General features: G+C 65.3%; 60 protein-coding genes and 1 tRNA gene (1 of these 61 running past the window's edge). 30 read left to right on the top strand and 31 right to left on the bottom strand.

Annotated features, from left to right (window positions below):
* The 13 genes from pilM to GO986_RS01695 form a co-directional block, all read left to right on the top strand.
* A protein-coding gene (pilM, locus tag GO986_RS01755; protein ID WP_157457512.1) for a type IV pilus assembly protein PilM crosses the window boundary here: on the top strand, positions 1–424 show its 3' end. It extends 755 nt beyond the left edge of the window; the window shows 424 of its 1,179 coding nt (coding positions 756–1,179); its start codon lies beyond the left edge, outside the window; the stop codon is at positions 422–424.
* Positions 417–1,121 (top strand): fimbrial assembly protein, encoded by a 705-nt coding sequence (locus GO986_RS01750; RefSeq protein ID WP_369409082.1) that lies wholly within the window; start codon positions 417–419, stop codon positions 1,119–1,121. Before pilM ends, GO986_RS01750 begins: the two co-directional genes overlap by 8 nt.
* A complete protein-coding gene (locus GO986_RS01745) occupies positions 1,111–1,755 on the top strand; it encodes a type IV pilus inner membrane component PilO (protein ID WP_369409081.1) in 645 nt (214 codons plus the stop codon). Before GO986_RS01750 ends, GO986_RS01745 begins: the two co-directional genes overlap by 11 nt.
* A complete protein-coding gene (locus GO986_RS01740) occupies positions 1,752–2,972 on the top strand; it encodes a hypothetical protein (protein WP_157457511.1) in 1,221 nt (406 codons plus the stop codon). The genes GO986_RS01745 and GO986_RS01740 overlap by 4 nt, the downstream gene beginning before the upstream one ends.
* Before the next feature lie 3 nt (positions 2,973–2,975).
* Complete coding sequence (locus GO986_RS01735) at positions 2,976–4,985, top strand: secretin N-terminal domain-containing protein (RefSeq protein WP_157457510.1); 2,010 nt, start codon at positions 2,976–2,978, stop codon at positions 4,983–4,985.
* Positions 4,986–5,078: 93 nt separating this feature from the next.
* A complete protein-coding gene (gene aroC / locus GO986_RS01730; RefSeq protein ID WP_157457509.1) occupies positions 5,079–6,227 on the top strand; it encodes a chorismate synthase in 1,149 nt (382 codons plus the stop codon).
* Between the two features lie 196 nt (positions 6,228–6,423).
* The gene (locus GO986_RS01725) at positions 6,424–7,014 is read left to right on the top strand and encodes a shikimate kinase (RefSeq protein ID WP_157457508.1); all 591 of its coding nucleotides are present in this window, start codon (positions 6,424–6,426) and stop codon (positions 7,012–7,014) included.
* Complete coding sequence (gene aroB / locus GO986_RS01720) at positions 6,968–8,044, top strand: 3-dehydroquinate synthase (RefSeq protein ID WP_157457507.1); 1,077 nt, start codon at positions 6,968–6,970, stop codon at positions 8,042–8,044. The genes GO986_RS01725 and aroB overlap by 47 nt, the downstream gene beginning before the upstream one ends.
* Before the next feature lie 79 nt (positions 8,045–8,123).
* Complete coding sequence (gene aroQ / locus GO986_RS01715) at positions 8,124–8,555, top strand: type II 3-dehydroquinate dehydratase (protein WP_157457506.1); 432 nt, start codon at positions 8,124–8,126, stop codon at positions 8,553–8,555.
* Positions 8,552–8,962 (top strand): hypothetical protein, encoded by a 411-nt coding sequence (locus tag GO986_RS01710; protein WP_157457505.1) that lies wholly within the window; start codon positions 8,552–8,554, stop codon positions 8,960–8,962. The genes aroQ and GO986_RS01710 overlap by 4 nt, the downstream gene beginning before the upstream one ends.
* A 229-nt stretch (positions 8,963–9,191) precedes the next feature.
* Complete coding sequence (gene rplM, locus GO986_RS01705; RefSeq protein ID WP_224575052.1) at positions 9,192–9,617, top strand: 50S ribosomal protein L13; 426 nt, start codon at positions 9,192–9,194, stop codon at positions 9,615–9,617.
* Entirely contained in the window at positions 9,617–10,018 is a 402-nt protein-coding gene (rpsI, locus tag GO986_RS01700; protein ID WP_157457503.1) for a 30S ribosomal protein S9, read from the top strand. The genes rplM and rpsI overlap by 1 nt, the downstream gene beginning before the upstream one ends.
* Before the next feature lie 83 nt (positions 10,019–10,101).
* A complete protein-coding gene (locus GO986_RS01695; protein ID WP_157457502.1) occupies positions 10,102–10,674 on the top strand; it encodes an antibiotic biosynthesis monooxygenase in 573 nt (190 codons plus the stop codon).
* A 61-nt stretch (positions 10,675–10,735) separates the two neighbouring features.
* Here the strand turns inward: GO986_RS01695 and GO986_RS01690 are convergent, their stop codons facing one another.
* From GO986_RS01690 to GO986_RS01680, 3 genes are read right to left on the bottom strand one after another with little or no spacing between them, the layout of a single operon-like run.
* Positions 10,736–11,203: an NfeD family protein gene (locus tag GO986_RS01690; protein ID WP_369409080.1), complete on the bottom strand. Its 468-nt coding sequence runs from the start codon at positions 11,201–11,203 to the stop codon at positions 10,736–10,738.
* Between the two features lie 5 nt (positions 11,204–11,208).
* Complete coding sequence (locus tag GO986_RS01685) at positions 11,209–12,129, bottom strand: SPFH domain-containing protein (RefSeq protein WP_157457501.1); 921 nt, start codon at positions 12,127–12,129, stop codon at positions 11,209–11,211.
* A 16-nt stretch (positions 12,130–12,145) separates the two neighbouring features.
* Positions 12,146–12,709, bottom strand: a complete 564-nt coding sequence (locus GO986_RS01680) for a histidine phosphatase family protein (protein WP_157457500.1) — start codon at positions 12,707–12,709, stop codon at positions 12,146–12,148.
* Between the two features lie 90 nt (positions 12,710–12,799).
* Here GO986_RS01680 and GO986_RS01675 point away from each other — a divergent pair, with 90 nt between their 5' ends.
* Positions 12,800–14,257: an ATP-binding cassette domain-containing protein gene (locus GO986_RS01675; protein WP_198170351.1), complete on the top strand. Its 1,458-nt coding sequence runs from the start codon at positions 12,800–12,802 to the stop codon at positions 14,255–14,257.
* A gap of 5 nt (positions 14,258–14,262) precedes the next feature.
* On the top strand, positions 14,263–14,820 hold the full coding sequence (locus GO986_RS01670) for a PsbP-related protein (protein ID WP_157457498.1): 558 nt from the start codon (positions 14,263–14,265) through the stop codon (positions 14,818–14,820).
* 37 nt (positions 14,821–14,857) lie between these two features.
* Here GO986_RS01670 and GO986_RS01665 read toward each other — a convergent pair whose 3' ends face one another.
* From GO986_RS01665 to GO986_RS01645, 5 genes are all read right to left on the bottom strand, one after another.
* Positions 14,858–15,679, bottom strand: coding sequence for an HAD-IIB family hydrolase (locus GO986_RS01665; protein WP_369409079.1), 822 nt, complete (start codon positions 15,677–15,679; stop codon positions 14,858–14,860).
* Positions 15,676–16,197, bottom strand: a complete 522-nt coding sequence (locus tag GO986_RS01660) for an HAD hydrolase family protein (RefSeq protein WP_198170350.1) — start codon at positions 16,195–16,197, stop codon at positions 15,676–15,678. The genes GO986_RS01665 and GO986_RS01660 overlap by 4 nt, the downstream gene beginning before the upstream one ends.
* A 256-nt stretch (positions 16,198–16,453) precedes the next feature.
* Positions 16,454–16,597, bottom strand: coding sequence for a hypothetical protein (locus GO986_RS01655; protein ID WP_157457496.1), 144 nt, complete (start codon positions 16,595–16,597; stop codon positions 16,454–16,456).
* 66 nt (positions 16,598–16,663) lie between these two features.
* A complete protein-coding gene (gene rplS, locus GO986_RS01650) occupies positions 16,664–17,119 on the bottom strand; it encodes a 50S ribosomal protein L19 (RefSeq protein ID WP_157457495.1) in 456 nt (151 codons plus the stop codon).
* A gap of 282 nt (positions 17,120–17,401) precedes the next feature.
* Positions 17,402–17,929 carry a GNAT family N-acetyltransferase gene (locus tag GO986_RS01645; protein ID WP_157457494.1) on the bottom strand — a complete coding sequence of 176 codons (528 nt, stop codon included), beginning with the start codon at positions 17,927–17,929 and terminating at the stop codon, positions 17,402–17,404.
* Between the two features lie 191 nt (positions 17,930–18,120).
* On the opposite strand from GO986_RS01645, the gene lipB reads away from it, so the two are divergent.
* Together lipB and lipA are read left to right on the top strand one after the other, a co-directional pair.
* Positions 18,121–18,840 carry a lipoyl(octanoyl) transferase LipB gene (lipB, locus tag GO986_RS01640; protein WP_157457493.1) on the top strand — a complete coding sequence of 240 codons (720 nt, stop codon included), beginning with the start codon at positions 18,121–18,123 and terminating at the stop codon, positions 18,838–18,840.
* 8 nt (positions 18,841–18,848) lie between these two features.
* Positions 18,849–19,835, top strand: coding sequence for a lipoyl synthase (gene lipA, locus GO986_RS01635; protein WP_157457492.1), 987 nt, complete (start codon positions 18,849–18,851; stop codon positions 19,833–19,835).
* Here the strand turns inward: lipA and GO986_RS01630 are convergent.
* On the bottom strand, positions 19,832–20,398 hold the full coding sequence (locus tag GO986_RS01630; RefSeq protein ID WP_157457491.1) for a chloramphenicol phosphotransferase CPT family protein: 567 nt from the start codon (positions 20,396–20,398) through the stop codon (positions 19,832–19,834). The genes lipA and GO986_RS01630 overlap by 4 nt on opposite strands.
* A gap of 154 nt (positions 20,399–20,552) precedes the next feature.
* Between GO986_RS01630 and GO986_RS01625 the strand changes: the two genes are divergently transcribed.
* Positions 20,553–20,885, top strand: coding sequence for a hypothetical protein (locus GO986_RS01625; protein WP_157457490.1), 333 nt, complete (start codon positions 20,553–20,555; stop codon positions 20,883–20,885).
* 267 nt (positions 20,886–21,152) lie between these two features.
* Here GO986_RS01625 and GO986_RS01620 read toward each other — a convergent pair whose 3' ends face one another.
* Both GO986_RS01620 and GO986_RS01615 read right to left on the bottom strand, forming a co-directional pair.
* Complete coding sequence (locus GO986_RS01620) at positions 21,153–23,165, bottom strand: elongation factor G (protein WP_369409078.1); 2,013 nt, start codon at positions 23,163–23,165, stop codon at positions 21,153–21,155.
* A gap of 221 nt (positions 23,166–23,386) precedes the next feature.
* A complete protein-coding gene (locus GO986_RS01615; protein WP_157457488.1) occupies positions 23,387–23,944 on the bottom strand; it encodes a class I SAM-dependent methyltransferase in 558 nt (185 codons plus the stop codon).
* A gap of 70 nt (positions 23,945–24,014) precedes the next feature.
* Here GO986_RS01615 and mnmC2 point away from each other — a divergent pair, with 70 nt between their 5' ends.
* The 3 genes from mnmC2 (at position 24,015) to GO986_RS01600 (ending at position 26,768) form a co-directional block, all read left to right on the top strand.
* Positions 24,015–24,743: a tRNA (5-methylaminomethyl-2-thiouridine)(34)-methyltransferase MnmC2 gene (gene mnmC2 / locus GO986_RS01610; protein WP_157457487.1), complete on the top strand. Its 729-nt coding sequence runs from the start codon at positions 24,015–24,017 to the stop codon at positions 24,741–24,743.
* A complete protein-coding gene (locus tag GO986_RS01605; protein ID WP_157457486.1) occupies positions 24,740–25,705 on the top strand; it encodes an FAD-dependent oxidoreductase in 966 nt (321 codons plus the stop codon). The genes mnmC2 and GO986_RS01605 overlap by 4 nt, the downstream gene beginning before the upstream one ends.
* Positions 25,706–25,766: 61 nt before the next feature.
* Positions 25,767–26,768, top strand: a complete 1,002-nt coding sequence (locus GO986_RS01600; protein ID WP_157457485.1) for an isocitrate/isopropylmalate dehydrogenase family protein — start codon at positions 25,767–25,769, stop codon at positions 26,766–26,768.
* Between the two features lie 55 nt (positions 26,769–26,823).
* On the opposite strand, the gene GO986_RS01595 is transcribed toward GO986_RS01600, so the two are convergent.
* The 9 genes from GO986_RS01595 to GO986_RS01555 form a co-directional block, all read right to left on the bottom strand.
* Positions 26,824–28,011 carry a trans-sulfuration enzyme family protein gene (locus tag GO986_RS01595; protein ID WP_369409077.1) on the bottom strand — a complete coding sequence of 396 codons (1,188 nt, stop codon included), beginning with the start codon at positions 28,009–28,011 and terminating at the stop codon, positions 26,824–26,826.
* A gap of 443 nt (positions 28,012–28,454) precedes the next feature.
* On the bottom strand, positions 28,455–29,294 hold the full coding sequence (locus GO986_RS01590; protein WP_157457483.1) for a nitroreductase family protein: 840 nt from the start codon (positions 29,292–29,294) through the stop codon (positions 28,455–28,457).
* A gap of 46 nt (positions 29,295–29,340) precedes the next feature.
* Positions 29,341–30,318 carry an FAD:protein FMN transferase gene (locus GO986_RS01585; RefSeq protein WP_157457682.1) on the bottom strand — a complete coding sequence of 326 codons (978 nt, stop codon included), beginning with the start codon at positions 30,316–30,318 and terminating at the stop codon, positions 29,341–29,343.
* Between the two features lie 370 nt (positions 30,319–30,688).
* Positions 30,689–30,967 (bottom strand): hypothetical protein, encoded by a 279-nt coding sequence (locus GO986_RS01580; protein WP_157457482.1) that lies wholly within the window; start codon positions 30,965–30,967, stop codon positions 30,689–30,691.
* Between the two features lie 242 nt (positions 30,968–31,209).
* Positions 31,210–33,105, bottom strand: a complete 1,896-nt coding sequence (locus GO986_RS01575) for a 1,4-alpha-glucan branching enzyme (protein WP_157457481.1) — start codon at positions 33,103–33,105, stop codon at positions 31,210–31,212.
* 255 nt (positions 33,106–33,360) lie between these two features.
* A complete protein-coding gene (locus tag GO986_RS01570) occupies positions 33,361–33,648 on the bottom strand; it encodes a hypothetical protein (RefSeq protein ID WP_157457480.1) in 288 nt (95 codons plus the stop codon).
* Positions 33,649–34,370: 722 nt separating this feature from the next.
* Positions 34,371–35,735, bottom strand: coding sequence for a 3-oxoacid CoA-transferase (locus GO986_RS01565; RefSeq protein WP_369409076.1), 1,365 nt, complete (start codon positions 35,733–35,735; stop codon positions 34,371–34,373).
* Positions 35,732–37,030 carry a thiolase family protein gene (locus GO986_RS01560; RefSeq protein ID WP_157457478.1) on the bottom strand — a complete coding sequence of 433 codons (1,299 nt, stop codon included), beginning with the start codon at positions 37,028–37,030 and terminating at the stop codon, positions 35,732–35,734. Before GO986_RS01560 ends, GO986_RS01565 begins: the two co-directional genes overlap by 4 nt.
* 313 nt (positions 37,031–37,343) lie before the next feature.
* On the bottom strand, positions 37,344–37,553 hold the full coding sequence (locus GO986_RS01555; protein WP_157457477.1) for a hypothetical protein: 210 nt from the start codon (positions 37,551–37,553) through the stop codon (positions 37,344–37,346).
* A 160-nt stretch (positions 37,554–37,713) separates the two neighbouring features.
* On the opposite strand from GO986_RS01555, the gene pgi reads away from it, so the two are divergent.
* A complete protein-coding gene (gene pgi / locus GO986_RS01550; RefSeq protein ID WP_157457476.1) occupies positions 37,714–39,345 on the top strand; it encodes a glucose-6-phosphate isomerase in 1,632 nt (543 codons plus the stop codon).
* Between the two features lie 335 nt (positions 39,346–39,680).
* Here the strand turns inward: pgi and GO986_RS01545 are convergent, their stop codons facing one another.
* From GO986_RS01545 to GO986_RS01510, 8 genes are all read right to left on the bottom strand, one after another.
* A complete protein-coding gene (locus GO986_RS01545; protein ID WP_369409074.1) occupies positions 39,681–40,361 on the bottom strand; it encodes an MBL fold metallo-hydrolase in 681 nt (226 codons plus the stop codon).
* Positions 40,362–40,435: 74 nt separating this feature from the next.
* Entirely contained in the window at positions 40,436–41,260 is an 825-nt protein-coding gene (locus tag GO986_RS01540) for a hypothetical protein (protein ID WP_157457475.1), read from the bottom strand.
* Between the two features lie 67 nt (positions 41,261–41,327).
* On the bottom strand, positions 41,328–42,164 hold the full coding sequence (locus GO986_RS01535) for a 3-hydroxyacyl-CoA dehydrogenase family protein (protein ID WP_157457474.1): 837 nt from the start codon (positions 42,162–42,164) through the stop codon (positions 41,328–41,330).
* A gap of 15 nt (positions 42,165–42,179) precedes the next feature.
* Entirely contained in the window at positions 42,180–42,551 is a 372-nt protein-coding gene (locus GO986_RS01530; protein ID WP_157457473.1) for a hypothetical protein, read from the bottom strand.
* A gap of 107 nt (positions 42,552–42,658) precedes the next feature.
* On the bottom strand, positions 42,659–42,967 hold the full coding sequence (locus GO986_RS01525; protein WP_157457472.1) for a YciI family protein: 309 nt from the start codon (positions 42,965–42,967) through the stop codon (positions 42,659–42,661).
* A gap of 4 nt (positions 42,968–42,971) precedes the next feature.
* Entirely contained in the window at positions 42,972–44,153 is a 1,182-nt protein-coding gene (locus tag GO986_RS01520; RefSeq protein ID WP_157457471.1) for a thiolase family protein, read from the bottom strand.
* A gap of 33 nt (positions 44,154–44,186) precedes the next feature.
* Positions 44,187–44,468 (bottom strand): nucleoside triphosphate pyrophosphohydrolase, encoded by a 282-nt coding sequence (locus tag GO986_RS01515; protein WP_157457470.1) that lies wholly within the window; start codon positions 44,466–44,468, stop codon positions 44,187–44,189.
* A 9-nt stretch (positions 44,469–44,477) separates the two neighbouring features.
* Positions 44,478–44,642: a hypothetical protein gene (locus tag GO986_RS01510; protein WP_157457469.1), complete on the bottom strand. Its 165-nt coding sequence runs from the start codon at positions 44,640–44,642 to the stop codon at positions 44,478–44,480.
* Between the two features lie 642 nt (positions 44,643–45,284).
* On the opposite strand from GO986_RS01510, the gene ffh reads away from it, so the two are divergent.
* A complete protein-coding gene (gene ffh, locus GO986_RS01505; protein WP_157457468.1) occupies positions 45,285–46,625 on the top strand; it encodes a signal recognition particle protein in 1,341 nt (446 codons plus the stop codon).
* Positions 46,626–46,704: 79 nt separating this feature from the next.
* Positions 46,705–46,780, top strand: a tRNA-Lys gene (locus GO986_RS01500).
* Between the two features lie 392 nt (positions 46,781–47,172).
* Here GO986_RS01500 and GO986_RS01495 read toward each other — a convergent pair.
* Positions 47,173–48,483, bottom strand: coding sequence for a tyrosine-type recombinase/integrase (locus tag GO986_RS01495; protein ID WP_157457467.1), 1,311 nt, complete (start codon positions 48,481–48,483; stop codon positions 47,173–47,175).
* A gap of 372 nt (positions 48,484–48,855) precedes the next feature.
* Here GO986_RS01495 and GO986_RS01490 point away from each other — a divergent pair, with 372 nt between their 5' ends.
* The 3 genes from GO986_RS01490 to GO986_RS01480 all read left to right on the top strand — a co-directional run bounded on the left by GO986_RS01490 (position 48,856) and on the right by GO986_RS01480 (position 50,352).
* On the top strand, positions 48,856–49,233 hold the full coding sequence (locus GO986_RS01490) for a type II toxin-antitoxin system death-on-curing family toxin (RefSeq protein WP_198170349.1): 378 nt from the start codon (positions 48,856–48,858) through the stop codon (positions 49,231–49,233).
* A 182-nt stretch (positions 49,234–49,415) separates the two neighbouring features.
* Positions 49,416–49,856, top strand: a complete 441-nt coding sequence (locus GO986_RS01485) for a hypothetical protein (RefSeq protein WP_157457465.1) — start codon at positions 49,416–49,418, stop codon at positions 49,854–49,856.
* A 184-nt stretch (positions 49,857–50,040) separates the two neighbouring features.
* The gene (locus tag GO986_RS01480; RefSeq protein WP_157457464.1) at positions 50,041–50,352 is read left to right on the top strand and encodes a hypothetical protein; all 312 of its coding nucleotides are present in this window, start codon (positions 50,041–50,043) and stop codon (positions 50,350–50,352) included.
* Positions 50,353–50,670: 318 nt separating this feature from the next.
* Here GO986_RS01480 and GO986_RS01475 read toward each other — a convergent pair whose 3' ends face one another.
* Complete coding sequence (locus tag GO986_RS01475) at positions 50,671–51,366, bottom strand: DUF817 family protein (protein ID WP_232337344.1); 696 nt, start codon at positions 51,364–51,366, stop codon at positions 50,671–50,673.
* 89 nt (positions 51,367–51,455) lie between these two features.
* On the opposite strand from GO986_RS01475, the gene GO986_RS01470 reads away from it, so the two are divergent.
* The gene (locus GO986_RS01470) at positions 51,456–52,358 is read left to right on the top strand and encodes an endo alpha-1,4 polygalactosaminidase (RefSeq protein ID WP_157457463.1); all 903 of its coding nucleotides are present in this window, start codon (positions 51,456–51,458) and stop codon (positions 52,356–52,358) included.
* Positions 52,359–52,370: 12 nt separating this feature from the next.
* Here the strand turns inward: GO986_RS01470 and GO986_RS22770 are convergent, their stop codons facing one another.
* Positions 52,371–52,847: a hypothetical protein gene (locus tag GO986_RS22770; protein WP_232337343.1), complete on the bottom strand. Its 477-nt coding sequence runs from the start codon at positions 52,845–52,847 to the stop codon at positions 52,371–52,373.
* 213 nt (positions 52,848–53,060) lie between these two features.
* On the opposite strand from GO986_RS22770, the gene GO986_RS01460 reads away from it, so the two are divergent.
* A complete protein-coding gene (locus GO986_RS01460; protein ID WP_157457462.1) occupies positions 53,061–53,804 on the top strand; it encodes a hypothetical protein in 744 nt (247 codons plus the stop codon).
* Between the two features lie 34 nt (positions 53,805–53,838).
* Positions 53,839–54,624: a hypothetical protein gene (locus tag GO986_RS01455; RefSeq protein WP_157457461.1), complete on the top strand. Its 786-nt coding sequence runs from the start codon at positions 53,839–53,841 to the stop codon at positions 54,622–54,624.
* Positions 54,625–54,704 lie beyond the last annotated feature (80 nt).

Below are 54,704 nucleotides of genomic sequence, written 5' to 3'. Positions count from 1 at the left end.
CTTCACGGCCGCCGAGGACGTCAAGCTGGGCTACGCCACGGCGACCACCCCCACCGAAGACGAGGAAGACCTGCTGAACTTCGACATGGCCCGCGAGCAGTACAGCCCGGCGCGCGTGTTCGAGGTGATTCGTCCGGTGCTGGGCGACCTGATTACCGAGATTCGCCGCAGTCTGGAGTTCTACCGCGTGCAGAGCGGCGACGTGGTCATTGACCGGACCTTCCTGGCTGGCGGCGGCGCCAAGCTGCGCGGCCTGGCCGCCGCCATCAGCGACGCGCTGGGCTTCCGGGTCGAGGTTGCCAGCCCCTGGCTGACGGTGCAAACCGACCAGGCCAATGTGGACACCGGCTACCTTCAGGCCAACGCGCCCGAATTTACTGTGCCGCTGGGGCTGGCCCTGCGGGGGGTGAACAGCCGTGGTTGAAGTCAACCTGCTGCCGCAGCAGTACCGCAAGCAGGCCGAGCCCAATGCCTGGATTCCAGGGGCCATCGGCCTGGCCGCCGTCACGGCCCTGGCCCTGATTGCCGGTGAGGTCGTGACGGGCACCCGCGCGGGCGACCTGCGCAAGCAGCTGGACGCCCTAAACGGCGAAGCCGCCGCGCTGGCGCCGGCCAGCGCGGAGTACGCCCAGCTGAATCAGCAAAAAACCACGCTGGCGCAGGTTACGGCCGTCTCAGAGCAGCTGCGGGCGGGCAAAACCTACTGGACCAATGACCTGGCCGCCTTTACCGCGCAGCTGCCCACCGGCGGTGGCGTGGCGCTGCAGAGCATGGCGGTCAAGGCCGTAGACGCCAACGCCCTCACGGCCCTGCAACAAACCGGGGTTTACACCGGCAAAAATGTAACCCGCGAGATTGACCTGACGGGCACCGCCAGCAGTCAGCAGGCCGTCGTGAACTTCCTGCGGACCTTTGAGAACAACCCCAACTTCGGCGTGAACTTCCGCAGCCTGCAAAGCGAAGGCGAAACCAGCAACTACACCTTTAACGCCTCGGTGGGCATCGTACAGGCGGTGACTGCCCCCCCGGCGACAGACCCAGCGGCGCCTGCTCAGGACGGCACGGCACCGGCCCCCGCTGCGCCGGCCGGCAGCGCCGAAGGAGCAGGCAGTGTCAACTAAACTGGCCCCGCGCAACATCTTCTTGATCGTGCTGGCGGTTTGCCTGCTAGTCGGTGCGCTGTGGTATGTCATGCGCTTTCAGGCCCGCCAGACCGAGATCAGCGGCCTGCAGAGCGAACTGGACAGCGTCAATGCCCGCGTGCTGACCCTGCGCACCAACGCCGCGCGCCTGCCGGCCCTGCGCGAAGAGGTGGCCAACCTGACTACCGAGCAGCAGATTTTCCTGTCTGCGTTGCCCCAGACGGCCAATTACAACGCCGTACTGGACGAGGTGCGCCTGAACGCCAGCGCCGCCGGGGCCGAGATGAGCGGGTTTACGGTGGCTAACGGTAACGTCACGGGCCTACCGGCCGGCGTGCGCCCCATCAGCCTGAACCTGAATGTCAGCGGGCAGTTTGGTCAGCTGTTCCGTTTCCTTCGCTCACTGGAAACCATGAGCCGCTTCAGCACCGTCACCAGCGTGAACCTGCAACTGCCGCAGGCCACCAGTTTCAACCCGACCCTGGAAAGCACCATGGGCCTGACGGTCTACACCTTTGACCCCACGCAGGCGGGCACAGGCACCGAAGGCAGCGGCGGCACCCCCGAAGCCCCGGCCGCACCCAGCACCGCGCCCGCAGGAGGCACACAGTGACGCGCGCGCCCATCAAACTCACCCGTGAAATGAAGGTGCTGCTGGGGCTGCTGCTGCTGGTGGCGGCCATCGGGCTGTGGTACATCCTGACCAGCAACCGTCAGACCGACGACACGCTGACCACCCAGCCGCCAGTCACCGATCCGGGCACCACAGTCCCCGTGACGCCCGGCACAGACCCCACCAATCCCAGCGGCCCCACCACCAGCGGCGTGGGCGGCAACGGTCAGGTGGAGGTTGAGGTGATTCCGCCCTTCCCCACGGGCAGCGAGACCCTCCCCGGCGAGACGGGCACAGACGACCTGTCTCCCGCACCGGCTGGCATCAATCCTGATACAGCGCTGTCGGCCCTGCCAGGCAACAACCCGTTCCGCCCGCTGGCGCTCGCCCCGACTGAGGGGGGAACAGGGACGGCCACCACCACGCCTCTGCCCACGGATACGAGCGTGACGGCGACCACGCCTGATCCAGCGCCTGTGCAGCCCATCACCAACACGGGCGGCGTGCTGGGTGTCAGCCCTGTCCCAGGAAGTGCAGGCGACACGGGCAGCAGTGATACAGGCGCTTTCCCGATCTCGCAGATTCCCGGCGGCAATGGAGAAACTTCTGTCGGTACGGGCCCAGTGGTGGTCACGCCCATCCCCACCGACGAGGTGCCAGTGGCCACTGGACCGGGCACATCTGGCTCCAGCACCTCAGGTGGAAACAGCACTGGTTCGGTGCCTTCCACTTCAGGTGGGACGGCCACCACTCCAACGCCCACCCCGCCCTCTGCTCCGCCGATCGCTGGCGTGCGGGTTCCCACTGTGACGCGCCTGCCCTCAGGAGTCGCGGCGGTGCCGAGCACCCCTGGCGCGTCGGGTGAACAGACCACGGGCAGCGCCACCACCACAGGAGCCGTCACGGCCACGCCGACCCCGAGCACGCCCCAGGTGATTACCGACCTGGCCGCCGCACCCGCTTCGGGGACCGGCACAACCCCGGCCACGACCACAACTGCCCTGGACAGCTTTGTGCAGACGCAGGAGCTGGGCTTTAACGCGGTGGTGCTGGGCCCCGTCAACACCGCCATCTTCCGCAGTAAGGACGGCTTTGTGGTCGTGTCGGTGGGCCAGAATCTACCCGATACGCAGGTGACCGTCAGAGAAGTCACGGCCACAAGCGCCACCCTCAGCCTGGGCAACAACACGACCACACTCGAACTGGATAAAAGGTGAGCCATGACTAAACGCTTCGCATCCCTCCTGCTGACTGCCGCACTGGGCATGGCCGCCGCACAGACCACCACGCCGGCTGTTCCCGCCTCGGCTGACCCTGCCCTGTCGGGCGCCAACGTCACCATTGAGATTGGCCGCTACGGCGGGCCACTGTCCAGCCTGCTGGGCGCCCTGGCCAAGTCAGCCGGCTACGGCCTGATTCTGGACACCAATGTGGACACCCTGGCCGCCGCCAGCGGCACGACCGACCCGGCCACGCCCGCTGCGGGCACGCCGGCCCAGGCGGGAACGGCCACGACTGGCACAGCGACCACCACGGCCCGGCCCATCGTGTACTCCTTCCAGAACAAGCCCTTTAACGAGGTCTGGCCGCTGCTGATGGACGTGTATGGCCTGAGCTACGACGTGCTGCAACTCGGCGGCCAACCCGTGCTACGCGTCAGCAACACGCCGATTCAGCGTACGGTGACCCTGCGCAATGCCGACGCCACCCAGGCCACACAACAGGTCAAGCTGTTTTTTGGCACCCCCACCTACAGCGAGACCCCGCAGCGCGACGCCCAGGGCAACACAGTCGGCGTAACCCGCAGTCTGGTAGACGTGAAACTGGATTCGGTCACGCTGCGCATCGTGCCGGACATTCGCAGCAACGCCGTGATTGTGCGCGGCACCAACCGCGAGGTGGCCGAGGTCACGCGCCTGCTGGCGCAGCTCGACAGCACGACAGCGACGACCACAGGCGCAACCCCTTCAGCCGAAACGCAGACGGTGCAGCGTGTCTATGCCGTGCGCGGCGCCCAGGCCGATATCACGGGCCTGCTGGCTGCGCAGTACCCAGGGCTGAAAGTCACGCCGGTGGGTCAGACCGGGCAACTGGTGATTACGGGGCCGCAAAACCAGCTGGACGCCGCCCTCACGCTCCTGGGTCAGGTCGACCGGGCTGCGCCGGCCGTCACGAGCGCCCAGATTACCCAGCGCGTCTTTACCCTGATTAACGCGAGCGCCGAGGAAGTCAAAGCGACACTGGAAGGCACACTGGCGCGCGAGGTCACGTCAGGGGCAGGGAGCACCACACCATCTGCCACCACAACCTCCAGCGGCACCAGCACCAGCATTTCGGTCACTTCAGCCCCAGCAGCTGGCCCAACAACCAGCACCCCCACCGCCACGCCGCAGACCAACACCGCGACCATCATTGCTGATAAGCGCACCAACAGCCTGATTGTGCGCGGCACAACTGAGCAGGTCACCCAGATCGCCGAGCTGATTCCACAACTGGACCAGCGGGTCCCGCAAATCAACGTGCAAGTGCGTATTCAGGAAATTACTGAACGCGCCGCACGTAGCCTGGGGGTCAATCTGCGGGCGGGTTTTGGCGGCTTCACGGTGTCCAGCAGTGGCGGCGCTGGCCTGGCCGCCTCCTTTGACCCAACCCAGAGCCTGATTGGCTTTAACCTGGGCGCTACACTGAATACCCTGCAAACCCAGGGCCTGAGCAAGAGTGTGTATGACGGCAGCATTACCATGCAGAGCGGTCAGCGTTCGCTGGGCAGCTCGACAGACACGCAGAATGCGTCAAGCACCGCCGCCGCAAGCATCAAGAGCGGGGGACGCCTGGAAATCAACATTCCAGCCGTTGGTGATGGTCAAGCCATTCAGAAGCAGATTGACTACGGCGTGAATCTGGATTTCTTCAGCCCGCAGGTGGCCCCTGACGGCACCATTACGCTGCGGGTGCGTGGGCAGGTCAACAACCCCAGAACGGCAATTACCGCCAGTTCCCTACCCAACCTGATTGACTTTGCCAACAGCGAAGCCCAAACCACCCTCACCTTTAAGAGTGGCGAGACCTTAATGCTGAGCGGGCTGCTGTCGAACCGGGAAGCCACCACCAACGGCGGCGTCCCCTTCCTGTCCAGCATCCCGGTCATTGGCGCCCTGTTTGGCAACCAGAGCACAACTCGGGAGCAGACCCAACTCCTGGTGGTGATCACTGGCAACGTCGTCCGTTAAATCCAGGTGTTATCTGCGCCCCTGGCCTTAGCTGGGGGCGTTTGTTTGTGCAGGTTGGACGCCTTAACTGCGGCGCACGCTACAGTCGGCCTCATGAGGTACCTGACCGCCGGAGAATCACACGGGCCGCAACTGACGGCCATTCTGGAAGGGCTGCCGGCCCAGTTGCCGCTGGGCAAAGGGGACATCAACCTCTGGCTGAAAAAACGGCAGGGCGGCTACGGGCGCGGGCGGCGGATGGTCATCGAAACCGACGAGGCTGAGATTCTGAGCGGTGTGCGGGCCGGACGAACCACCGGCGCGCCCATTACCCTGGCCATCACCAACAAGGACCACCGCAACTGGACCGACATCATGTCGCCCGAACCCGGCGGCGAGCCGCGCAAGAAGGCCCTGACCGACGCCCGCCCCGGTCACGCCGACCTCACAGGCGGCATCAAGTACCGGCACAAAGACCTGCGGGATGTCCTGGAACGGGCCAGCGCCCGTGAAACAGCGGCGCGCGTGGCGGTGGGCAGCGTGGCCCTGAAACTGCTGGCTGAACTGGGCGTGGAGGGGGCCAACTATGTCTCCAGCCTGGCGGGTATTGAGACTGGAACGCCCTTTGCCTGGGACGCCCTGGAGGCCATTGAGGACAGCGACCTGCGCACCCCGGATGAGGACGCCGCCGCCCGCATGCGGGAACGCATTGACCAGGCCAAGAAGGACGGCGACACCCTGGGCGGCATTCTGGAAGTGCGGTTCCGGGGGCTGCCTGTGGGCCTGGGCAGCTATGTCCACGCCGACCGCAAGCTGGACGGCCGCATTGCCGCCGCCTGCCTGAGCGTGCAGGCCATGAAAGGAATAGAGATTGGCCGGGCCTTTGACAACGCCCAGAAGCCGGGCAGCGGCGTGCATGATCCTATCCATTACCGGGACGGCACCTATGCCCGCGACACCAACGGCGCTGGAGGCCTGGAAGCGGGCATGACCAATGGCGAGGAACTGATTGTGCGTGTGGCCATGAAGCCTATTGCCACCCTGATGAAGCCGCTGCCCACCGTCAACGTGGTCACGCACGAAGCGTCCGACGCCGCCCGTGAACGCAGCGACACCACCGCCGTCCCTGCCGCCGGGGTCATCCTGCAGTGCGTCATCGGCTGGGTGCTGGCCGAGGCGGTGCTGGAAAAGTTTGGCGGCGACACCCTGCCTGAGTTGCAAGAGCGGGTCAGCGCAGCGCGCGCCTACGCCCAGGCGTACTGAGCCGGTGCTGAGCGACCCGGCGGGAGGCGCCCCGCACGACTTCCGCAGAGAGTTGGACGCGGCCCTGCGCGCTGAACTTCAGGAAGAAGAGGGCCGGGCGCAGGGCACGGCAGCGCCGTTCGTGCCCCTCCAGGCCGGCGGACGTTATGACAGAGGCTTCAATCGAAGTTCAGAGGACTGCCGTACACTGTCCTCCATGTTCAGTTCCGGCCTCATCGAGCGCCCGGTGTCGTGGGTGGCGCTGGCGGGGTTCATGGGCACAGGCAAAAGTCGCATCGGCTGGGAACTGTCGCGCGCCCTGGCCCTGCATTTCGTGGACACGGACAAGCTGATTACCCGCGTGGTCGGCAAAAGCATTCCCGAAGTCTTTGCCCAGGAAGGCGAAGGCTACTTCCGCGCCTGCGAACACGAGGTCGTTCAGCGCGTGACCCGGCTGGAACACGCGGTCATCAGCCTGGGGGGCGGCACATTCATCAACGAGGACAACCGGGGCACCCTCCTTGAACGCGGCCCTGTGGTGGTGCTGTGGGCCAGCCCCGAAACGGTCTATCAGCGCACCAAGCACAGCGACCGCCCGCTGCTGCGCGTCGAGGATCCCTTAGGCCAGATTCGCACCCTGATGGACGAGCGCGAACCCGTCTACCGCCAGGGCACCATTCATGTCCACAGCGACGGCCGCCCCAGCGAGGAAATCGTGGAAGAAATCATCGAGCGCCTGTGGGCCTGGGCCGATGTGCAGCATGCCTGGGCCAGCGGCGCCGACCTGGGGGAACGTGCGGCAGATTGAGGTTGGAGGCGGCGCGTCCTACAGGGTCACGGTCGGGGCAGGTCTCCTCGGCCAGCTGCATGTTCCCCACCGCCACGTGGCCCTGATTCATCCCGAAGACCTACCGCCTGCGTTTGTGGCGCAGGTGCAGGCCAGTGTGCAGCCCGTGGTCACCATTCCCGTGCCTGCCCGCGACGACTGCAAGACGCTGACGGTGCTGGCGGGGGTGCTCTCGACGCTGGCCGCCGCCAACATCCCCCGCGACGGCGCCGTGGTGGGGCTGGGCGGCGGCGCGGCCACCGACCTGGCTGGCTTTGCGGCCGCCAGCTACCTGCGCGGCGTGGCGTTCTACACGGTGCCCACGACCCTGCTGGGCATGGTGGACGCCGCAGTAGGCGGCAAAACCGGCGTGAATCTCCCTGAAGGCAAGAACCTGGTGGGGGCTTTCTGGCCGCCCCAGGCGGTGTGGTGCGACACCGACACGCTGGCGACTCTGCCCAGCGCGGTGTTCCGCGAAGGCGCCGCCGAAGCTTACAAGCACGGCCTGATTGCCGACCCCTCCCTGCTGGGCCGCGTGACCAGCCCAGACTTTCATGCCGGCGGACCCACCCTGGAAGGCACTGTGGCCGACGCTATCGCCGTTAAGGCCGGGGTCGTCACGCGCGACCTGACCGAGAAGGGTGAGCGGGCCTTCCTCAACTTTGGGCACACGCTGGCCCACGCGCTGGAAGCCGTAACCCACCACGCCATCTCTCACGGCGAGGCGGTGGGGTACGGGATGCACTACGCGGCGCGGCTGTCACGCGCGCTGGGCGGCGCTGACCTGACGGAGCACACCCTGACCTTCCTGCGCTGGCAGCGGCCTGCTCCCCTGCCTCCCCTGACCTATGACGACGCAGCCCCTTACATGGCCCGCGACAAAAAGGCAGATGCCGATGGCGTGCGCTTTGTCCTGCTGCGAGACCTGGCCCAGCCGTATCTGGGGCGGGTGCCTGAACCTGTCCTGCGTGCCGAGTTTGAAGGGTGGCAGGCAGAGGTACGTGGGCTATAGGCGGCCGGGCGCGCAGAGAGCTAACCAACCCCTCCTCTTGTCCCGCGTGCCGGCCCCCGCCCACTGCTACCTTCTTTGCATGCTGCTCGTTCTGAACGGCCCCAACCTCAACCGCCTCGGCCTGCGTGAACCGGGGGTGTATGGCTCGCACACCCTGGAAGACCTGGAACGGCAGTGCGAGGCCTGGGGCGCCGAACTGGGCGAGTCGGTGACCTGCCGTCAGAGCAACTACGAGGGCCAGCTGGTCGAGTGGGTGCAGGACGCCCAGGAGCACGGCTTTACAGGCATTGTCATCAACCCCGGCGCCCTGACGCATTACTCCTACGCCCTGCGCGACGCCATTGCCGGGCAAAGTGTGCCGGTGGTCGAGGTTCATATCAGCAACGTGGACGCGCGCGAGGAATTCCGGCATAAAAGTGTGACTGCCGCCGTGTGCCGGGGCAAAATCAGCGGCCTGGGCTTCCTGGGTTACCGGCTGGGCATGGAAGCGCTGGTAGAGGACAGAGCGTGAGATTGCCCGCTCTTGATCGCGACAGCTTTGAACTGGTGTCGGCAGAGCAGAAGCATCAGGCCTCACCCGCAACATTCTGGCTGCCACCCGAGGCAGAACGGCAGAATTTGCAGCGGGGTCAGGCGGCAAAGTTGCTGTTCGATATTCTTGTTCAAACTGAGACTGGCGCCCACGAGATCGGTACAGAACGCATGTGGGTCATCGTGGCCGGACGCACCAGCACGGGCTACATCGGAATTCTGGACTCTCAGCCGGCCTCGACTCGGCCAGATCACTACCTCGTCTTTGGTGCCGAAGTCCCTTTTCAGGCAGAGCATATCTGTGATATCGGCGCACCACCTAAGGAATACGCCGAGTGGCAACTTTCCCAGGCCCCAGAACGGCTCTGGCCTCGCCAAGAGGACTGAATACAAACTCCAACTCCATTCAGCGTCTTGCTGGATGAAATTCAGCAGAGCGCGGCGGATACAGCGGCTCTTGCCCACACTCCCCCATTTCTGATACCTTGGCCTTTAGTGTCTTGCGCTTGGTAGAGCGCGGGGCGACCGGGAGGCACCCGGACACGCACGCACAGGTTTCTCCCCCGAAACAGCGGGGCGTGTCGCAGCCAAATCCCCCTTTGTACGGAGTTTGACGGTGAAAACCTACATCCCCAAAAATGACGAGCAGAACTGGGTCGTCGTGGACGCAGCCAACGTGCCCCTGGGCCGCCTTGCGACCCTGATCGCCAGCCGCATCCGTGGCAAGCACCGCCCCGACTTCACCCCCAACATGATTCAGGGTGACTTCGTGGTGGTCCTGAACGCTTCCCAGGTCGCGCTGACGGGCAACAAGCTGGACGGCAAGGTCTACACCCGCTACACCGGTTACCAGGGTGGCCTGAAGACTGAAACCGCCCGTCAGGCGCTGGCCAAGCACCCCGAGCGCGTCATCGAACACGCCGTGTTTGGCATGCTGCCCAAGGGCCGTCAGGGCCGCGCCATGCACAGCCGCCTGAAGGTCTACGCTGGCCAGACGCACCCCCACGCGGCTCAGAAGCCCCAGACGCTCGAGGTCAAATAATGCCGATTCAGCAACCCGAACAGTTCTACGGCACCGGCCGCCGCAAGAGCGCCGTGGCCCGCGTGTTCCTCCGCCCTGGCGAAGGCAAGATCATCGTGAACGGCAAGGAATTTCAGACCTACTTCCGTGGTCTGCTGCGCGCTGTGCACGCCCTGCAAGCCTTCCGTGAAACCGGCACCGCCGGCCGTTACGACGCCGTGATTACAGTGGCGGGCGGCGGCCCCACCGGCCAGGCCGACGCCATCAAGCTGGGCATCTCCCGCGCCCTGCTCAAGGTGAACCCCGACTTCCGCGCGCAGCTCAAGCCCAAGGGTCTGCTGACCCGTGACCCCCGCGAAGTCGAGCGCAAGAAGTACGGCCTCAAGAAGGCCCGCCGCGCGCCCCAGTTCAGCAAGCGCTAACCTTTCCCGCTTCAGCCCCCCTTCTTCGCGGAAGGGGGGCTGTCCGTTTCACTGGAGGTGAACTGCTCTTGACCCAAGCCCCCATGACTGTTCCGTCGCCCAGTTCGGCGGCCCCCGAGGGCGTCACGCTGGTCATCACTGAGCGCGTGCGCCCCTCACGGGTGGACGCCTACGAACTCTGGGCGCGGCGGGTTCATGCGCTGCTGGCCGAACACAGCGGCTTTCTGGGCCTGCATGTCCTGCGTGACCCGTCCGGCCCGGTGCCCGAATACATCACCCTGTTGCGTTTTGCCTCGCAGGAGGCGCTGGACGCCTGGCGCATCAACCCAGCCTACGCGGCGGCGCTGCGAGAACTGCCTGACCTGACGGCGTCCGACGTGGACTACCGCGAGGCCCGCGGGCTGGAAGCATGGTTTGATCGGCCCGCTAGAACCCCCGCGCCGCCCCTGTGGAAAAACGTGCTGGTGGGATTTGTGGGCGTGTACCCCTTGATTCTGCTGTTCACGTACCTCTGCGGCTTCTTCACACGCGGCTGGCCCTGGTGGGCGGCCATTCTGCCGTCGGCCTTTCTGGCGACCCTGTTTCTGAACTGGCCGGTGCTGCCCCTGCTGTCGCGGGCGCTGCGCGGCTGGCTGTATCCCCGACAACGACCGTAAAACGTGGAGCGTGGTCAAGTGTCAGACCACGCTCCACGCTGTTGATCCTCCACTTCACCCCTCACGTCCAGGTGCCGCTCACTTCACGGACATGCAGGGTGGCGCCGTCCGCAGCCACCACGACCACCCGCGCGCCTTGCGGCGTATCCGGGCCGGTGGCCCGCCACTCGCCGTCGCCCACACGGACACGCCCAGTTCCGTTCTGGATGGCGCGGGTCACGGTCACGGTCTGCCCCACCAGCCGGTGCGACCCCTGGTTGATGCGCCCCGACTCGGGCGAATCGGGCAGCACACGCGAGAGGTAGCGGCGGCCCAGCACCACCGCTGCCACGCTCAGCACGGCGAACAGCAGCAGCTGCACCGCCACAGGCAGCGGCAACAAAAACACCAGCAGGCCCAGCGCAAAGGCCGCCAGCGCCAGCCACACGAAGAAGATGCCAGGCGCCGCGACCTCCAGCACCAGCAGCAGGGCGCCCAGCACCCACCAGTGCCAGGACTGCAGGCGCTCCCAACTTGGCAGCCAGTCCACGCCGCTTACCCCTTGCGCCCGCCAAAGGCCTCGCGTGCCACCTCGGCAATCCCTTGCAGGCTGCCCAGCACGCTCGTGGCCTCCACCGGCAGAATCAGGGTTTTCTGGTTGGGCGCGGTGGCCACGTCCCGCAGGGCGTCCACGTAGCGCTGCGCCACGAAGTAATTGATGGCCTGCACGTTGCCCGCCGAGATGGCGTCACTGACCAGGCGGGTGGCCTCGGCTTCGGCCTGGGCGGCACGTTCACGGGCCTCGGCTTCCAGAAAGGCGGCCTGACGGCGACCTTCGGCTGACAGAATCTCGGCTTGCTTCTCGCCCTCGGCCTTCAGAATGGCGGCCTGACGGAAACCCTCGGCGTCCAGAATGTTGGCGCGCTTCTCGCGCTCGGCCTTCATCTGGCGGGCCATGCTGGCGACCAGGTCGGCGGGCGGCTTGATGTCCTTGACCTCAATACGGGTGGCCTTGACCCCCCACGGCTCGGTGGCCTCATCCACAACCGTCAGCAGGCGGGCATTGATCTGGTCGCGGTTACTTAGCAGCTCGTCCAGGTCCATGCTGCCCATCACCGTGCGGATGTTGGTCATGGTGAGGTTCAGAATCGCCAGTTCGAGGTTACTGACCTCGTAGCTGGCCTTGGCGGCGTCCAGCACCTGATAGAACACCACGCCGTCCACGGTGACCAGCGCGTTGTCCTTGGTAATCACTTCCTGGCTGGGCACGTCCAGCACCTGCTCCATCATGTTGACCCGGCGCCCAATTCGGTCAATGTACGGGATGATGAGGTTCAGGCCCGGCTTGAGGGTGCGCTGAAACTTGCCGAACCGCTCCTGGGTCCACTGCGACCCCTGCGGCACACTCTTGACTCCGGCGAACAGCGTGACCAGCACCAGCAGCAACAACACACTGACAAAAATCGTAAATCCCATTCCTGGCCTCCTGTGGCTACAGGCGCTTACGCAGGTTGGGCGGGCCGGGTTCCCAGGTCAGGGTGAGGTGGCCCAGCAGCGGCAGGGAACGCCACAACTCATAGGGAGCCTGCCCGGTCAAGTGGGCGACCAGCAGGCTGATCACCGTGCCGTGCGCCACCACCGCCACGGTGTCCTGAGGGTTGACCTGCATGACGGCGCCCACCGCGTTGCCAAAGCGTACTCGGGCGTCCTGGGCACTTTCCTCGCCGCTGACCACCTGCTCCGGCTGGTCAAAGAAGCGGCGCAGGTCCGCCTGAAAGTCAGCCGGGTCAGGGCGCCAGGGCGCGGTGTAGCGCAGCTGTTCGTGCAGGCCCAGCATGGGACGCAGCGGCACGCCCAGCACCGCCGCCAGACCCTGCGCGGTGGCCTGGGCCTTGGGCTCCATGCTGCACACGACAAGATCAGGACGCGGGCTCAGGGCCGCCAAGAGGGCAGGCAGGGCCACCAGCGCGTCGTCGGCCAGGCGCCAGTCGTGGGCCGGCACGTCTGGGTCCAGGTGCGGCTTGCCATGCTTGATGAGGTGCAGGGTGCGGGGCATCCCCAGCAGGAGAGCATGCCACGGGGTCGCCGCGCCTCAGCCAGATGACAGCGCCTGATGGCCCAATGGCGCCCGCTAGACTCCGGGGCAATGGCGCCGCCTCCCCCTCTCGTTTCGCTTCAGGCAGTCACCGTGCTTCAAGGTGGGCAGCCGGTCTTGCAGAACATCCATCTGGAGGTCAGACGTGGCGAGGCACTGCGACTGTGGGGCCCCAACGGCGGCGGCAAGACCACGCTGCTGCGCCTGCTGGCCGGGCAGGTGGCCCCGGTGGCCGGCACCCGCACCTACGCCCTGGGCGGGCAGCTTCAGCGCTCGGCCGTGCAGGCGCGGCGCACCCTACGAATCGTGGGGCCAGACGCCGAGGCCTTTTACCTGACCCGCGAGTGGGTGCAGACCGTGCGGGACGTGCTGCTGGCCGCCTTTGAGGGCGAGGCGCTGAACCTCTGGGCGGCGGCCCCAGAGGCGCTGACCCGGCTGGAGACCGTCGCGGCCCAGACGGGCACCGCTGCGCTGCTGGACCGCGATTTCCGTACCCTCAGCCACGGTCAGCGGCGGCGGGTGCTGCTGGCCGCCGCCCTGATGCCCTCGCCAGAACTGCTGCTGCTGGACGAATTCACCGATGGCCTGAGTGAAGGGGCCCGCGCCGAACTGGGGCAGGTGCTGACCCGGCTCCAGGCCTCGGGCGTGGCCCTCGTGCTGGCCACCCACCGCCCCGAGGAAGCCCCGCCCCTTCCCTGGCGCACGGTGCGGGTCGAAGGGGGCCAGGCGAGGGAGGAGTCGCCTAACCCAGCGCCAACCTCTGCCCACCTGTCTCTGCCACACGCCACGCCCCACAGCCCACACCCGCTTGTTCGCCTGACCAACGCCACGGTCTACCGCAACGGCCACCGCGCCCTTGGCCCACTGAGTTGGACCTGGCAGGCAGGGCAGCACTGGCTGGTCACGGGCGAAAACGGAAGCGGCAAAAGCACCCTGGCCCGCCTGATTGCTGGCGAACTGCACCCGGCCCTGGGCGGCCACATTGAGCGGCTCTTTCTCACGAGTGACCTTCTGAGCCAGCGCCGCGCGCACATCGGCCTGGTCAGCGCCGAAGTGGGCATCCGCCAGCGGCGCGACTGGACCGGACGCGAGGTGCTGGCCAGCGCCTGGAGCGGCACCGAGGGCTTTGCCCCTGACCTGACCCCCGCGCAGACAGCCGAACTGGCCCAGTTGGCCCGCACCCTGGGCATCAACGATCTGCTGGACCGCCTTGCCGAAGGGTTGTCGCAGGGGCAGCTGCGCCGGTTGCTGCTGGCCCGCGCGGTGCTTCACCGCCCCCGGCTGCTGCTGCTGGACGAGGGGCTGGATTTTCTGGATGCCGGGGCCAGGGCGGCGTTCTGCGCCCTGCTGCCAGACCTGGTGCGGGGCGGCACGCACCTGCTGGTGGTGGCCCACCGCGCCGGGGACGCCCTGAGTGGCCTGACCCACCACCTTCACCTGGACGCGGGACAGGCCGCCTGGGCCGGGCCGCTGGGGTCAGATTCGGCTCACCTTCAGGCTCTACCCTGACGCTCATGAACCGCGTGCTTCTCAGCCTCGCCCTGCTAGCCACCCCCCTGTTCCCGGCCCTGGCCCAGACCGCCCCCACCACGGCGGCGCCCGCCCCCACCGAGCCCCGCACCATTGAGGCCATTACCGCCACCAGCACCAAGGGGTACAGCATCCGCGTGCCCAGCGGCTGGACGCCCCTGAAAAACGCCCCAAACGTGGACGTGGCCTTTATCAACAAGACGGTGGGCGCCCTACGGCCCACCGTGACGGTGGTCGTGCAGGACATTCCTGCCGACCTGAAAGCCACCCTGGCCGACATCCGCGACCTCAACGAGCGCAAGATGCCCGAGGTCGTGACCAAACTGAAGTTCCTGGGCGAGAAGAACGTCAAGGTCAGCGGCGTGCCCGGCATCCTGTGGTCGTACAGCGGCGACGGAGAAGGCGGCGCCGTGCGCTGGACGCAGGTGTTCACCCTGAAAAACAACCGCCTGTTTACCGCCACCCTGATGCTGCCCAGCGGCACCCCCGCCGACCTGGCCGAGCAGGGCCGCGCCATTTTGACCAGCATGACGCTGAAGTAACCAGGGTGATAGGAGTGGGAAGGAGGCAATGGACCACTCACTCCTCCTTCCCACTCTCCTGTTCCAGCCTCTCGGCCCAGGTGTGAAGAAAGGCGCCCAGGTCCTCCTGCCTGGGCACCTGCGCGCGGGCGTGGCGGGCCAGCAGGGGCAGGGTGCCGACCTGCACCCCGTAGCCAGCAATTTCCAGCATGGCCTCATCGTTGTCGCTGTCCCCAAAGGCCACCGTGCGGTCATGGGGGATGCCCAGGGCGTCGGCCATCAGGGTGAGGGCGGCCCCCTTATGGGCTCCTTCAGGCGTCACAGTCAGGAAGTGCGGGTAGGGGGCCTGCGCCCCTGTCAGGACCAGATGCGGGTGAGAGGCGCGCAGGCGTGAGGCCAAGTCCGCCACGCTGGGGTGGTAAAAGCCCACCTTCAGGATGCCGGTGCGCGGCGCCTCGGCCAGCGGCCTGAACTGCCGGGCCACCATCCAGGCCTCGGGCTGGGTGCCGGACGGCAGGTCCACATACAGGGTGCGTTCTGTGAACAGCACCATGCGGGCGCCGTGCAGTTCGTGCGCCAGCACAGCTTCCAGGTCTGTCTCGGTGAACTGCGCTTCCTGGTGGAGGTGCTCGCCCACCAGCAGCCGCCCGCCGTTGTTGGTCGCCACGGCGTCGGGCTGCATGGCGGTCTGCACCTGTGGGGGCGGCAGGTCGCGCCCGGTGATAATCGCCAGCTTGACCCCCAGCGCCCGCAGCCGGGCCAGCGCCGTCACGGTGGCGGCGGGAATCTCACGCCCAGCGTCCGGAATCAGGGTGCCGTCCAGGTCAAAGGCCAGCAGCAGCGGCAGCGTGGTGGGCGCGTCAGCAGGCAGGTCCGTCACGCGCGGCAGCTTAGAGCATTTGGCTGGGGCGGCGCACCTGTTCGTCGGCAGAACCGCAGCAGCTGCACCAGGGCGGCCGGGTCAGGGACGGTCTGGTGGGCAGCAGACAGCGCCGGGTGCGCTCCTACCCGCACCAACAGCCCAGCCTGAGGCCCCATGGCAGCGTCGGCCGAACCGTCGCCCGCCGCCAGAATGCGCGCCTGTGACACCCCCAGGCGCCTCCTGAGCGTCTGAAGGGCGCTGCCCTTGTCGGCGCCCGGCGCCACCAGAACCACACGGTCAGCCCGCTCGCGGATAACCTGGGCCTGAGGGAGGGCCGCCCAGACCTCTGCCAGCGCATCCAGACGTGCCGTGTCGGGCTGCCCGTGAATCAGTTTCAGGAGGCCCTGGGCCAGCGGCCAAGCGGTTTCGAAGTCGGGGTCGCTGGTGCGTAGAGAAGCCTGCCGGGTCACCAGCACCGTCTTTCCTCTGTCGGGGCGCCGCTCGGCCGGGTGCAGGGCCTCTAGGGCAGCCGTCACGGTTGCAGGCCGCAAGCACTGCTCTCTGACCACCCGGCCCCGCTGAAGCAGTTGCGCCCCATAACAGCGCGACACCGTCTCCACCGGCCAGTCGTGTAGAAGGTCCGGCACCCAGGCGCGCGCGGTCAGAATAGCGAGCGGATAACGGCACCCAGACCAGCTAAGGGCAGTCACCCTCAACTGTTCTGGGGCGAACGAAGTGAGTAGCCGCAAAAGACAGCGGCAGAAGTGGAATTGAGGGGATGTTCTTTCCCCCTCAATGGAACTGGCAGCCGCTGTGAGCGCCCCCAGCCGCCCAGGCACGCAACTCCGGCAGGAGTGCGGGAGGAACCTGGCCCGCCGCGTCCAGCAGGGTGCCGTCCAGCTCCAGGGCCAGCAGGTCAAAGGGCAGGGGCCGCACGACCTCTAGCCTAGAGCACAGCAGCCCGCCCCCACACTCGGCGGGGGCGGGCTGAAGACGCTCTGCTTATTCGGCGTCGGTGACGGGTGCGGCCTCGGCCTGGGCGGCGTCCTGCTTGGCCTTCTGGACGCGGGCGGCGTCCTTCATCACGCGGCTGCGGTCGTTCTTGATGCGGGCGGCCTTGCCACGCAGATCGCGCAGGTAGTACAGCTTGGCGCGGCGGACCTTGCCGCGCTCCAGCACGGTGACCTTGGCCAGCAGGGGGCTGGAGAAGGGGAACACGCGCTCCACGCCTTCGCCGAAGCTGATCTTGCGCACGGTGAAGCTCTTGCGGCTGCCGGCACCGTTCAGGGCGATGACCACGCCTTCAAAGGCCTGGTTGCGGGTGCGGTTGCCTTCCACCACTTTGGTTTCCACGCGCACGGTGTCACCGGGGCGGAACTCGGGGTGGTCGGTCTTGATGTGGGGCTGCTCGACGGCGCGCAGAATGGCGCCACGGTTCACTTTAATGCTGCTCTGCATGGGATTCTCCTTCGGCCAGCGGACCACCCCACAGTTCTGCTTTGCAGACAGAGGCGTTCGTACACCTGACTCGGCTGACGGGGTCAGCCAAACCGGAGAAGTATACCTGCCTCGCCGCCCACCGGGCAAGGGGCCTCAGACAAACTCCGGCCCTATCGTTTGCCAAAACGGTGAAATTTGAGCGGATTTGAGCAGCTTCCTAGAAGAGCGAGCAGACGCGGGCTGACGGGCGTGGAGTTGGCGTGCCCTTCTGCCTTGTCAGAGCAACGGACGCACTCCGTCTTAGGCGGTGGGCACCCAGTAACGCCGCAGGGGCCGGTCGTGGTCAGGCACGGTGAACTCGCCTTCCAGCTCGCCGCCGTTGGCCTCAATCACCGCGCGGGAGCCGATGTTCTCCACATCGCAGGTGACCAGGGCACGTTCAATGCCGAGGTCGTGGGCGCGGGCCAGCGCGAGACGCAGGGCCAGGGTGGCGTGCCCCCGGCGGCGGGCGGTGGGCCGGATTTCGTAGCCGATATGACCACCGAACTCGCGCAGCCGCTCATTCAGGGTGTGGCGGATACTGACGCGCCCCAGATAGGTGTCGCCCTCCACCAGCCACAGGTATTCAGAATTAACGAACCCCTCGGGCAGCTCGTTGCCGGGTTCATAACGGCGCAGACTGCTCAGGAAGGTAGGAAAGTCGGCGGCAATAGCCGGCACGTCAAACCCCATCGTGTCGGGAAGGCCGCTGCCATCCGCCTGCGCTTCTCGCACGGCCTCCAGAAAGCTGGTCTGGTAACGGGCGTCGGGTTTCACAAGTTGCGGCATGGCCCAGGGTAAAGGCTCAGGCCGCAGGGCGCCTTCTGGTCCTCTGGCGCCGCCCACCGCCCATGTCCCCACAGTCCGGACGGGCGCGACCAGCACAGGGCGCTGGATTCACCACCACCAGTGGTTGATGCTACCCGAACCGCCGCCTGGCGCACGGTGAATTTCGCTGGCCCCGGCGTACCATAAGCGGCATGAGCGAGTCGGCTTTCGACATTCTTGACCTCGGGGTGATGGGGTACCGGGAGGCCTGGGACCTTCAGAAGACGCGGCATGCCCAGGTGGTGGCGGGCGAGTCCCCGCCCACCCTGCTGCTGGTGGAACATCCGCCGGTGCTGACGCTGGGCCGCAAGGCGAAAGAGGGCAGCAATATCATCGTGACGCGCGAGTATCTGAGCGCGCAGGGCATTGAGGTGCTGGAGATCGAGCGCGGGGGCGACGTGACCTACCACGGTCCCGGCCAGTTGGTGGCTTACGCCATCTTTCCAGTGGGGCGCAAAGTGGCTGATTTTCTGCGCCTGCTGGAAAACGCGACCATCGCCGCCCTGCATGACCTTGGGCTGCCCGATGCCCGGCCCAACCCCGGCTACGCGGGTGTGTACGTGAATCCGCGCGAGGTCAACGGCCTGAGTTACGAGCAGAAAATCGCCTCGTTTGGCGTGGCGGTGCAGCGGCATGTGGCCCTGCACGGCCTGGCGCTGAATGTCACCACCAACCTGGCTCATTTTGACCTGATCGTGCCGTGTGGGCTGCACCAGACCCACATGACCAGCGTGCAGCGCGAGTACGAGCAGCGCGGCCTGAACCGAACACCCAGCGTTGCCGAGGCCAAAGCCGCCTTGCAACGCGCTTTCCAAACCACCTTTGCCACCTATGACTGGACGCGGCCCGTTTACGCCGCCGCAGGGAGCTGAGACCCACCATGACCCACACCGACAAAGAACCCAAGTTCATCAAGAACGGCATCTACCGCAAAGACAGCGTGCCGGTACGTGACAAGAAGCCCGAGTGGCTGAAAGTGACCATCCCGACCGGGCAAGTCTTCACCGAGGTGCGCAAGATCGTCAAAGAGCACCGCCTGCACACCGTGTGCGAGGAAGCGATGTGCCCCAACATCGGCGAGTGCTGGAGCCGGGGCACCGCCACCTTTATGCTGATGGGCCACATCTGCACGCGCGCCTGCCGCTTCTGCGCGGTGGACACCGGCAACCCGATGGGCAAGCTGGACCTGGACGAGCCCAGAGCCGTGGCCGAGAGCGTGCAGCTGATGGGTCTGAAGTACGTCGTGCTGACCAGCGTGGACCGCGACGACCTGCCCGACGGCGGCGCCTACCACTTTGCCAAGACGGTGGCGGCCATCAAGAAGGTCAACCCCGAAACCCGCGTGGAGGCCCTGACGCCCGACTTTGGCGGTAACCCCCACTGCGTGGACTTGGTGCTGGAGAGCGGTGTGGACACCTATGCCCAGAACCTGGAGACCGTGCGCCGCCTGACCCACCCGGTGCGTGACCGCCGCGCCAGCTATGACCAGACCCTGCAGGTGCTGGCCCATGCCAAGCAGGCCCGCCCCGACGTGATTACCAAAACCAGCATCATGCTGGGCCTGGGCGAAACCCGTGAGGAACTGCGCGAGACCATGCGCGACTGCCGCGCAGCGGGCGTGGACGTGCTGACCTTTGGACAGTACCTGCGCCCCACCATGCATCACCTGCCTGTCGAGCGCTACGTGTCGCCCGCCGAATTTGACGAAATCCGCGACGAGGCCATGAGCCTGGGCTTCCTGGAAGTCGTGTCGGGGCCGCTGGTTCGCAGCAGCTACAAGGCCGAGCAGATTGTGATGGACAAGCCGGGCAGCCTGCCCGAGCACCTGGCCCACCTCGCCGGTGGCGAGCAGCTGAGCCTGATTTAAGAGGACGGGCTGGGCGGGCGCCTTCCTGGGAAAGCTCTGGAGGCGCCCGCCTCTCTGTCCTGCCACGCCTGGCTAACGCGCGCCACGTTCTGCGCCAGTGGGATCGTGCAGTCCAGGGTCAAGTCGTAGGCCGTAAAGGTATGAACGGTTTCGGCATCGCGCCGGGCGTCCCCCAGACCCCGGTCGCCGCGCGCGATTTCTCGCCGCTCAAGTTCCTCAACTGAGCACTGCACCCCGACCAGAAACACATCAAACTCCGCCAGCTGGGTGCAGAATTCCGCCCACATCTCGGGCGTCTCGATGATGTAGTCCACCACAAGGTCGTTGCCGGCGGTCAGCAGGGCCGGCAGGCAGCGGTGGAACCCTTCAAAGACCCTGGGCCGCAGCGTGGCCCAGTCGCGCAGGCGGCCTTCGGGGGTGCGGGGCAGCACCTGGGCGTCGAACATAAAAAAATCCAGGCTGAAGTGCAAAAAAGCGCCGGGCAAGGCGTCACGCAGCGCCCGGCAGAGGGTGCTCTTGCCCGCGCTGGAGGCGCCGTTGACCAGAATCAGGGCGGGGGTCATGGGGCCAGTGTACGGAGCCCGGTCACGGAACGCTTCATGGAACTGGCACAAAGGGCCGGGGCGTACACTCCGCCCGCCAGAGGCTGCGGCATGGTGTCCAGCGTGCCGCCAGGGAAGTGCCCCGGCTGACTGTTCCCTTTGAGGAGGTTTCCCCATGCCCACGCGAATTGCCCCGACCCTCGACGTTTTGCAAGGCAACCTGACCGACCTGGACCCCGCCAAGGGCGTGCAGGCCATTGAACGCTGGGAAACCGGCCTGGAAGACGCCGATTGGCGCGGCGCCAAGACCATTCACGCCGACCTGGGTGCGCTGCGCCGCCAGCTGGAAAGTGACGCTCCCGACGGCGAGAAGATTGCCGAGCTGCTGACCAAGCTGGGCGAGTCCACTGCCCGCGCCGCAGCCCACGTGGAAGGCAAGACCGGCGAGCAGTTGCAGGCACTGGCCGAGGCCCTGCAAGGTGCTGGCACCGGTCTGGGCACGGCCTGACGCCCAGCGCACACCCACCAGACCCGCCCCAGTGGCGGGTTTTGACTTGGGGTAAGCCTCAACCGAGCGACCTGGGGGGACGTTCAAGACAGTCCTGTGTGCTGGTCTAGCAGCTGAAGGGCTGTTTCAGCAGTCGTCCAGTTTAGGCTCCATCACAGCGGTGTTCTGCTGCATTGAAAGAGGAACATCCCCGCAGACTTACCTCAACCCCTGTCTATGAACGCTCCTCACATCCTCCCCTGCGAGCCAATAACCGCTTCCAGACGATCATGCTCCCGCCAGCTCCCCTTTCCGCTCCTCAATAATTTTCTTGGCAATGTGGTCCGGCACCGGCTGATAGCCGTGGGGTTTCACGCTGAACGCCCCCCGGTCGCCGGTCAGCGAACGCAGGTCGGCGCTGTAGTTTTGCAGCTCGGCCTGGGGCACGGTGGCAGTCACCGTCATGACTGTGCCGCTGGTGTCCATGCCCTGCACACGCGCGCGCCGGGTTTGCAGGTCGCTGATCAAGTCGCCGGTAAAACTGGCGGGCGCCCTTACCCTCAACTGCACCACCGGCTCTAACAGCCCTGGCCGGGCGCCTTCCAGAGCGTTTTTCAGGGCCAGGCTGCCCGCCGTGCGAAAGGCAATGTCGCTGCTGTCTACGTCGTGATAGCTACCGTCCAGCACCGTCACGTGCAAGTCCTGCAGCGGGTAGCCGGCCAACGAGCCTTTTTGCATGGCGTCCTGCACACCTTTTTCGATGCTGGGCAGGTACTTGCCCGGAATGGCGCCCCCCACCACCGCGCTGCGAAAGCCAAAGCCGTCGCCGGGTTCGATGCGCAGGCGGCAGTCTCCATACTGACCGTGCCCGCCACTCTGCTTGCGGTGCTTGCCCTGGGCCTCGCTGCGGGCGTGAATGGTCTCGCGGTACGGAATGCGCGGCGCGCTGGTGGTCACGTTGACCCCCAGGGCCGAGAGCTTCTCGACCGCAATGCCCAGGTGCATGTCGCCCATGCCTGACAGCAACTGTTCGCCCGTCTGCGGCTCCCGCGTGGAGTGCAGGGTGGGGTCTTCCTCGCGCAGTCGGGCCAGGGCGGCCCCCAGCTTGTCCTCGTCGGCGCGCGCCGTCGGGTGAATGGCCACTGTATGCGCAGGGTCCGGCAGCCACAGGGGGTCATACTGCACAGGCTGCGCCGGGTCGGCCAGGGTGTCGCCGGCATGCAGGTCCGGCAGTTTGGTCAGCACGCCGATGCTGCCCGCCGGCAACTCGGCCACCTCGGTCAGGTCCTTGCCACTGGGGATATACAGGTGGGCCACCCGCACTTCGGCGCCCTGGGTGGTGTTCTGCACCGTGTCGCCGGGGCGCAGGGTGCCGCTCCAGACCCGCACGTAGGCCAGCTTGCCCACAAAGGGGTCCACCGACACCCGCCACACGCGCGCACTGAACGGCGCGTCTGGAGAAGGCTCCCGCGTCTGGCCGTCCACCCCTGTCAGCGGGCCACGCTCCTGCGCCGAGCGCAACCCTGTGACCAGCAGGTCCAGCAGGCTGTCCAGCCCCACCCCGGTCACGGCACTGACAGGCAGCACCGGGTAGAGGGTGCCCGCATGCACCGCACGGGTCAAGGCGGCCTGCAATTCCCCCGTGCCCACCTCTTCACCGTCCAGGTAGCGGGTCATCAGGTCGTCGTCAGTTTCGACAATGGCGTCGGTCAGGGCCTCCCGAGCGGCGCGCACCTCGGCCTGCACGGTGGGGGGCACATCCTGGGGCGGGCTGGCCTCGCCGGTCAGGACGTTTACCACCCCCCGGAAGTCGGCCCCCTGACCCAGCGGCACCCAAGCGGCGGCCACCGGCCCCGGCAGACTGGCTTTCAGGTCAGCCAGCACCGCGTAGAAGTCGGCGCGGTCGCGGTCCATCTTGTTCACGGCCACGAGGCGCGGCATGGCAAAGCGGTCGGCGGTGGCCCACACGCGCTCGGTGCCGACCTCTACGCCGCCCACGGCACTCACCAGCACCAGGGCCGAGTCGGCGGCGCGAATCCCGCCCCGAATCTCGCGTACAAAGTCCGCGTAACCCGGCGTGTCCAGCACCGTGAGGTCGGTTCCGGCGTGGGGCAGGCGCAGCACACTCGTCTGAATGGAAAACCCGTGGGCCTTTTCGGCGTCTGTGTGGTCGCTGTGGGTGGTGCCGTCCTCCACGCGGCCTGGGCGCGAAATGGCCCCGCTGCGGTGCAGCAAGGCCTCGGCCAGCGTGGTTTTTCCGGCGCCGCTGTGCGCGGCAAGACTGACAACGCGAATGGGCACGAAACACCGGACCTTTCCCGGCAAGGGCGCCGGGGGCCACCGGAGAAGCCGATCAACGCACGCCGCAGCGGACAGACAGTGAGTCAAGGGAGTGTAAGCCTTTTTGAGGTGGGGATGCCTGGGGGGAGCAGGAAGGCCAGGCGCCGTGAACACTTCCGGCCCGCTGGCCCCTCTGCTGCCTGCTGTGCAACTGAATGGCCTGCGCTACACAGGCAGTCAAGTCACGCCTCTTCGGGTTTTCTGGCATCCAGGATGATGGAGACACAGCCCAACTTGCCATCACGGTTGCGGTGGTCAAGCATCAGTGAGCGGTAGATCGGCCCCGCCGTAACGTCCCAGCCGTGATAATGAAAGCGGCCCTGCGCATCGCAGTATTCCAGCAGCTCCACCTCAAAGCCCGCGCCCTCAAATACGGCCCTGAACTGGCAGGCGTCATACACGATCTGGTGATCGGCGGCGGGGTGATCGGCTGGGCCAGGGCCACCGACCTGCACGGTGCGTTGATACACCTCATCTGGAAAATTCGCGTCAGGAACGGCGCAGCGGAGGAAGCCGCCTGGTTTGAGAAAGTCGAAACAGAGCTGCGCGGCCGCTTGCCCCTGTTCGAGTGTGAGGTGCTCCCAGACATGCTCACACAGAAACGCATCGGCGCGGCGATCACCGAAATAGTGTTCAAAGCTCGCGCGGTTGTTGAGGTCGAGCTGGTCTCGTTGCGTGGGGAGCCAACCGGGCCAGGCCTGACTTCCAGCGCCGATGATGACGTTCAGGGGGAGGCTCATGGGCGCAGTATGGCGGCCGCGCCCGGACAGCTGGGGGGACGCCGCCCCCACACCCCCTATCCTGGCCTCTATGACCCGCGACGAGACGCCCGCCTTTGCTGTGCTGCTGACCCCAGACGGCTCGCGCACCGCCCACAGCGCCCGCTACGGCGAGGCCTACGGGTCCCGGCACGGCGCGGCGGCCCAGGCGCGGCATGTCTTTGTGGAAGGCACCGGCACGCATGACCATCCGGCCCCCCGCGTGCTGGAGGTGGGCTTCGGGCTGGGCGTCAATTTCCGGGCGACGGTTGCCGACGCGGCGGCCAGGGGCGCGCCGCTGCACTACCGCGCCTACGAATTTGACCCTGCCCCGCGGGCGGTACTGCGGGCGGTGGCCGGGGAAGACGGCCAGGGCGCCGACCACCCCGTCTGGGCGGCGCTGCTGGCCGCCTGGCCAGAGGAGGGCGGACGCGGTGAACTGGAGGTTGAGGCGGCGGGCATTCGGGCCACGGTGACTTTTGCCGATGTCCTGAGCGCCGACCTGCCGCCGGGGTGGGCCACCGCCCTGTATCTGGACGGCTTTTCGCCGTCGCGCAATCCAGAGGTCTGGACCCCCGACTTCGTGACGCGGCTGGCGGGCACGCTGGCCCCTGGCGGCGTGCTGGGCACCTACAGCGCGGCCGGGCATGTGCGCCGGGCGCTAACAGCGGCGGGCCTGCGGGTCGAACGGCACCCAGGCGCGCCCGGCAAGCGGGAGTGCTTGCGGGCCATCCAGGCGGCGGGTCATGAGGTGCGGGCCGCAGGAGACACAACGCCTTGAACATTGCCGTCATTGGGGCCGGTATCGCCGGGGCGTCGGCCGCCTACTGTCTGGCGCGGGGTGGGGCCAGCGTGACGGTGGTGGATGCGGGCGCCCACACAGCCAGCCAGGTGCCCAGCGCGCTGGTCAACCCGGTGCGGGGGCAATCAGGCGGCGTGGACCCGCAGGCGCTGGCAGGCATGGGCTTTACCTGGGGGCTGGTGCGGGACTTGGAGGCACAGGGCTTTGCCGTGCCGCACGGCCAAAGCGGCGTCTTGCGCCCGGTGCCAGACGATAAGGCGCGCGCCCGCTTTGAACGGAACCTGCCGCCCGACCTGGCCCGCGCCTGGTTCCGCCCGGAAGATTCGCCGCAACCTCTGGCCCCTGGCTGGGCGCATGTGCTGTCTCTACCAGACGGCGGCTGGCTGGACGGCCGGGCCTTGACGGCGGCGCTGCTGGCAGCCAGTGGCGCGCGGGTCGTGCAGGACAGGGCGTCAGGATGGAACGCTCAGGAGATTCACTGCCCCAGGGCCGGCCGGCTGAAGGCCGACGCGGTGGTGTTCTGCGGGGGCTCGGCGGGCGTGGCCTGGGCGGGCGAGGCGGCCACACACCGCATGGGCACGCTGCTGACGCTGGACCGCGCGGTCACGCAGACCCCCGTGAGTTTCGGGGCTTACCTGGCTCCGGCCAGGGAAGGGGGCGTCCTGGGCGCCACATTTGAGACGCCCGCCCCCACCTGGCACCCTGAGGCGCTGCCCCTCTCCTCTCTGGGCTGGCTGCTGGGCAAGGGCCTGCGGCTGACAGACCTGAGAGGGGCGCAGGTGACCGGCCGCTGGACCGGCTCGCGGCTCTCGGGGCTGACCACGGGACAGCAGCCGGACGGCACCTGGCGGCTGACGGGGCTGGGCAGCAAGGGCTTCTTGCTGGGGCCGCTGCTGGCCCAAGACCTGGCGGCTCAGCTGCTCGCGTCACGCGCCGGGTAACGCCGCACACCTTAAGAAACAGGTGAAGCGCTTCACCTTCCTGGCTTACACTGCTCAGGTTATGGCGACTTACCGCATCTGCTTGATTGAAGGCGACGGCATCGGCCACGAGGTCATTCCGGCCGCCCGCCGTGTGCTGGACGCCGCTGGCTTCAGCGCCGAGTACATCGACGCCGAAGCCGGCTACGAGTACTACCTCGACCACGGCACCAGCGTGCCCCAGGCCACCTACGACGCCGTGGAAAACACGCACGCGACCCTCTTCGGCGCAGCCACCAGCCCCAGTGGCGAGAAACCCGCCGGCTTTTTCGGTGCCATTCGCCACCTGCGCCAGAAGTACGGGCTGTACGCCAACGTGCGCCCCACCAGAACCCGCCCCGTGCCCGGCGCCTACGAAAACGTGGACCTGGTCATCGTCCGGGAAAACACCCAGGGCCTGTACGTCGAGCAGGAGCGCCGCTACGGCGACACCGCCATTGCCGACACGGTGATTACCAAGGACGCCAGCCTGCGCATCGGCCAGTTTGCCGCCAACCTCGCCATGAAGCGTGGGAGGCGCCTGACGGTGGTCCACAAGGCCAACGTGCTGCCCGTCACGCAGGGCCTGTTCCTGAACACGATTCTGGACCACGCCGCCACGGTGGACGGCCTGAACACGAGCACCATGATCGTGGACAACGCCGCCATGCAGCTGGTGCGCAACCCCCAGCAGTTTGACGTGATGGTCATGACCAACATGTTCGGTGACATCCTGTCGGACCTGGCCGCCGGGCTGGTAGGCGGGCTGGGCATCGCCGCCAGCGGGAACGTGGGCGACCAGTTCGGCATCTTTGAAAGCGTTCACGGCAGCGCGCCGGACATCGCCGGGCAGGGCGTCAGCAACCCCACCGCCACCATCCTGGCCGCCGTGCTGATGCTGGACCACCTGGGCGACCACGAGACGGCCCGCCGTATCGACACCGCCGTGAACAAGGTCCTGACCGAAGGCCCCCGCACCCGCGATCTGGGCGGCACCGCCGGCACCGACGAATTCACCAACGCCGTGATTAAAGCGCTGGCGTAAGGCGAATCACAAGAAGGAGGCCCGGACACTCTTGGTCCGGGCCTCTTCTCTGTGCTTACTCCTCCAGCGCCGCTTCAAATTCGCCCAGCAGGTCACCGATGTCCTCAATGCCGATGCTCAGGCGCAGCAGGCCCGGCGTGATGCCCAGGCGGCGGCGTTCGGGCTCGGGCAGCGGGCGGTGAGAGGTGCCCCATGGCCACGACAGCGTGGTCACGACATCCGCCAGGGAGGGGGCCAGCGGAATGCGGCCCGCCAGCGCCTTGACGAAGCCGGGCGCGTCCTCAATCTCCGCGCTCAGCATGCCGCCGAAGCCGTTTGGGAACAGGTCCATTGCCAGATGGAACTGCGGATGGTCGCTGAGGCCTGGGTGGTACACCGCCTTCACGCGCGGATGGTTGACCAGCACATCGGCTACCGCCTGCGCGTTGCCGCTGTGGGCGCGCATGCGCAGGCCCAGGGTCTTCAGACCTTGCAGGGTCATCCAGGCGTCAAAGGCGCTCATGGTGCCGCCCAGGCGCAGCAGGCGGGTGCGCGCCAGGGCCACCAGGTCGGCGCGGCCACATACGACGCCCCCAAACGCCGCGCTGTGCCCACTGAGGTACTTGCTCACCGAATGCGTCACCAGGTCGGCGCCGTGTTCAGCAGGGCGCAGCATGGCGGGACTGGCAAAGGTGTTGTCCACGCTCAGTAGAGCGCCGTGTTCATGGGCCAGCGCGGCCAGGGCCGGCAGATCGGGCACCGTCATCAGGGGATTGGTCAGGCTCTCGACGTGAAGCACGCGCGTGGTTTCTCGGAAGGCGGCCGCGACCTCCTCATGGTTGCAGGCGTCTACAAACGACACCTCGATGCCCAGCCGTGGGAATTCCTCGGCCAGCAGGGCGTAGGTCACGCCGTACACGCGGGCGTCGGTAATCACGTGGTCCCCAGCCCGGAGCACCCCCAGCAGCGCCGCGCTGATGGCCGCCATGCCGCTGCCCGCCACCAGCGCCGCCTCGGTGCCTTCCAGTGCGGCCAGGGCGCGTTCCAGGGTGGCGGCGTTGGGCGTGCCGTTGCGGTAGTAGAAACTGGCAGGCTGCTCGCCGCTCATGGCGCGGTCCAGGTCGTCCAAGTCGGCGAAGGCGTACACCGTGCTCTGGTAGATCGGCTCGACCAGCGGCGCCGAGCGGTTGGGCCGGGCTTCCTCACCTGCGCGGGCGGCCAGGGTGGTCAGGTCGAGGGTGGGGGCAGGCTTCGGGGCGCTCACGCGGCCATTGTAGGGGCGGGCCAGGGGGAGGCCCCATGCGGGTGTCTGACCTGGCCTGCCGTCTGGAGATCAACCAGAACTTGCACGCCAACGCCACACCTGAAGGCTAGATCTCTTTTTTTGCAGTGCCGTTCTCTGCTGGTGAAGCCCAGCGCGGCTAAGGGTCGTCACCCTCAACCGTCTCTCAGGCACACGAGAGAGGCTCGGCAAGAGCCCGTAGCGTAGGCGGTATGGAGAGGCGTCCTCGGCCCCGGAGCGAACCGAGTCGCCGCTATGCGGTTTGGACGAATCTGACCGCTCGGGGGTCCGTCTCCGTCGCCAGGAGTGCGAGAGACCACTCCAGCCATCACGCAGAAGCTCTGCTCACGCGGCCATGAGGCTCTGAGGGTGACCTTCTGTCGCCCTGGCCTCACGAAGCCACCCGTTTATAGACACACTGCCCGTCAGCCCGCGTTCTCCCCTGTTGGCTCTGGCTGCGCTGGTCTCCGGGTCCCTTCCTCCTCACCACCCGCCCACAACCCCTGGCGTTTCAGGGCGGCCACCAGATGCGGCTCTCGGCCTTCCATGCCGCCGCCCACGCCAAAGTACGCCCCCAGCAGCCGCGCCCAGTCGCCGGGCTTGTCCCCGCGCGCCGCAATCGGATTCATCACGGCCACCGCTTCTTGCAGCTGTTCAGGGGTAGCGTCGCGGTACTCGTCGGTGTGAATCACCAGAGGACGGGGCACCCGTGGGCGCTGGGGCGGGGCCTCGGCAGGCAGGCCAAGGGTCAGCGCCGCGAAGGGCAGCACGCCAGGCGGCAATTTCAGGAGGTCCAGCAGACCATCCAGGCCGTTCAGCACCCCGCCAATCCAGCAGCCCTGGTAGCCCAGCAGTTCGGCGGCCGTCAGCAGGTTGGTGCCCGCCATCACGGCGTCTCCGAGCCCAAAATGCACCGCGACAGCAGGCCAGTGCCCCGCCGCGCGCCCACTGAGTTCCAGCACCCTCGCCGTGCGCCGGACATCCGCACACACCACAAACGCCTCGCTGGCGGTGGCCAGGTGGGCGTTGTTCGTCAGGGCCGCTGCCTGCGCACGCACCTCGGGCCGGGTCAGGCGAATCAGGGAATACAGCTGCGCGGTGGCGTCGGTAGGCGCGCGCTGCGCGGCGTGCAGGATCGCCTCCAGGTGGGCTTCAGGCAAGGGCAGCGGCGAGCCGTCCGGCTGCGTGCGGTACAGGCGAACGGTGCGGTGGGCGTCGTAGAAGGCGGTGACCTGTTCGGGGGTCAGGGGGTGCGGGGCGCTCATGCCCGGCAGGATAGCCCTGAGGCCCACAGCCAGAGCGGCCAGCTGGCTAACGGCGGGCCAGCAGACGCCCCCTCCAAGCCCGGCTGGGGTGCCGCTGGCCGTCAGCGGTGACCAGCAGAGCGGCGCAGCCCGGCTGGGCGTCCACGCAGGCCAGTCCCGTCTGCACGCCCATGACACTGACCGCCGTGGCCAGGGCGTCGGCCGTGGCACAGTCCGGAGCGGTCACCGTCACGCCGGGCACCGCCTGCACAGGCCAGCCGGTGCGCGGGTCAAAGAGGTGTGAATACCACTGCTCGCCGACCTGATAGCCCCGCTGGGCGCTGCCACTGGTGGCCAGGGCACAGTCTTTCAGGCGCACCTGCGCCGCAGGTGGGGCGCCGTCGCGGGCAGTAAAGGGGTCGGGCACCAGCACCTTCAGGGCCGCTTTGCCCACGACGCGCAGGTCACCCCCGGCGTTCACCATCACGCTGCGCACCCCACTGCCCCGCGAGGCCACTGCGGCGGCCCGGTCCACGATGTAGCCTTTGGCCAGAGCGTCCAGGCCAAGCGGCTCCTGGGTGTGCAGCGTGGCCGTGCCGTCCGCATGTAGGGTCCAGGGCGCCGCCTGAAGAGCGCTGGCCAGGCGCTGCAACTGTCCTGGCGCAGGCAGCTGGCCGGTGCGCACAGCCTGCGCCCAGAGGGGACCGTAAGCGTCGGCGCCGGGATGCAGTGCCCCGCCGCTTTGCAGGCGCCAGTGATCGGTCAGGCGAAGGACGGCCGTCAGGTCCAGGCTCAGGGGCACACGCTCGGCGCCGGGGCAGGACAGCCAGCGCCGCAGTTCGCTGCTGGGGTCAAAACGGTTGAGGACAGCGCTCAGGCGTTCAATTTCGTTCAGGGCGTCCTGTTCTGCCTGCTCGGCCTGCTCACGGGTGCCGGCCACGATCTGCACAGCCACCTCGGCGCCCAGCAGGCGCTGATAGGTCCTGTGCAGTCTGTGCGTGGGGCGAGCTGCCCCCAGCAGACTGGCAAGGGTCACGCGCGCCATTGTGCCCGCGCCAGCCTGACGCGAGGTTAGAACGGGCTGGACAACTGTGCCCATGCTCACATCTGACCTTCAGGCTCTTAAGCCCGTCGTGACGTTGGGCCGCGACAATCAGTTCAAGCCAAACCGCTGTGGGTCAGCACCAGCAGCACAGCTGACCTACTGGCTCAGGTATATGGCAAGGCGAAGAGTCGCCAGGCTCAAAACCCCGCAGAATATCCCATCAGGCGGCCACGCTCCTGAGGTTCGATGGACAGGTGAGGCACAGAGCGTTCTGTACTGTCCTTGTCTGGAGTGGCAATGCTCTTGCAGTACACCGCCGTCTTCGACTGCCCTTGCACAGCGGCAAAGCCGAGCGAGGAGTCCCCTCGCCTCAACTGGGTTGGCGGCTGATCTGACCAAAAATCAGGGCAATCAGCAGCAAATCTATGGCCCAGCTGGCCGGGCGGCGCAGGCGTTCATCGTGGCGGGCCCGCAGCACCTGGACCCCCAACCGGGCCAGCAGCACCCCGCTCACGACGGCGGGGCTGGGCAGCGCGCCGCCAGTCAGCAGCGGCCACAGCAGCAAAGCGGCCAGCAACGCCAGCAACGCCAAACTTAGGATGGTCAGGCCATCTGGCGCCGGGCGGGGGGCAGGGTCAGGAGGGGTCATGCCCGCATGAGACCACAGGAAGAGGCCCAGGCCACGCGCGGAGAAGTGAGCGAATGCGCCGACCTCTACCGCCACCGTCCCAGGCTCCGTAAGGCAGTTGCCAGGACGCCCAATGCGCCCCGCTTGTTGCCTCTGCTGACCGCCCTGAGCTCTCCTCTCGGAGCAGTCCGGGCCACTGAGGGCCAATGCACAGGGCCACCTCAGGCCCAGACCCCGATGCCTTCCTCTCTGCTATGCCGCTCTTAGCGGTCGTCGCTCGTCACGGTTGCTTCTATGGGCGCCAGGATCAACACACTGTTTGGCGGCAGGTTCAGGCGCAGGTGGTGGGTCTGACCGTGCCAGCCTTCGTCACTGGCACTGAGGTTCGGCTGCTGGGTGCCAAAGCCGCCGTACTCGCCGTCATCGGTAGACAGCAGCAGACGGTACTCGCCGCCCTGAGGCACACCAGTGGGATACGCCTCGCGGTACACGGGCGTCAGGTTGGCCACCACGACACTCCAGGCGCCGCTCTGGTGGTCGCGGCGCACGAAAGCGTAGACGCTCTGCTCGACATCATCTGCGCTGACCCACAGCAGCCCCTCTTCTTTGGTCTCGGACACATGCCAGTCGCTGCGGGTGCGGTACAGCCCATTGAGGCGCCGCACCAGATTCATCACGCCCCGGTGGTCGGGGTGGTCGGCCAGATGCCAGGGCAGGCCGGCGTCGTGGTTCCACTCGGTCGGCTGGGCAAACTCCTGCCCCATGAACAGCAACTTCTTGCCGGGGGTGGCCCACATCAGGGCCAGAAAGGCGCGGTAGCCGGCCCGCTGGGCGTACCAGTCACCCGGCATCTTGGCGACCATGCTCTTTTTCAGGTGCACGACCTCATCGTGGCTGATGGCCAGCACGTAGTTCTCGCTGGTGCGGTAAGCATTGAAAAAGGTCAGCGCGTGGTGGTGGTGGCTGCGCCAGATGGGGTCCTGCTCGAAATAGCGCAGGCTGTCGTTCATCCAGCCCATCGCCCACTTGTAGTCAAAACCCAGACCAAAGGGGGTGGGGGTGGTGACGCCTGCAAACGAGGTGCTTTCCTCGGCGACAATCATGCAGCCGGGCGCCATATGGTGCACAACCTCGTTGAGGCGCTTGAGAAAGGCGATGGCCTCCAAGTTCTCGCGCCCGCCGTGGATATTGGGCACCCACTCTGTGCGTGAGAAATCCAGGTACAGCATGCTGGCCACGGCGTCCACCCGCAGACCGTCAATGTGGAAGTCCTGCAGCCACTTGAGGGCCGAGCCGATCAGGAACATCACGACCTCGTTGCGCCCGTAGTCGAAGATGTAGGTGTTCCAGTCCTGGTGAAAGCCCCGTCTGGGGTCGGCGTATTCGTACAGAGGCCCGCCGTCAAAATGGGCCAGGCCCGCGCTGTCGGTGGGAAAATGCCCCGGCACCCAGTCCAGAATGACGCCGATGCCCAGCGAGTGCAGGTGATTGACGAAATACTTGAAGTCCTCGGGGCTGCCCATGCGGCTGGTGGGGGCGTAGTACCCCGTGACCTGATAGCCCCACGAGCCGTCAAAGGGGTGCTCCATGACCCCCAGCAGTTCGACGTGGGTGTAGCCCATGTACCCCACGTACTCGCCCAGGCGGTGCGCGAGGTCGCGGTAATTCATGAACCAGCCGTCGTCCCGGCGCGCCCACGACGGTAGATGCACCTCGTAGATGCTGACTGGACGCTCAAAGCCGGGGTCGCGGCCTTTCATCCAATCGCCGTCCGTCCAGGTAAAGGGCTGGTTCCAGATGATGCTGGCGGTGGCCGGGCGCACCTCGAAAAAGGTGCCGTAGGGGTCCATCTTGTCCTCGGTGCGGCCGTCGCCACCAGTGACGCGGAATTTATAGCGCTGGCCGTGACGCGCGGCGGGCACAAAGCCGCCCCAGAACCCGAAATCCAGGCGCTCCAGGGGGTTGTCAAAACCGTTGAAGCCGTTAAAATCGCCCACCACACTGACATGGTGCGCGTTCGGCGCCCACACGCCAAAGCGCACGCCGTCCACGCCATGTTCGGAGGTGGGGTGCGCGCCCAGCAGGTGGTCGGGGCGCACGAGGTCCGCTGTCACGAGTTGTTGCAGGTGACCGTGGTCCAGCGGAAGCGGTTCATTCATGGGGCAAAGTCTAGCGGTGGGCTTTCGGAGCGCAGCACAGTCTGACGGGAAGGTAAAGGCGGGGGCACGAGGCCGGAAGCAGTGAAGGGCAGAGGGGACCAAAGTGGCTGAAGGAGAGCCCATAGGCGTCCACAGGCTGTCGGGGCTGCCGTGCAGGAGCCACCAACAGGCGCCCATGTGCTGGTACCAGCAAAACGTATTGAGGCCCGCCGTCACCTTTAGCCTGTGGGCGGGCCTCTGCTCTGGGAAGAGCGGTCAGGTCTTGGAAGAGACGGGACCGTGCGCCTTCCAGGGGTCACCGGGGGCCTTCCAGTACTGATGGAGCACGTAGCGCCAGGGCAACGCGAGCGGCACCAGAATGACGCCCATCAGGCAGGCAATCAAATCGGTGATGGTCCCCTCGTCCAGCGAACCGGCCAAGATGCGGGGAAGGCCCACGGCCAGCAGCCAGGTGGACTTCCAGAACAGCTCAAAGAGAAGCAGAGGAATCATCTTGACTGGATACCGCAGGCCCATCAGGGCCAGGAGGGCAGTGCCAACCATGAGGGAGCGGAGTAGGAGGCCAGCGGGTGAAGGCTGATCAGGACTGAGCAGGGCGGGAATGAAGATGAACAGGGTCAAGCCAACAACGATGTAGAGGTAAAGGGCCCTGAGAATGTGGAGTCTGCGCTGCGAAAGATGAGTCATAGAGGCTCTCCTGAGACGGGTTCCGGTTAGGAGTGGAACAAAGGCCGGATTTCTGGACGCAGACGGAATCCGGCTGGGACCACTGACCAAACCCGAGGGTCAGCACACGCCATTTCTGCCGGTTGAGCTGGGGTTACCTCCTGGGCACGATGAGACGAGGGCTCGCTGACCTCCGCCTCATGCTGCAGCATTGACTCGACGCCGAGGGGAAAAATGACGTTCATCAGGAAGAAACTGGAGGCTCTTTCATTCCTGCTTCCGTCACAATTCAAGTACGCCGTCATGCTGCAGAAGTTCCCGACTGGTCTCTGAGGCGAAATAGTCGCAGTGAGCCACAGGCTCAGGGGGCATAAAGGCAACACCTGACGCGAACGGCTCTCTCTCCCACGAACAACCCGGAACGCAGGTGTAAATGCCACGCGCGGAGGGGCGTTTTGCTCCTTCTGGCCGCTCTGCGAAGGTGAACCACTTCGTGCCGTATTCGGAACAGTCTGACCCCACCGCTTAGGCAAACGGTGGGGGTCAGTCAGTGTCGAAATCAGAACCGACTCAACAATTCGTCTCAATCGCCGCGCGCCCTACACCGTCGCTGTTTCAGTCCTCAACGCCTCGACAAACACCGCACCCGTCCCGGCGCGCACCTCGTCCAGCGTGGCGCCCGGCATGAGCTCGGTCAGGGTCAGCTGGCCTGCTCTGAACTCAAAGACGGCTTTGTCGGTAATCACCAGGTCCACCGCGCCGCGGGCCGTCAGGGGCAGGGTGCAGTCAGGGACAACTTTGGGCGTTCCGTCGGGGTCAGTGTGGCTCATGGTGATAATCAGGCGCCGGGCGCCGCCCGCCAGGTCCATTGCGCCGCCCACGCCCAGCAGGGGCTTCCCCGGCACAGCCCAGTTGGCCAGGTTGCCGTGAGCGTCCACCTGAAGGCCGCCCATCACAGCCACGTCCACATGCCGCCCGCGAATCATGGCAAACGAGTCGGCGCTGTCAAAGTAGCTGGCCCCAGCCAGGGCCGTGACCGGAATCTTGCCCGCATTGACCGGGTAGTCCAGCGCGCCGCCGTCTTCGGGGGCCGGGCCGACACCCAGCATCCCGTTTTCGGTGTGCAGGTTGACGCCGTGTTCCGGCGTGATGAGGTCAGCCACCAGCGTCGGAATGCCGATGCCCAGGTTGACCACGTCGCCCCGGTGCAGTTCTTTCAGGGCGCGGCGGGCCATGTTCATGCGGGCCTCGTCCACCTTCTTGGCACCGCCCTTCACACTGGCGCTGCTGCCCAGATGATCGGCCGACAGAGTGCCCTGCACCAGGAAATCCACGTACAGGCCTGGGGTGTGGACCTCACCCGGCGCAATGGTGCCCACGGGGACGATCTCCTCGACCTCGGCAATTACGAGGTCAGCGGCGGTGGCCATCGCCCGGTTGAAGTTCTGCTCGGTCAGGCGGTACTGGAGGTTGCCCGCCGTGTCGGCCCGCCACGCGCGGATAAACGCCACGTCGCCGCGCAGGGCCGGCACGAAGACCATCTCCTGGCCATTCAGGGTACGCACGTCGGCATCCCCGGCAATCAGGGTGCCCGCTGCCGTGGGCGTATAGAAGCCGCCCAGGCCCGCGCCACCCGCGCGGATGGCCTCGGCCAGCGTGCCCTGCGGCAGCAGTTGCACCTCCAGCCAGCCCTCCTGGTTGGCCTTCACCGCTTCCGGGTTGGAGGTGAAATATGACCCGACCGCCTTCCTGATCTGGCGGTTGCGCAGCAGGCGGCCGCCACTCAGGCCCGGCTCCGAGACATTGTTGGCCACGTAGGTCAGCCCCTGCACGTCGGTTTCGGCCAGGGCGTGCACCAGGTGCACCGGGTTGCCCGTCATGCCGAAGCCGCCCACCAGCAGCGTTTGCCCACTCTGGACCTTGGCAGCGGCTTCAGCGGCGGTGATCACGGGAACGGTCTTCACGCCTCGACCCGCTCGATAATTGCGGCTTCGCCCTGGCCCACGCCCACGCATAGGGTTGCCAGGCCGTAGCGGCCTTCCCGGCGCGCCAGTTCATGCGTCAGCGCCACGATCAGGCGCGCGCCGCTCATGCCTAGGGGATGCCCCAGGGCGATGGCGCCGCCGTTTACGTTCACCTTTTCCTCGTCCAATCCCAATTCGCGTACACACGCCAGGGCCTGCGCCGCGAACGCCTCATTCAGTTCAATCAGGTCCAGGTCGGCCACGCTCAGGCCCGTGCGAGAGAGCACCTTGCGGGTGGCCGGAATCGGCCCCAGCCCCATCACGCGCGCCTCCACGCCCGCCGAGGCGCCGCTCAGCCAGCGGGCGAGCGGAGCAAGCCCCAGTTCACGCGCCTTGCCCGCCGACATCAGCACCAGGGCCGCCGCGCCGTCGTTCAGGCCGCTGGCGTTGCCCGCCGTCACGCTGCCACCCTTGCGGAAAGCTGGTTTCAGGCCCGCCAGGGTGGCCTCGTCGGTGGCCAGGGCGTAGGCGTCTCCTTCTTTTTTCATGCGGGGGTGCTCGTCGGTGTCGACAACCATTACGCCCTTACGGCCCTTCACTTCTATAGGAACAGTTTGGGCCTTGAAGTGCCCGGCATTGATGGCATCTACAGCCTTCCGCTGAGAATTCAGGGCGAAGGCGTCCTGATCGGCGCGGGTGATCTCGCCGCCGGCGTAGGCCCCCTCGCGGCTGCGCTCCACGATGTTTTCTGCGGTCTCCCCCATCGCTTCAAGGGGAAACAGGGCTTCCATCGCGGGGTTGGGAAAACGCCAGCCCAGCGTGGTGTCAAAAGCGGTCACGTTGCCGCCCGCAAAGGGGGCGCCGCCCTTGGACATGACCAGCGGCGCGCGGGTCATGCTTTCCACGCCGCCCACCACATACACGTCGCCCTCTCCACTGCGAATGGCGCGCGCCGCCGTATTAATGGCCGAGAGGCCACTGGCGCACAGGCGGTTGACTGTCAGGCCCGCCACCGTGTCGGGCAGGCCCGCCAGCAGGGCGCCCATGCGCGCCACGTTGCGGTTGTCCTCGCCGGCCTGGTTGGCGCAGCCGAAAATCACCTCTTCAATGGCCTCGGCCGGCACCCCGGCGCGGGCTACCGCTTCACGAATGACCAGCGCCGCCAGGTCGTCAGGGCGAACAGACGACAGCGCGCCGCGAATGGCGCCGATAGGAGTGCGGACAGCCGACACGATGACCACGTCGCGGTCATTCAGGTCGGTCAGGGAAACAGCGGGGTTGGCAGAGGCAGTCATGGGAACACTCCAGAAAGCAGCGCGAGAAGCCTCCGCAGCACTGGCAGGAGGCAGAGAGAAACAGACGGCTGCATTCAAGCGCGGCCGGAGGTCAGATGGAAGGGCCGGCGGCCTGCCAAATGGAACGCGGCCCCTGACGCCTGATAAGCGCGGGGCCGCGTGGCCTGAAAAACGCGAGTGGTCTACGGACTCCGGTTGAACCGGGCCTTCTGCCGGGTGAACTTCGAGCAGAGAAGGAGAGGCTAAAGAGGTTACGCTCTAGAAGCGCAGACGGTGCCTTCCCAGCTATGCCGTCATGAAGCGGCAGTCCGGCTTACGAGGGTCGGCCCCGGCGCAGGCGGCCCAGCAGCGCGAAAACCTGACGCTGCTCTTCAGCCTGAATGGCGCGGCGAATGGCTTCCGGCGAGAGCAGGCGGGCCGCTTCGGGCTGGGGGGGGGTCTGGGGACGGGGGTCGTCATTCAGGTAGGGCGTACCCCAGACCCCCCATGTCGACTGCGCCGCGTCCCTGGCCTTCCTGGTCATAGACCCAGGGTAGGCGGTGACTTCGCACAATTCTCTGACGGCCCTAAGAACGGGGTGAGTGCGGCATGTGGACAGCCCCGGCGCGGGCATGGGAGCACAGCAGGTATGCTCCCGGACGTTCAGGGCAGGCTTTTTCCCCGCCTACCCAAAGGGAGAGCGCATGACTATCACTCAGACCCCCGCCTGGCAGGCCCTGCTCAACCACCACCGCGACCTGGCGGCCACGACGATGCGTGACCTTTTTGACGCCGACCCAGCGCGCGGCGAGACGCTGCAGGCCGAAGGCGCCGGCCTTTATCTGGACTACAGCAAGAATCGCGTAACCGGCGAGACCCTGCGCCTGCTGTTTGACCTGGCGCGCACAGCCGGCGTTGAGGCCAGGCGTGACGCCATGCTGGCCGGCGACACGATCAACGTGACCGAGGGCCGCGCCGTGCTGCATACGGCCCTGCGGACGCCGGGGGGAGCGAGCGTCTTGGTGAACGGCCGCAACGTCGTCCCCGATGTGCAGGAGGTGCTGGGCCGCATGGCGACCTTTGCGGAGGCCGTGCGCGGCGGCCAGTGGCGCGGCTTGACTGGCCAGCCTATCCGCAACATTGTCAACATCGGCATTGGCGGCAGCGACCTGGGGCCAGTGATGGCCGCCGAAGCCTTAAAGCACTATGCACAGCGCGACCTGACGCTGCGCTTCGTCTCGAACGTGGACGGCACCGACCTGGTCGAAAAGACCCGCGACCTCGACCCGGCCCAAACGCTGTTTATCGTCAGCTCCAAGACGTTCACCACCCAGGAAACGATGGCGAACGCGGCCTCGGCCCGCAGCTGGCTGCTCTCGGCGCTGGGGGACGAGGCCGCTGTGGCCCGGCATTTCGCCGCCGTGTCTACCAATGCGGCGGCCGTGCAAGCCTTCGGCATTGACCCGGCCAACATGTTTGGCTTCTGGGACTGGGTGGGGGGCCGCTACTCGCTGGACAGCGCCATCGGCCTGAGCCTGATGCTGGCGGTGGGCCCGGCGCACTTTCACGAGTTGTTGGCCGGCTTTCACGAGATGGACGAACATTTCCGCACGGCGCCGCTGGAACAGAATCTGCCGGTGCTGCTGGCGATGCTGGGGGTCTGGTATCACAACTTCTTCGGGGCGGCCACGCACGCCGTCTTGCCCTATGACCAGTATCTCGCCTATTTCCCGGCTTACCTGCAACAGCTGGACATGGAGAGCAACGGCAAGCACATCACGCTGGACGGGCAGGAGGTGGATTACCAAACCGGTCCCGTCATCTGGGGCCAGCCGGGCACGAACGGTCAGCATGCCTTCTACCAGCTGATTCACCAGGGCACCCAGCTGATTCCCTGCGACTTTATCGGCTTCTGCCAGACCCTGAATCCGCTGCCGCTGCCGAATGGAGCGCCGCACCACGACCTCCTGATGGCCAACGTCTTTGCCCAGACCGAGGCCCTGGCGTTTGGCAAATCGCTGGAGCGGGTGCTGGCCGAGGGGGTCCCGGCTGACCTGGCCCCGCACCGCGTCTTTGAGGGCAACCGGCCCACAAACACCATCCTGGCTGACCGCCTGACTCCCCGCATCCTGGGTGCCCTGATTGCCCTGTACGAACACAAGGTCTTTGTGCAGGGCACTGTGTGGAACATCAACTCCTTCGACCAGTGGGGTGTGGAGCTGGGCAAGGTGCTGGCAAGTCAGATTGTGCCCGAGTTGCACGGCGTCGGGACGCCAGAGTTAGGCCATGACAGCAGCACAAATGCCCTGATTCGGCATTACCGGGCAAGGAGATAGGGAGGCGGGGGTCAGGGCGGTCACGGGCCAGGTCGGCGCAGGATTGCCGCTGACCCAGTGAGGCCCTGGCACCGTGTCCTGACCTGAGCAGGAGGGCAAGAAAGCAGGGAACCTAAGCGCTTCTGACAAGGGATGCCAACGGTATTGGGGGACCAAAAACGCTCCTCAATTCCGTTGGCGTCATCGTCTCTTGCTGACACTCGCTGCATTCACCTGAGAAGCGGCGGCGGATCCTCACCGCTGGCCGCTCTGGATTCCGCTGCGAGGACGAGAGCATACGCAATCTGCGTCGCTTTCCCCAAATCCCTTGAGAACCTCTTTGGCCTCTGCGTTCTTCAGGCTGGCCTTGAGTTTCCTCCCCACTCAGTTCCAGCTGCTGACCCTGACGCTTCATCGTCGCGCACGGCCCGCGCGGCCACCTGGGCGCGGCTCAGGACGCCGCCGTGGCCGGGCCAGATGACGCTGGTGTCCATCGCGGCGATACGTTTGAGGGTCGCCAGCGCTTGGTTATGGTCATGGTTATAGGCGGCCCTCGGCAGATGAGCGCCGTCCGGAGCACCCACCACGGCGTCAGCGGCGATCAGCGTATCCCCCCGGCGCACCCCGATCTGCCCAGCCGTGTGCCCCGGCAGATGGACCACCTCCCAGCCCAGCACGTCCTCGCCCGGCAGGGTGGCCCGCAGCGCGGCGGCCGGCACCTTGGGATGCAGACGGGAAATCACGCGCCCCAGTTCTGGGCGGCGGGCCGGGTAGGGCAGGTCATGCACCTGACCCAGCAGACCCGGATGTTCCAGTGGATGCGCCAGCACTGGCACGCCGGTGCGAGCGGCCAGAAAGGCGCTGCCAGCGTGGTCCACATGCGCGTGCGTGAGCAGCAGGGCGTCCGGGGCAAAGGCCCGCAGCAGCCCCGCAAAAGCCGGGGCATACCACGCCGCGCCGCTGTCCACCAGCAGCCGGCCTTGCGGCGTGGTCAGCAGGAAGACGTTGGCGTACAGAGGCCGGACGACGACAGTCACGCGCCCGATGATGCCATGAAGCAGAAGCTGGGGAAGCAGGCCACATGCGGGCTTGCTTCCCCAACTTCGGTCTGTTATTCGCGGCTGTAGCCAGTGGCCACCCACCCGCAGTCGGCGCGCTCCAGGGTGATGATGCCACTGTAGGTGTCTGTGATGCGCTCACCACTGCTGCGTGAGGTCAGGCTGATGGTGACGCTGCCCCTCACCACGGCACTGTTGCCCACGACCCTGCTGCTCGTCGTGGTCACCTTGTAGGAGAAGTTAGAGAAGCCAGCGGCGTAGGCCCCAGCCGCCGCTGAAAGGGCAGATTCGGCTGCTGCCGCCGCTGTGGTCTGCGCCCCGACAGCGTCCTGCTCGGGGGTCAATTGACAGCTGGCCGGCGCGCCCGTGCTGCTGACCTCGCCTGCTGGCGCCGCTGTGGGCAGGGTGCCCTGTAGGTTCGCCACATTGACTTTGTAGTTCACGCCCAGGGCCAGGCGCGGCCCAAAGATGGCCTGAAGTGGCGTATTGATGCGCTGCACGCCCGCCTCGACATACGCCTCCACCGGCACCAGCGGGACTCCGTAGCGCAGGCCGAGGCCCCCATGCACCACCGCAGCGCCGTTTTGCACGTCGCCCCCAAGCAGCGCGTAGGCGGTCAGGCCAGCCGTACTGAAAATATCGAAGCTGGCCCCCACCCCAAACGCGGCGCCGCCCGCCCGGCCCTCTACGTTGCTTAGGCAGAAGGCCGCCTGGCCATAAAAGCCCAGACGGCCTTCTTGCACACCCGCGCGCACCCCGGCCACCTGGCAGCCCAGACCCAGCGAGCTGTTTAGCCCCAGGCGCACGTCAGCGGCGCTGGCCGCTCCACTCAAACTCAGGGCACCCAACGCCGCCACGCTCCACCAGAATTGTTTCATCGGCCCCCGTTCTAACACAGGGGCGCCCGCGGGCCATGAGCCGGGTCAGGCGGCGGAGCGTCGAGCGTCAGTAAGTGTAAAACCCCTGACCACTCTTGCGGCCCAGCAGCCCGGCCTGCACCATCTTGCGCAGCAGCGGGCTGGGACGGTACTTATCGTCTCCCAGGCCCTTGTGCAGCACCTCCATAATGGCCAGGCAGGTGTCCAGACCAATAAAGTCGGCCAGGGTGAGCGGCCCCATCGGATGGTTCATGCCCAGCTTCATAATGCCGTCAATGGCCTCGGGCTCGGCCACGCCTTCCATCACGCACTGAATGGCCTCATTGAGCATGGGCATCAGGATGCGGTTGGAAACAAAGCCGGGGAAATCGTTGCAGGACAGCGGCGTCTTGCCCATCGCAGTGGCGGTTTCGGTGACGATGCGCGCGGTCTCGTCACTGGTCTTGTAGCCACGAATCACTTCGACGAGTTGCATCAGCGGCACCGGGTTCATGAAGTGCATGCCGATAAAGCGCTCTGGGCGCCCTGAGGCGGTGGCCAGGCTGGTAATCGGAATGGAACTGGTGTTGCTGGCCAGAATGCCGCCGGGCTTGACGATCTGCCCCAGTTGCCGGAACAGGTCGGCCTTGACCGCCTCGTTTTCCACGATGGCCTCGACCACCAGGTCGCAGTCGGCAAAGTCTTGCAGGTCCGTCGTGAACTGGATACGGCCCAGAACCGTTTCAGGGGTGTCTTGCAGCTTCCCCTTCTCATGCAGCTTGGTCAGGGACTTCTGAATGACACCCTGACCCCGGTCCAGAAATTCCTGCTTCATGTCCTGCACGACGACGTCAAAACCGCTTTGTGCGGCGACCTGGGCAATCCCGCCGCCCATCTGTCCAGCGCCAATCACTCCGAATTTCATAGATTCACGTCCTTGCTAATGGGGAAGCCCCAGAAAAGCCGCCAGCTTGAACGGCCCGTTCGGTCCGCTGGCCACACAAACCACACCTGCCTGATCCAATTCGATCAGAGAGACCGAGCGTGCTGCGTTCTGACGGGCCGATTTGAGACAGCGGTGAACTTGGGCTGCGCTGACCCAGCGCCCGGTCGCGGCCTGTACAAAGCGGACCAGCACAGACAGCTCGGCCGCAGCTGGGACGGGGCCAGACACGCCCACCTCTGCCCACTGAATTTTTCCCTGTCCATCCACGCCAAACCTCAGCGGATTCTTGAGGGACGGCACTGCTACATGGTGTTCGGTGAAGGTGAGTCCCAACTCCGTCTGGATTTTCTGGCGGCCCAGCAGCACACACCCGCCTGGCTGACAGATGGCTGTCTGTAGCGGGGGCGTGGCCGTGCCGAGAAACCCGGCCTTGCCTTCCACACCGCCCAGCATTAAGGCCAGGGCCAGCGCCTTCATTCCACCAGCGGGACGCCCTCAAGGTCCACGGCGCGGCTGCGCTTGACGGGCGTAAACGCCGTGTAGCGGTAGCGCGCACAGCCTTTTTGCACGAAGGGGTCACCGTCGAAGATATCCACCAATTCCTGCAGGGTCTCCGCCTGGGCCAGCAGCACGCCGCCGGTGCGGTCCACCTTGCGGCCACTGGTCAGAAACAGGCCCGTACGGTAGTGCTGATCCAGCCACTCGCGGTGGGCGGGGGTCACGGCGGCGAGTTCTTCACCCATCTTCAGATATGTGCTTTCGATCATCCACAGGATTGCCATGCGCCTAGCCTACCCGTTTCACAGCCAGGGCCAGGCCATTGCCGCCGCCCATGCACAGGGTCGCCACGCCCGTCTCCTTGTCCTGCTGCTTCAGAGCGTGCAGCAACGTGACCAGAATGCGCGCGCCGCTGGCGCCAATGGGGTGACCCAGCGCCACCGCGCCGCCGTTCACGTTCACGCGGGCCGGGTCCAGGCCCAGTTCACGGCTGACCGCGAGGCTCTGCACACTGAAGGCCTCGTTCAGTTCCCACAGGTCAATGTCGCTGGCCGTCATCCCCAGCTTCTCCAGCAGCTTCTGAGTGGCAGGAACTGGGGTCATCATGACCCACTCGGGAGCCAGGCCACCTGTGGCGTAGCCGGTAATTTCGGCCAGAACAGGGAGGCCGTGGGCCTGGGCCACCTCTTCAGAGACCACCAGCAGACTGGCGGCCCCGTCGTTGAGGCCGGGCGCATTGCCCGCCGTCACCGAGCCGTCTTTCTTGAAAGCGGGCTTCAGGCGGCCCAGGGTCTCGGGGCTGGTATCAGCGCGGGGGCCTTCATCGGTGTCCACCGTCACGTCGCCCTTACGGCCCTGTACCGTCACCGGCACAATCTCATCCGTGAAACGCCCGCCCTGCTGCGCGGCGACAGCTTTCTGGTGGCTGGCCGTCGCATAGGCGTCCTGCTCCTCGCGGCCGATACTGTATTTCTCGGCCACGCGCTCGCCGGTCAGGCCCATCCCCTCGTCGTTGATGGAACACCACAGGCCGTCATGGGTGTTGGCATCCAGTACCTGCGCGTGCCCCAGGCGGTAGCCCTTGCGAGCGCCGGGCAGGAGGTGAGGCGAGTTGCTCATGGATTCCATGCCGCCTGCCAGAACGGCCCGCTGGTCGCCGGCTCGAATGCTCTGGGCGGCCAGAATGACCGCCTTAAGTCCGCTGCCACACACCTTGTTGATCGTCAGCGCACCGACCTCATGGGTCAGGCCCGCGCGCAGGGCGGCCTGGCGGGCCGGGTTCTGTCCACTACCCGCCTGCACGACCTGGCCCAGAATGACTTCCTCAACCAGTTCGGCGCTGAGTCCCGCACGCTTCAGAGTCTCGCGCAGGGTGATGGCCCCCAGTTCGACAGCCGGCACATCGGCCAGGGCGCCCAGAAACTTCCCAGTGGGCGTGCGGCTGGCCGCCACAATCACAGCTTTGGTCATGTGCGCAGTTTAGCGTGCCTTGCCTAACGAGCGTTAGATTGCCGTCCACCACAGGCGGCGAGTGAAGGCACCACGCGCCTCTGCTTTCTGGCGCCGCAGGGTGTTCAACCCAGCTTCGTCCACGCCATCTAGCTTGGCTAATGCCAGTACGACTTCCAGCACATCGGCCAGTTCTTCGGTTTCGCCGCTCTCTAGACACTCCGCAACTTCTTCCTGCAACTTCTCGCGCAGAGCGGCGCGAAAAGCCGCGTCACCCAGAGGTGTGGCCTGCCCGCCGGACAGTTCGGGGATACGGTCGCGCACGAGTTTGGGCATGACTGCACGCTAGCGGATGGTCAACAGTTGCGAGGGGCAGGTGAGGTTGAGTTCCTGCTCGTCAGCAAACACGCGTGTCATTCGGACGGTGACGGTGTAGTCGCCTGGGGGCAGGGGCAACCAGCGGCTGAACTGGTCGAGGGGAAATTCAACTGAAGACGGTCCCAGTGACATGGGCCAAGTGGACAGGCCTGACCGAACTCCATAAGGGAAATCAGGCCAGATGTGTACCAGCGTACGGCCTCGCCGCGTGCGTTGTGAATGACGGCGTTCAGTGGCCGCTCCCCAGAAAAGAGTGGCACTGATCGCCGCGTTTCGTTGTGCAGGGTGACGGCAAGGGTCAGCGTCTGGCCCACTTGCGCTGTTCTCGGCACACGCACTTCAGCGCGCAGCGGCCCTGTCTGCACCTGCGAAACCGGAGAGGCCGGGGCGCGCGTCACTTCAAAACCAGTGGTGGGCGACTCAAGACCAGCCAGGCGCAAAGCAGCCCGCAGCTGCGGCTCGGTGGCCGTATCCCAAACCAGACACCACACTGACCTCGTAGGTGCGCCCAAAGTCACAGACCCGCCACCCCACGCCCCGAAACTCAAAAGGCAGCGGCCTAAAGGCTTTAGCATACCTCTGCCCCTGCGCCTCCTGCTGCTGATAGGTAGCCGTCCACACTGCCCGCTCTTGCGCTTCCTAGTCGGGCAACGTGTGCAAGCACTCAGCCCCAGCAGAGCCAACCCTCCCCCCACCTTTTTCCGCATGCTCCGCACCCGACTGGACGCGGCGGCAACACCTTTGCCTGTTTGCCCTGCGTGGTAGCCTCTCAACATGTTTGAGTCCCTGGGCAACAAGTTGCAGGACATTCTGGACCGGGTGGGCAAAGAGCGCCAGCTGACCGAGGCGCAGGTGAAAGCCGCCATGCGCGAGATCCGGATGGCCCTGCTGGAAGCCGATGTGAACTTCAGCGTGGCCAAGGATTTTGTGGCCAAGGTCAGCGAGAAGGCTGTAGGCCAGGAAGTCATGGGCAGCCTGAATGCCGGGCAGACGGTCGTGAAGTTGGTGCACGACGAGCTGATTGAAACCCTAGGGGGCAAGGCGGCGCAGCCCGAGCTGAAAACCGAGGGCAACGTGTGGTTCATGGTGGGCCTGCAGGGGGCCGGCAAGACGACCAGTACGGGCAAATTAGCCGCCCACTACAAGAGTAAGGGCCGGCGCGTGCTGCTGGTGGCGGCCGACACCCAGCGCCCGGCGGCGCGTGACCAGTTGGAAGTGCTGGCCCGGCAGGTAGGGGTGCCGATTCTGAAGGTGGCCGACGGCGAGACCCCCACTGAAACCAAACGCCGGGTAGACGAGCACCTGAAAACCGATTTCCGCGATCTAGTGATTGTAGACACGGCCGGTCGCCTGCAAATTGATGAGGCCCTGATGGACCAGCTGGCCGACCTGCAAGCGGCCCTGCAGCCCACCGAATCCCTGCTGGTGGTGGACGCCATGACGGGTCAGGAAGCCCTAAACGTGGCCCAGACCTTCGATCAGCGCGTCACGGTGACAGGCCTGGTGGTCACGAAGATGGACGGCGACGCGCGCGGCGGAGCGGCCCTCTCGGCGCGCAGCGTGACGGGCAAACCTATTTACTTTGCAGGGACCAGCGAGAAGCTGACGGGGCTAGAACCCTTCTACCCCGACCGGGTCGCCGGGCGCATCCTGGGTATGGGCGATGTGCTGGGCCTCATCGAGCGCGCCCAGCAGGCCGACCTGAAGGCCATGGAGGTCAAGAAGCCGGGCGATTTCGACCTGGAAGACTTGCTGACCCAGCTGCGTCAGATTCGCAAGATGGGGCCGCTGGGCGACCTCCTGAAGCTGATTCCCGGCATGAGCCGCGCCCTGCCCGAAGGCTTCAATGTCGATGAGAAACAGATCCAGCGCATTGACGCCATGATCTCCAGCATGACCCTCAAAGAGCGGCGCAACCCCAAGTTGATTGACGGGCGCCGCCGCAAGCGCATTGCCGCAGGCAGTGGGCATACCGTCCAGGACATCAATAAGCTGCTGAAAATGCACGAGCAGATGAAGGACATGATGAAGATGCTGGGCCGCATGACGGGCCCAGGCGGCAAAGGCATGAAGCCGCCGCGTCTCCCCAACGTGCCCCCTAACCTCAAGCGCTAAGCGGGGCGTTGACAGGTCTGGCCGACCTCCGTATACTCACTGCCGCTGAAGAACGCGCCGGCCTGGCGCCCAGCGGTGTGGGACGTTAGCTCAATCGGTAGAGCAGCTGACTTTTAATCAGCGGGTTGTAGGTTCAAGTCCTACACGTCCCACCAGGAAACCCCCGTCTAGGACGGGGGTTCTGCTTTTGCCATGGCCCGCTGACATGGCCCATAGAGGCGCGCGTGGCCCAAATGTGGCCCATTTGATTTTGGGGGCCCTCTTCCCTCGCACACTTCTGGGGCAGCCCACCTTGCACAAAAAATACGCCAAAAAATAACCCAGCCCTCTACCCCCTAAAAATCTGGGGACTTTGGGGACGGAAGCCGGTTTATGTCGTTCATGACAGAAAAAAGGCGCGTCCCCACGGAAAAGAGGGTTGGGGACGCGGTTTCGAAAAACGCCGTGTGAGCCGCTATTTTCTTGCGTCCCCACTTTTGGGCTCCTCGGTCCCCACTTTGGGGACACAGCGTTCAGCGTGGAGCCAGCTCCACGAAAACCCTACGGCCTACCCCTTCCGGCGAGGCCCGGCCTTCCGGATTTTCCGGCGAAGCGGCAGCGCCCGCTCTCCGTCTCCTCTTTCGCCGGTCTGCGCCGCCGCAGACTTCACCTTCCCCTGCAGGTCGGCCAACCCGTAGACCATGCCGCGCATCTTGCCCGGTAGCGCGTGGGCGTAGATGTTGAGTGTGGTGCTGACCTGGGCGTGCCCCAGCAGCGCGGCCACACTCACTGGGTCTTCGCCCCTTGAGATGAGATACGTTCCCGTGCTGTGCCGCAGTGCGTGAGGAGACAGCAGTGGCACACCCGCCGCTTCGCAGGTCCGGCGCATGACCTGCCGCAGCACGTCTTGCCGCATGGGCCGCCCGTCCACAGATGGGAAGAGGGGGGCCGCATCTGCCGTGCCCTGGCCCTGGTAGCGCGTGGCCTGCGCCTCAATGCTGACCCTTCGCCGCAAGTCCTCGACGATGCCCAGTGCGTCCGGTGAAAGGTAGACCTGGCGCACGCCGGCCGCCGTCTTCGGACCACCTGTGTAATACGCCCCCTCAAACTCACTGCGGGTCTTCGAGATAGTCACCAATGGGGCGCCCGTATCATCCTGGCCCACATCCCCCCAGGTCAGGGCCAGCGCCTCCCCAATCCGCAGCCCTGTCAGGGCCAGGAAGGCGAGCGGCAGGGCGAAGCGGTCCTCCAGCGCCACTGGGATAAAGCGCCCCAGCTCTTCGGGCGTGAAGTGCTTGACCTTCGCCGCCATTTTCGCCCCACCCTTCGTGGGAGACAGAGGCCGGGCGTGGAGAGCTGGATTATCCCGCAGCAGCCCGTCTGCTATGGCGCGTTTGTAGGCCCCCAGCAGCAACACGTGAATTTGCCGCTGCCCGGAGTACCCCAGGGGCGGGCGCATTTTTTCGCCGTCGCCCGCCGGGCGCTTCTCACTCAGCAGTTCAAAGTACGCGCGCAGGCGCCGGGGATCTACGCCTGCCGCTTTCAGGTGGGCCAGGTGGGGCGCGACGTGCCGCGTATACAGGGCGTCATTATTCCAAGACGTGCGGTCTGCCCAGGTGGCCCGCTTCGCCCGCATGTATTCCGTGACCATCTCCCCCACCGTCAGGGTGTGCGACACGGGCCGCTGTCCGGCCTGGGCCTCCCTCTGTGCCGCAATCATGGCTTGCTGGGCTTCGGTTTTCGTGCGAGCCGTGCCGGTCAGGCGGTCTTTTGTGCCATCCGGGTACTGGACCCTCACACGCCATCGGAAACGCCCCGACGGCAACTCTTCAATGTTGCCTTTATGCCAGCCCTGCCCAGTCTTCCTGCCACCCATCATGCGCCCCAGGTTAAGCCCGTAAAGGTGGGTAGGTTGCCGGACGTGCCCGGAAGGTGTGCCTTACACTGGAGTCCTGACCAGCGAAGAGAAGACGGGCAGGAGGGGGGCAGAAATGAGCGAAACGAAACCCAGAGGTAACCCCGGCCAGGAGCTGCGCCAGTTCGTCTCTGCGAATGAGGCCCGGCGCGCCCGTGAGCATCCCCTTCCAGACCGCCTGAGAACAGATGAAGAGGTAAGGGCAGAGATGAAGGAAAGTGTGCGCCGCAACGCTGCCACCCTTCAGATTCTCTCGAAGCTTTGACTATGACTGGCCCGCTCTCAAACACGTATTTCTTTCGGTATAGAGGTGATGACTACCCCACGAAGAAGTATGTGCTTGAGCTGCACGATGACGTTCTAGAAGTCTCCGAAGGCCGCCCCGGCGTGGCCCACATCGGCGTGATTGAAAGCGCCGTGAACAAGCCTGTGACCTCAATCATGGGCGAAGACGCTTACCCCACCTTTTTTACGAAGGTGGCCGCCATTGGTTACACATTGGCCCATGACCATGGCTTTAGCGACGGCAACAAACGCACTGCCCTTCAGGTCATGCTGAATACCCTGGAAGAGAACGGGTTTTATCCTGACCCCAGTGAGCGCGAGAAAGTCACTGTGGCTGTGCTGGCCGCGATGGATATGCTTCAGGTGCCCGGGCTTCGTGTGGCGCTCATGCTGTGGTGTGGCATTGACCCGGCAGATAGAGAAGCCTGAGCACAGCCGCTGACGCGTGTCGCTAGCTTCACACGTTGGGCCTACGTTTTCGTGGAGCTGGCGATACGAGAAGATGAATGCGGTAAACCAGGCGCGGTCCTTCTTTCCTCCGCTTCCATCCTGAGCAGTGCCAGCCCTGCCCTGTCACCGTGGCGTCACCGCTGGGCCACCATCCTGGCGGCATGCCCCGTCTGATCCCACTTCTTCTCGCCGCCTGCTTCATGCTCGCCACAGCCGGCGCCAGTTCCCCTCTTGCCGCCCTCCAAGAGCAGCAGCTCTGTACCGGCGAAGGGGTGACGGTCTCCACCTCACTGCCGGTCTCTAATCTTTTCCTGCAGGGCGCGTCAGAGACCACCTGGGGCGTGGCTGACCGGCACCGCGACGCGCTCGACTTCTTTAATTCCACCTGCTCGGTGAGGACCCATCTGGTCATCGACGTGAGTAGGCGAGGCAAAGGGCTCGCGTACACCGTGCAGCTTCAGTTACTCAAGCAGCAAGACGTGATCTGGTCAGCCAGCACAAGGGGCATGGTCAGAAGTTTGGGTGATCTGGAGGGGCAACTCTCCGACCTGGTCGAGCTTGGCTTCCAGCAGCTCGTGACGGCCTGGCAGGCTTCGCATTAACCAAGTCAGCCCACACCGCTGACCTCGCTAAGCTGAGGGCATGTCTGAGCTGGACCATTACTGTTACCTCTGGGACGGTACCGCGCCGGAGTGGGTGATTGCGCATTCAGAGCGGAAATATCATTTCCCCTTCAGCCTGAGGACTGGTCAGGGGTTAGGCATCCTTGACGGTGACCCTGATCTCATGGACAACATTATTCAGCACATGCGGGAAGCGGGGCGCCCTGTGCTGGATTACCAGGACTGGAGTGTCTACAGCAGCACTGCACCAGATCTCCTCCGGTCTATCGACACCATTTCAAAGCAGGTCTGGAGGATTCGAACACACAGCACACGTGAACTTGGGGCGCGGGCCGTTGAGCTCACGGCACCGTTGACGGCTGTGCGGGCGCAACTTGAGGCGCCACACGCTGAAGAAGCCCTCTTGCAAGCCGCCCGCACCGTGTGGGCTGTCCGGCAGACCTTGCTGGCATTCATGCGCGCCCACCGCCTCTAAGAGACGCCTCTACAAGCCTGCCTGCTTGAGGAAGATGATCAAGAGCCCCAGATCCACCCAGAGCAGCAAGGTGCTGAGGCGGGTCACCCAATGATTTGGGCGAGGAAAAGAGCGTTGACGGCGGCGCTTCGTGGGCACAGGGGCGCCACTGTAGCACTGCACGGTTCACACCTGATGAATGCCAGAGCCTGCCTCTTCACCGGGGCTGGCTTGTGCCGTGTCACGCGAATTCAGCACACCGAGTGGACGGCGTGCTTCCCATGCTTTGAGGGCTGAGACCACCAGAAAGGCCGGCGTGGTCATGAGCCCCCAGGCCCACTATTTGGCCGGCGCCACCGGCTGCCACCCGCCCACTTGGTACGGGTAGACCCACGCCCCCAGCGCCGTCGCTAGATTCTCTGCCAGGTACACGAAGCCGCCGATCAATACGAAGGCCAGCAGCAGCGGCATCCGGTGGGCTTCGCCCGCCACAGTGAACGTGACGGCCGTGCGCCGGTACGCCAGCACCAGGGCGAGACTCACCCCCAGCCGGACCACCACACTGGGCGCCAGGAAGAAATGCAGGTATGTGACGGCGATCAGAGCGGCTTGAATGCGCAGTGGCGGCACGCCTTCCACCTGGAGCTGACAGCGGCGCCAGGCCTGGGCGACGTAGCTGCCGACACTGGCATACATGAACCCGGCATACAGAGGGACGTCCAGTACCTTGCTCCAGGCGTCTTCCGGGTAGGTCCAGCCGCCCCGCGCAACCTTGAAGGCTTCGAGCAGGAAGCCCAGGAGGTGAAAGAGCAGGATGACGCCAGCTTCCCGCACGGTCTCAAAGCGGATGGCCACCAGGACCAGCTGCACCAACAGGCAGCCGAGCAGCAGGAAATCGTACCGGGGCACGCCCCACTGGGCCAGGGGCAACGTGCGGGACAGCAGGAGTAAGGCGACCACGGCGAAGGCAAAGGTGCAGGCGGCGACTTGACTCAGCGTGAAGTGCCAGAGCGTGCGCCAGAGGGGGCGGGGCATGCGCGCAGCCTGTCTTGTCTCTAGCCGGGCGTCGTCAGGCAAAGGGCGGAGCTGAGCCTTCACAGCAGCGGGCGTGTACAACTGCACCCATGACCTTGAACCTTTCCCTGCGAACTGGGCGCGCCCTGATCCTTCTCTCTTTGCTGTCTGCAAGCAGTCCATCAGCAGTCCAGGCCTCCTGGTCACCGCCTCCTGTACAGGCGACATGGTCCTATAACATCGGCGGCTCGGAAGCACTGAACGCTGGAGTCACCCCAACGGGCCGCGTCATCAGCCTGGATCTGTACGCCGTGACCACTGCCACCATGACTCGCCTTCGCCGAGCTGGCAAATACCTGATCTGCTACTACAGCGCCGGCACAGCGGAAACGTTCCGCACCGACGCCGCTAGCCAGCGACTGCTGACCCCTGACCTCTTACTCGGTGAGGTGCAGCGTGGTCCAGACGACACCTGGCCGGGCGAGCGCTGGCTGGACCTGCGCGGCTTCACCACCACCGCCAGCGGCCGGGCAGCCATCATCCGTTCCGTGATGGAAGCACGCCTGGACCTGGCCCGGCAGAAGGGATGCCACGCCGTCGAGCCGGACAACGTAGATGCCTGGGCCAATGTCGTCAATCAGCGAGCCCGGCCGGGGACACCGGCCCATGCCGTCTCAGCCGCCGACCAGTTGGCTTATGCGCGCTGGACGGCAGCGGCGTCCCATGCGCGTGGGCTGGCAGTGCTGCTCAAGAACAATCTGGGTCAGGTGGCGGCGCTCCACGCCCTGTACGACGGGGCCATCAATGAGGACTGTTTCGACTTCGCCGGGGACTGTGAAGCGCTGGCACCGTTTCGAGATACCCAGAAGGCCGTCTACGTGGTGGCCTATCACCCAGCGGATTTCGCCACCGCCGCGCGGCAACGGCTGGCCGCCACGCTGTACCTCAATGTGATCTTGACGGACCCGGACGCCACGCGTACTGAGCCGTATCGCCGATTCGGCCGGTGGTAAAGGCTCAGGACCTTATTCCTGTTCACCCAACTGCTTGAGAGCAGCTTCAAGCTCATCGTGGAAGGCTTCATCCGCTCTGTATCGATCTGACCACACCGCGCTCAAGTGGACCGCTTCTTTGCCCTTGGCAATGGGGAGGCCTTCAAGCTGATGAAGCGCTTTGATGCTCTCGACTTTCCCGAATCCCGCTCGGCGAAGGAAAAACAGCACGTCCTCACGGGTGCCCCCTTTCGCTTGGAGAGCTCGGCTGGCGGCTAAGGCTGCCTCCCAGTCAGGCCCCGTTCCCAACCGCCGTTCAGCCGCATGGTCATAGGCCGTAAGCGCCGCTTCCCACGCTTGTTTCCCGTGACTGAAGAGCAAGCCGGTGAGGAAGGTCAGTTCCGCCCGAACAGCGGCCAGGCTGAGCCCTGTCGCTGTGTGAACTTCCCCCGCGCTCTTAGCCCCCTCACGGACCATGGCGCGGAGGATACGGGCCTGAACATCGGTCAATGGGGGAAGTGGAGCTGTGGACATGGCTGCATCATCGCTGCTCCAAGGGTGGCGCGGATGCAGAACGATGCCTGAAGATCGGGGAAGGTATTGGCGAGCGTGGGCGAAATGGCGGCAGATGGCGGTGAATGGCGGTAAAAAAGTCCCCGGCGGTGAGGCCGGGGCTAGAAGCAATTGGGCTAATTGAGAAAGGTCTGTTAATTTGGAATAGAGATGATCGTTCTTACCGTAGTAGAACTTCTCCCTACCTTCCCTACACAGATGCTACGTAATGATGTTCAGAGCCAAAGTGCCGACGGAAGTGAATCCTGGGGATTTATGCCGCAGGCAGAAACTCCGGGGGCTACGCGGGTGGGCTACCGCGCCCCTGTCGTTTATTGGACGCGAGTTAAGAGGACCTCTGAAGGATATTTTTTCGACGGTGGTCAACCAACTTGGGGCACACGTGAGCAGGATGAAGTCAGAATCATGAAGCTGTATCTCCCTCTGGATTTTACGCAGCTGCCGTTAATAGCGTTAGGCGTAAAAAAGCGGAAGGATCTTGAAAATGCACTTCTGCGCTACATAGAGGCCAACACTCCTGAAGCTCCTTCTCAAGCCATGTTTAGATTAGCGAATTACGATTTGTCTAAACTGGCTGCCAGCTACCCTACAGAGCGTTGGTCATGGGAGTTTGCCATGCATAGCGATCCTATACGCAAAGGCAAATTTTTCGGTACGAATATTGAGACGAGCAGTCTCTTCGGGTTTGTGCAAAGCGGTTCAAGCCCCAATGAAGTAGGGCTAATGCTGGATGCACAGGGCGCTACCCTCAAAGTGCGAATTTTGCGTCTGGGACGAGTGCAATTCACACAATTTACAGATGGACACCTAATTGCAGGCAACCATCCAGATATGGGAGACCCTTGGCCCAGGATTGTTCAAATTCTGCAAACTCTACAAGCCCATAGAGGGTAATATGTTCTCAACATAACGACCGAGGAGGCGGCCTGTGGACAAAAAATTGACGATCCTCTTGGTCCTTCTGGCCGCCTGCCTGACTGGCACAGTGGCCATGACCGTACCCGCAATTTCCTCTCGTGTGCCTGGATGGGTGCCAGTGGTGTCGGCGCTAGGCGTGGTATTAGTTGGCGGCCTTACCGGAACTTACGCCAGTGAAGAGCTTAAGAAGCTAGTTGGAAATTTCAAAGCGTGGCGAGAGAACAGTCCATTTGTCTACTCAATTCATGCCAGAACCAACGTTTCTGAGTCCATCGCCTCTCAGCAGATTTTTGAAAAGATAAAAAATATTTTGCGTCAGGAGAATATTTCCTATCGAAATATGTTCAGCAATGCGAATAGCGTTGTGATCGAGATTGACGATCCTCCTATTAGTATCATGGTACGTGTAACACCTGATAGCGAAGACTACGATGAATTTGAAGATAACGAGAGAACTAATGTAATTGAGATCAAGTCTTCTGCTCCTGAGCTGATTAGATATCGCGACCGTCGTGGTCAACGCGTTGTTAAGATACTCAACGTATTTTATGATATTGCCAAGGACTTAGGCGCGATGTCTTCAAGACCGTCTGAGGTATTTTTATTAATTAATAGAATTAGTGATATGGATGCAGCTAGGCAAGTTGTTAGTCCTGTGAACGTTATAGAGCGAACTGCTGGTGATGATTTACAGATTATTAGAGCTGAAAACGCAGTACAAATTTCTATAAAGAATAGGAATGGGATCTCAAATCTTATGAAGAGTGATCTGGCATATCTAAAGCCTGTGGCATAACTTCAAGAATCTCTTCGAAACGGTAGTAAGGTACTATCCAAGTAGCCCCTTATTATGGGGGCTTTCCCATTTCAGGAGAT

Origin of the sequence: Deinococcus arboris (assembly GCF_009755355.1) — a bacterium.
Classification (GTDB): Bacteria; Deinococcota; Deinococci; order Deinococcales; family Deinococcaceae; genus Deinococcus; species Deinococcus betulae.
Note: the sequence above shows the minus strand (reverse complement) of the source record. Positions and strands in the feature narration are given on the sequence as shown.

What these genes read in the sequence shown, in the direction of transcription:
- GO986_RS01735 (WP_157457510.1), top strand. Translation starts at nt 2,976, where the DNA reads ATGACTAAACGCTTCGCATCCCTCCTGCTGACTGCCGCACTGGGCATG.
- aroC (WP_157457509.1), top strand. Translation starts at nt 5,079, where the DNA reads ATGAGGTACCTGACCGCCGGAGAATCACACGGGCCGCAACTGACGGCC.
- GO986_RS01725 (WP_157457508.1), top strand. Translation starts at nt 6,424, where the DNA reads ATGTTCAGTTCCGGCCTCATCGAGCGCCCGGTGTCGTGGGTGGCGCTG.
- aroB (WP_157457507.1), top strand. Translation starts at nt 6,968, where the DNA reads ATGCCTGGGCCAGCGGCGCCGACCTGGGGGAACGTGCGGCAGATTGAG.
- aroQ (WP_157457506.1), top strand. Translation starts at nt 8,124, where the DNA reads ATGCTGCTCGTTCTGAACGGCCCCAACCTCAACCGCCTCGGCCTGCGT.
- rpsI (WP_157457503.1), top strand. Translation starts at nt 9,617, where the DNA reads ATGCCGATTCAGCAACCCGAACAGTTCTACGGCACCGGCCGCCGCAAG.
- GO986_RS01695 (WP_157457502.1), top strand. Translation starts at nt 10,102, where the DNA reads ATGACTGTTCCGTCGCCCAGTTCGGCGGCCCCCGAGGGCGTCACGCTG.
- GO986_RS01685 (WP_157457501.1), bottom strand. Translation starts at nt 12,129, where the DNA reads ATGGGATTTACGATTTTTGTCAGTGTGTTGTTGCTGCTGGTGCTGGTC.
- GO986_RS01680 (WP_157457500.1), bottom strand. Translation starts at nt 12,709, where the DNA reads ATGCCCCGCACCCTGCACCTCATCAAGCATGGCAAGCCGCACCTGGAC.
- GO986_RS01675 (WP_198170351.1), top strand. Translation starts at nt 12,800, where the DNA reads ATGGCGCCGCCTCCCCCTCTCGTTTCGCTTCAGGCAGTCACCGTGCTT.
- GO986_RS01670 (WP_157457498.1), top strand. Translation starts at nt 14,263, where the DNA reads ATGAACCGCGTGCTTCTCAGCCTCGCCCTGCTAGCCACCCCCCTGTTC.
- rplS (WP_157457495.1), bottom strand. Translation starts at nt 17,119, where the DNA reads ATGCAGAGCAGCATTAAAGTGAACCGTGGCGCCATTCTGCGCGCCGTC.
- GO986_RS01645 (WP_157457494.1), bottom strand. Translation starts at nt 17,929, where the DNA reads ATGCCGCAACTTGTGAAACCCGACGCCCGTTACCAGACCAGCTTTCTG.
- lipB (WP_157457493.1), top strand. Translation starts at nt 18,121, where the DNA reads ATGAGCGAGTCGGCTTTCGACATTCTTGACCTCGGGGTGATGGGGTAC.
- lipA (WP_157457492.1), top strand. Translation starts at nt 18,849, where the DNA reads ATGACCCACACCGACAAAGAACCCAAGTTCATCAAGAACGGCATCTAC.
- GO986_RS01630 (WP_157457491.1), bottom strand. Translation starts at nt 20,398, where the DNA reads ATGACCCCCGCCCTGATTCTGGTCAACGGCGCCTCCAGCGCGGGCAAG.
- GO986_RS01625 (WP_157457490.1), top strand. Translation starts at nt 20,553, where the DNA reads ATGCCCACGCGAATTGCCCCGACCCTCGACGTTTTGCAAGGCAACCTG.
- GO986_RS01615 (WP_157457488.1), bottom strand. Translation starts at nt 23,944, where the DNA reads ATGAGCCTCCCCCTGAACGTCATCATCGGCGCTGGAAGTCAGGCCTGG.
- mnmC2 (WP_157457487.1), top strand. Translation starts at nt 24,015, where the DNA reads ATGACCCGCGACGAGACGCCCGCCTTTGCTGTGCTGCTGACCCCAGAC.
- GO986_RS01600 (WP_157457485.1), top strand. Translation starts at nt 25,767, where the DNA reads ATGGCGACTTACCGCATCTGCTTGATTGAAGGCGACGGCATCGGCCAC.
- GO986_RS01590 (WP_157457483.1), bottom strand. Translation starts at nt 29,294, where the DNA reads ATGAGCGCCCCGCACCCCCTGACCCCCGAACAGGTCACCGCCTTCTAC.
- GO986_RS01585 (WP_157457682.1), bottom strand. Translation starts at nt 30,318, where the DNA reads ATGGCGCGCGTGACCCTTGCCAGTCTGCTGGGGGCAGCTCGCCCCACG.
- GO986_RS01580 (WP_157457482.1), bottom strand. Translation starts at nt 30,967, where the DNA reads ATGACCCCTCCTGACCCTGCCCCCCGCCCGGCGCCAGATGGCCTGACC.
- GO986_RS01575 (WP_157457481.1), bottom strand. Translation starts at nt 33,105, where the DNA reads ATGAATGAACCGCTTCCGCTGGACCACGGTCACCTGCAACAACTCGTG.
- GO986_RS01570 (WP_157457480.1), bottom strand. Translation starts at nt 33,648, where the DNA reads ATGGTTGGCACTGCCCTCCTGGCCCTGATGGGCCTGCGGTATCCAGTC.
- GO986_RS01560 (WP_157457478.1), bottom strand. Translation starts at nt 37,030, where the DNA reads ATGACTGCCTCTGCCAACCCCGCTGTTTCCCTGACCGACCTGAATGAC.
- GO986_RS01555 (WP_157457477.1), bottom strand. Translation starts at nt 37,553, where the DNA reads ATGACCAGGAAGGCCAGGGACGCGGCGCAGTCGACATGGGGGGTCTGG.
- pgi (WP_157457476.1), top strand. Translation starts at nt 37,714, where the DNA reads ATGACTATCACTCAGACCCCCGCCTGGCAGGCCCTGCTCAACCACCAC.
- GO986_RS01540 (WP_157457475.1), bottom strand. Translation starts at nt 41,260, where the DNA reads ATGAAACAATTCTGGTGGAGCGTGGCGGCGTTGGGTGCCCTGAGTTTG.
- GO986_RS01535 (WP_157457474.1), bottom strand. Translation starts at nt 42,164, where the DNA reads ATGAAATTCGGAGTGATTGGCGCTGGACAGATGGGCGGCGGGATTGCC.
- GO986_RS01525 (WP_157457472.1), bottom strand. Translation starts at nt 42,967, where the DNA reads ATGGCAATCCTGTGGATGATCGAAAGCACATATCTGAAGATGGGTGAA.
- GO986_RS01520 (WP_157457471.1), bottom strand. Translation starts at nt 44,153, where the DNA reads ATGACCAAAGCTGTGATTGTGGCGGCCAGCCGCACGCCCACTGGGAAG.
- GO986_RS01515 (WP_157457470.1), bottom strand. Translation starts at nt 44,468, where the DNA reads ATGCCCAAACTCGTGCGCGACCGTATCCCCGAACTGTCCGGCGGGCAG.
- GO986_RS01510 (WP_157457469.1), bottom strand. Translation starts at nt 44,642, where the DNA reads ATGTCACTGGGACCGTCTTCAGTTGAATTTCCCCTCGACCAGTTCAGC.
- ffh (WP_157457468.1), top strand. Translation starts at nt 45,285, where the DNA reads ATGTTTGAGTCCCTGGGCAACAAGTTGCAGGACATTCTGGACCGGGTG.
- GO986_RS01495 (WP_157457467.1), bottom strand. Translation starts at nt 48,483, where the DNA reads ATGATGGGTGGCAGGAAGACTGGGCAGGGCTGGCATAAAGGCAACATT.
- GO986_RS01485 (WP_157457465.1), top strand. Translation starts at nt 49,416, where the DNA reads ATGCCCCGTCTGATCCCACTTCTTCTCGCCGCCTGCTTCATGCTCGCC.
- GO986_RS01480 (WP_157457464.1), top strand. Translation starts at nt 50,041, where the DNA reads ATGGACAACATTATTCAGCACATGCGGGAAGCGGGGCGCCCTGTGCTG.
- GO986_RS01475 (WP_232337344.1), bottom strand. Translation starts at nt 51,366, where the DNA reads ATGCCCCGCCCCCTCTGGCGCACGCTCTGGCACTTCACGCTGAGTCAA.
- GO986_RS01470 (WP_157457463.1), top strand. Translation starts at nt 51,456, where the DNA reads ATGACCTTGAACCTTTCCCTGCGAACTGGGCGCGCCCTGATCCTTCTC.
- GO986_RS01460 (WP_157457462.1), top strand. Translation starts at nt 53,061, where the DNA reads ATGATCGTTCTTACCGTAGTAGAACTTCTCCCTACCTTCCCTACACAG.